This window comes from Kribbella sp. NPDC051137 (assembly GCF_040682535.1).
Lineage (GTDB): Bacteria > Actinomycetota > Actinomycetes > Propionibacteriales > Kribbellaceae > Kribbella > Kribbella karoonensis.
Genome location: NZ_JBFBBI010000010.1, coordinates 55,793 through 111,690 on the forward strand (window position 1 = coordinate 55,793; position 55,898 = coordinate 111,690).

Sequence of the window (55,898 nt, forward strand, 5' to 3'; positions counted from 1 at the left end):
CTCACCTCCGGCACGCTCCGCCTGGGGCCGGCCACCCTCACCGTCCTCGACTGACCCAAACCAGCACGGCATCTTTGAGAAGCCACCGGTCATTCCAAGGCCACCGAAACGGTTGGTGGCTTCTCAAAGATGGCTGGAGGAGTGTCCTCGGGAGCGTGAGGGCGGCCGGGGTCAGGCTCGGCGGGCGCCGGGGGTGCCGTTGTCGGTGATGAAGGTGGCGAGTGTGTAGAGCGGCGCGTCGGGCCGGCGGACCGTGTCGGAGACGCGGAACTCGGCCCGCCAGCGGTCCGGCGTGAGGTCGACGCGGATGTACCCGCGCTGGTTGTTCTGGAGCTTCAGGTGCGGGTTGTCCGCGGTCGGCCCGTAGACGGTGTTCGGGACCGAGTCGCCGCCGCTGGTGATCGACGTACCGAGGTACTCCGTGGCCAGCGTCTCGGAGTCGGGGTCGGCGAAGTCGGCCTTCAGGTCGAACACCCAGTTCCTGTGCGCGTCGCCGGTGATGACGACCGGGTTCGACGGCCGGTGCTCGGCGATGAATCCCATCAGCTGGTTGCGATCGGCAACATAACCCTCGCCCCAGTTGTCCTCGCCCGAGTACTCCAGCCCCGAGCCTGCCTTCCGGTCGTACGGCGCGAACTTCGTCTGGTTGCCGAGGATGTTCCAGCGTGCGGTCGACGACGCGAGGCACTGCTGGAGCCACTGCTCCTGGGCGTCTCCGAGGATCGTCCGGTCCGGGTCGAGTGCGCCGGGCGCGTAGCCGCCGATCGCCGTGGCCGCGGTCCACTGTGCCTGCTTCGAACGGTACTGCCGGGTGTCGAGCAGGTGGAACTGCGCGAGGTCGCCGTACCGGATCCGCCGGAACAGCTGGATGTCCGGTCCGGCCGGCAGCGACGACCGGCGCAACGGCATGTTCTCGTAGTACGCCTGGTACGCCGCCGCGCGCCGGGCCAGGAACACCTCACCGGATTGGCCGCCGCCCGTGGAGTTGGCGTAGTTGTTCTGCACCTCGTGGTCGTCCGGTACCACGAGGAACGGCACGTTGGCGTGCGCCACCTGCAGTAGCGGGTCGGTCTTGTACTGGCTGTGGCGGATCCGGTAGTCCGACAGTGTCTGCAGTGTGATCGCCGGCGCGTGTGCGCGGCCCAGCCCTTGGTCGGCGCCCGATCCCTCGTAGATGTAGTCGCCGAGGTGTACGACCAGGTCCAGGTCGGAGTCGACGATGTCCCGGTACGCCACGAAGTACCCGGCCGGGTAGTTCTGGCAGCTCGTCACGGCCAGCCGCAGCTGTGCCGGCGAGGCGCCGTACGCGGGAGTGGTCCTGGTCCGGCCGACGGGGCTGATCGCCGTCGCGACGCGGAACCGGTAGAAGTACTCGCGGGCCGGGCGCAGGCCGCTCACCTCGACGTGCACCGAGTGCGCCAGCTCGGGCGTCGCCTCGGCGGCACCGCGGCGGACGACCCGGCGGAACTGCTCGTCCTCGGCGATCTCGTACCGCACGCCGAAGGACTGCGGCGGCATACCGCCGCTGCCGTCGGCCGCGAGCGGTTCGGGGGCGAGCCGGGTCCAGATCACGAAGCCGTCGGGCAGCGGATCACCGGACGCGACGCCGAGCTGGAACGGGTGGTCGAACTGCGCTGGGACGGTGGTGGCCGCGGCCGACCGGGCGACGGCGGAACTGCCGGTCAGGGCTGCGGCAGCGCCGAGGCCGCCGATGGCCAGCAGGCCGCGCCGCGTCAGTTCGGTGGACGGTTGCTCTGGGGTGCTGGGCGGGGTCATACTCGCGACGCTTTCAGAGCAGCGCCGCCGGCCAGGGCAACTCCGCGCGACTCGCAGGCGAACTCTGGTCAGCCGACTCGGGAGTTCACCTCGGCGCTCTCGCGAATCAGCGTGGTCGGCTTACCCGCAAGCGCCACAGGCAGCAACGTCCGCAGGCCAGGCATCCGCAGTACCCTCAGCAACACGCGCCGGGCGACCAACTCGAAGCGGGACTGCGGGAGGAACCAACGAGCCGTCGACCGAGCCACCTTCTGCTTCTCCTCCACCACCGGCCGCCACACCCGCTCGTACTCCGCCATCCCCTCCTCGATCGAGGACGCGTCCACCAGTTTCTCCGCCAGCAGATACGCTCCCGCGATCCCGAGTGACGCCCCCTGCCCGGCAAGCAGCGACACCGCCCCGCACGCGTCGCCCACCAGCACGACCCGCCCCGAACTCCAGCGCGGCATCACCACCTGCGACACCTGGTCGTAGTAGATCTGCTCCGGCTCCGGGCACAACGCCAGCGCCTGCGGCACCACCCATCCCAGCCCGTCGTACGCCGACCTGATCGCGGCCCGGGTGTCCTCCGGTACGACGGGATCCGCGGTCCGGTGCACCGCGAACGACGCGACCCGCCCGTCCCGCAACGCGTAGAACCCGAACTGGCTGCCCATCGTGTCGGTCAGGCAGAACCGCTCGCCCACCTCGTCGTGGATCGCCGGCGCGTCGAAGCTGTACGCCGCCGTGTGGAACCCGAGGAACCGGACGTACGACGACCCGAACACCTCCCGCCGTACGGCGGAATGGATGCCGTCGGCACCGACCAGCAGGTCACCGTCCAGCGTCGACCCGTCCGCGAGCCGCACCTGTACCCCGTCCGCGTGCGACGTCACGCCGGTGAGCGTCGCGCCGTACCGCAGGTCGACCGCGCTCGGCAGGTGATCGCGGAGCACCTGCTCGAGGTCGGGACGCATCACGCTGAGCAGGTCGCCGTCCGCGAACTGCCGGATCGTGATCCCCGCCTGTTTGCGGCCCTGTTCGTCGACGAGGGTCGCCTCTTCGACGTAGTACGCGACCTCCTGCAACGCCGGCAGCAGGCCCATTGCGGCCATCGCGTCGTACCCCGGGCCGAAGAAGTCGATCATGTAGCCCTGCGGTCGTGGGCCGGGGCTCCGTTCGAGGACGGTGACGTCCTGGCCGAGCGTCGACAAGCGGTGTGCCAGCGCGAGTCCGGCGATCCCGGCCCCACAGATGATTGCGTGCATTCAACTCACCAGCCTTTGCAGAACGGTTCTGAGGGCCGGGTCCTCCGGTCCGAAGGTGCGGTGCAGGAGCAGGCCGTCGATCGCGGCGGCGAGTACGGCGGCGGTCGCGGCCGGCTCGGCGACCTGGTGGATCGTGAGCCAGTCGGCGACGCGGGCGCGGAAGTCCGTCACCAGTCCGGCGATCTGCGAGCGCAGGCGTTCGTCGCGGGTCGCCGCCAGGTAGGTCTCGGTGAACAGCAACGACGTCGGGTCGCTGCCGTCGTACTGCTCGAGCGAGGCCAGCAGTGCGTCGATCCCGGCGGCCGGGGTGGTCGCGGCGGTGAACACTTCATCGGTGGCCGTGAGCACCTGCCGCATCGCGCCGATCGTGGCCTCGACGAGGACGTCCTGCACCGACGAGAAGTGGTAGTGCACGACGCTCGGTGTGACACCGGCCCGCTCCGCCAGGATCCGGGTGCTGACCGCGGACCACCCGCGTTCCGGGATCAACTCGACAGCGGCCGCCATCAGCCGCAGTCGTACTTCCTGACCTTGTCTCGCGGTCGGCGCCATTCGTCAACCTCCAGGGCGATCGTCCTGTACGATCGTCCTGATCGTAGACCCGAGAACAGCCCGGGCACAAGACCCGGGCTGGAGACGGAACTACTTGCGGCCGAACTTCCACCACTTCGGCTTGTTCATCTTGATCTCGTCCGGCTCCATCGGCGGCGGCACCGGCGGCCGGGACTCCTCGGTGAGGAAGTTGCCGGACTCGGTGTCGTACGGCGTGACGCCGAGCTTGCGGCTGATCTCCATCACGATCGGGATCGACCGCGGCCCGTCGTTCAGGTAGAAGGTGATGTCGCGGACCTCGACACCCTTGCCGATCGTCATCTCGACGTCGAAGTCGGCACTTCGCAGCGCCAGCCAGGACGGCTTGCTGGTGTCGACGTCCGGCACCAGCTCCCGGACCGCGGCCACCACGTCGGTCGAGGACCCGACCGAGGGCGGCTCGTAGTCGACCGGAATGTCGTCGAGGCGCCGTACGCCTCCTGGCCCGCGCATCGCATAGACAGCCCAGCTCATACCCCCAGCATGCCAGGTGATCAGGCCCGCCGTCCGGGGTGGCCGGGTAACCGGTCGGGTGCGGTCCGTAGCGCCGGTCGCGAAACGGTGTCAATAGGTGCAATCGGGTTCTCGGGGTGGCGGTCCAGGCCGTAATATCAGCCGGCGGTCGGCTCGGGGGTCTGTGCCGGCCTTTCTGATGGGGACCGGTGGAAGCCGGTACTGGGGAGAAGCGGACACCTATGGCGGACGAGTCGGCGCCCAAGCCTGGGCATTTCCTGCCCGGCGGCGACGGGAACCGGACCACACCGGACAACCGGAGGCCGGACGGATCGGCACCGTTGGCTGCACCCACACCCCGACTCGGCCGGGACGACCAACCGGTCCACCCGCAGCTCCGCGGCAGCCGGATCGACTCCCGGAGTACGACGCTGTCCGGCACCCGGCTCGGCCCGCCGGCGGCGGACGACCGCGCGGCCGCGGCGTACCGGGAGGTGTTCCACCCGGAGCCGATCCCGTTCGTGCCGAAGAAGCGCTCGAAGGGCCTGGTCGCGCTGATCGTCGTCGCGGCCCTGCTGCTGCTCGGCGGCGGCGCCACGTTCGCCGTCAAGGTGCTCTCGAACTACGACGGCTTCGTCGCGAACCCGCTCGGTACGCCGTCCGCGAAGCCGGGCGACGGTCCGGGCGGAGCGCCGACGACTGCCGCGCCGGTCGGCAAGGGCACCCCGGACGCCGACATCGTCGGCAAGAACCCGATCTACTCCGCCGGGAAGCTGGCGGCGGTGAACTGCCCGGAGCCCGCGTTCCGCCCGACCTCCAAGGAGAACGTGCGGTCGTACTACCAGGCGCTGACAGCCTGTATGGACAAGGCCTGGGAGCCGCTCGTCACCAAGGCCGGCTTCGAGTTCCGCTCGCCGCGGCTGATCGTCTTCGACGACGGCGAGGAGACCGCGTGCGGCGTACAGGACGAGGATCTCGCGTCGTACTGCCTGGACGATCAGGGCGGCAGCGTGACGATGCCGTGGCAGAAGATCGTCGAGGACTACCCGAAACACCGGGCCGCGACCCGGGTGCAGATGGCGCAGTCGTTCGGCTTCGTGTACGGCGCCCACGTGCAGAACCTGACCGGGATGGCCGCGGCCGCGGGCAACCTCGCGGACACCGCGGCGAACAAGACCGCCGAGCTGGAACAGGACCGGCGCGCGGCGCTGCAGGCGTCCTGCTTCGGCGCGGTGTTCTTCGGCGCCGCGCGGGCGAGCTTCCCGCTGCGCGGCGAACTGCTGCAGCAGTGGAACGACCAGATCCGGCGCAGCGGCGACGAGTTCAGCAAGGACAAGGTCCGCGACCACGGCTCCAGCAAGAGCCACACGTTGTGGATGAACCAGGGCTTCGCGACAACCAGTCCCGGCGCCTGCAACACTTTCGGCGCAGCATCCGCCAAGGTCAGCTGAGCAAGATGGGAACGATCGATGCCTGACTCCGTCCCGAAGCCGGGCCACTTCAGTACCGGCGAGCCGCCCGCCGGATCCCAGCCGCTGACCCTGAAGACCGCGCAGCCCGTCGGTCTCGGCAAGGCGCGCCCGGTGGCGTACGACGACTCGTCCGTACGCCGGAAGGCCCGCCCGCTGCCGACCGAGCCCGGCACCGAGAGCGACTACAGCGGCCCGCCGACCGCACCGCTCACCGGCACCCCGTACACCCCGCTCACCGGCACCCGCCGCCCCGGCGGTCCGCGCCCGAGCGGCTGGCACTCGAACCCGTCCCGCTCCGGCGCCCAGTTCACCGCCGAGCCGCCGCCGCTGAAACCACCACGCCAGTACTCACGGCCGATCATCGCCGGCCTCTCGGTCCTGGTCGTCGTCATGCTGACGGGTGCAGCCGTCGGCGGCTTCAAGCTCGTCGACTCGTACGGCCTCCAGCGCCCGCTCTCGCAGCCGTCGGTCAAGAAGTCGGAGGCGCCGATCCCGGTCCCGCCGGACCCCACCGTGACGGTCACGGTGCAGGGCATCCCGGACATGGTGCGACTGCAGAAGAACAAGATCTACACGGCCGGCGGCGTCGTGTCGGTGAGCTGCAAGGAGCCGGCCATCAAGCCGAACTCGCAGTCCACGATCCTGCGCTACTACCAGGCGCTGCTGCCCTGCCTGAACAACGCGTGGGCGCCGATCGTGAAGAAGGCCGGGTACGACTTCCGGTCGCCGAAGGTGAAGCTGCAGACCAGCCAGGTCACCGACGACGAGGACTGCACCGGCGAGTCGGACACGGCGTACTACTGCAGCGCCGACGAGAGCATCAACATCAGCTGGAAGGAAGACCTCAAGTACTACAAGGCCGAGCCGCAGGCCGCGCGGGTGTGGATGCTCGACACGATGGCCCACGAGTACGGCCACCACGTCCAGCAGATGACCGAGATGATCACCGCGTCGTTCTCCCGTGAGGGCTGGACGAAGTCGAAGGCGATGAAGCTCGAATGGGCCCGCCGCCGCGAACTGCAGGCGACCTGCTTCGGCGCGGCCTTCCTCGGCGCCAACAAGAAGTCCCTCGGCCTGTCCGGCGACAAGCTGAAGCTCTGGCAGTGGGAGGCGCAGCACTCCGGCGACGAGTACAACCCGAAGAAGGTCCGCGACCACGGCTCCCGGAAGAGCAACTGGGCCTGGTCCGGTCCCGCCTTCGACTCGGCCAACCCCAAGGACTGCAACACGTTCACGGCTTCGGCCGCCAAGGTCAGTTGATGCGCCGGGTCGGGGCGCTGGTGGCGCTCGTAGTACTGGCGGCGACCGGCTGCGCGCGGACGGAGCCGGCCGCCGTACCGACGCCGGCGGTGACGGCGACGCCCACGCCTACTCCGACGGTGACACCAACGCCGACTCGGACGAAGGCGACGACGCCTTCGTCGCCGTTGAGCATCGACCTGACGAGCCTCGTCGTACACAACAAGCTCTACACGGCCGGCCGGGTGCCGGCGGTGCGATGCGTGTTGCCGCGGCCGCGGCTGACCACGAAGGCCGGTCTGGTGGCCTACGGCAACGTTTTTGTCGCCTGCATGAACAAGGCCTGGGATCCGGTCGTGGCGAAGGCGGACGCGGTCCAGGCATCGGTCGAGCTGATCCCGTACAGCGCACGCCACCCGAAAGCCACGCCCGCCTGCACAGACCCGCCGGGCAACGCCGACGCGTTCTACTACTTCAGCGGCTTCACCGGGAAGATCTGCTTCGACACAGACATCTACCTCGACTCGAAGGACCAGGAGTTCAACCTGGTCAACTTCGAGCAGCTGCTGGCCCACGAGTACGGCCACCACGTCCAGTACTCGGTCGGGATCCTCACGCTGTACGACGAACTCATGCGCGGCAAGTCCGAGGCCCGCCAGCTGGAGGTGATGCGCCGCAAGGAACTCCAGGCCAGCTGCCTCGGCGCCGCCTTCCTCGGCGCGAACAAGCGCACGTTCGGCCTGTCCGGCGTCCGCCTCAGGTACTGGCGCTGGGTCGTCAGCCACGTCGGCGACGAGTACAGCAAGGTCCGCGACCACGGCTCCCGCAAGAACCACTCCTACTGGACCACCCGAGCCTTCACCTCCACCACCCCCGCCACCTGCAACACCTTCACCGCCCCCGCCAAACGGGTCAGCTGACCCATGCGCCGGGCAGTCACGGTGATCGGACTCCTGGCGGCGGCCGGTGCCTGCATCGCCGCGGTCGGCACGCCGGAAGCAGCGCCGCAAACCTCGACTGCCGGCCCGTCCTACACGTTGTTGGAAGACGCCGACCTGGTGCACAACCAGCTGTACGCCGCGGGGCAGGTGCCTGCGGTGCCTTGCCATGTGCCGGACAGGCCGTTGAAGACGCACAGCGACATACAGCTGTCCGCGGACGCGATGCTCGGATGTCTTGAGCGCGCCTGGACGCCAGTTGTCGAGCGGGCGGATGCCAGCTTCTCACCGACCGCGCTGTACGTCGTGACGGTGGGCGCACAGACTGGCTGCGGCGAGTTCGACGGCGGCGACGACGCGTTCTACTGCCCGGACGACTCGGACATCTACCTCGACTGGACCCAGCACGTCGAGGAGAGCCCCGACGATCGGCCGTACGAGTCGGCGTACCTGCTGTTCGTGCTGGCTCACGAGTTCGGACATCATGTCCAGCAGTTGGTCGGCATCATGGCGGACGACGATGACAGCCTGGAACGGGGCCGCCGCCTCGAGCTCCAGGCATCCTGTCTGGCCGCCGCCTTTCTCGGCGCGAACCAGAACACGCTCGACCTGCACGGCGACCGCCTCGACGGCTACGAGGACGCGGCCTACTTCGGCGACCACGACCACGGCTCCGACAAGAACAACAAGCTCTGGTCCAAGGCCGGCTTCGCCGCCAAGTCCCCCTCCGCCTGCAACACGTGGGCCGCCCCCGCGAAACGAGTCAGCTGAGATGCGACATACGGCGATCCTCCTGGTTGCGCTGCTCCTCGCCGGTTGTGCACAGCAACAGGCCGCGCCGACGCCATCGCAGTCGCCGTCTCCGTCACCGGTCGGATCGCCGACGACGGCGTACGTGCCGCTGCCGGATCCGTCCTTGATGGGGAACAGTCTTTACAAGGCCGGACAGGTGGACGCCGTCAGATGCACCACTCCGACCGCGCGACTGGCGACCAAGCAGGCGATCATCCGCTACGCGACTGCCTTCGTGCGCTGTCTCGACCGGGCGTGGGCGCCAGTTCTCCAGCGGGTGCACTTCAGCTTCAGTCCGGTGGTGGCGGTGTACTCGGCCCCGACCGGCAGCAAGTCAGGGTGCGGCGTGATGGAGAGCAAGGTTGCAGCCCTCTACTGCGATGAGACGCGCAGCATCTACTTCAACTGGCCGCGCTATATCGTCAAGGAGGCGCAGGATCAAGAGGGTGGTCGTGCTTCGGTTCAGTACCTGATGGCGCATGAGTACGGCCACCACGTGCAGCAACTGACTGGGCTGACGAGCGGCTACGCACAGAAGTACTGGGCTGCGGAGCCGGACGCGCAACGGGGTGAACAGGACCGCCACGAGATGCAGGCGCACTGCTTCGCCGCCGCGTTCTTCGGGGCGAACCGGGAGACACTTCGGCTGAAGGGTGAGCGACTGGCCCAGTTCGGTCACCCCGGGTATACGCCCAGCGGGAGCGCGGACCACTTCCTCGACTGGCTGAAGCGCGGATTCGCCGTGCGCGGGCCGCGGGACTGCAACACCTGGACGAAGCCGGCGGCTGCCAGCAATCTCAGCTGAGCTTGAGTTTGAAGCCTTCGTGGGTGTTTTCGAAGCCTAGGTTGGTGTAGAAGCGGTGGGCGTCGGTGCGGGACTTGTCCGAGGTGAGTTGGACGAGGGTGCAGCCGCGGGTGCGGGATTCCTCGACGGCCCACTGGATGAGGGTGGTGCCGAGGCCGGCGCCGCGGGCGGTGCGGGCTACCCGGACGGCTTCGATCAGGCCGCGGGTGGAGCCGCGGCGGGAGAGGCCGGGGATGATCGTGAGCTGCAGCGTGCCGATCACCTCGTCGTTGCGTTCGGCAACTACGAGGAGCTGGTTGGGATCGGTGTCGATCTGTTCGAACGCGGCCAGGTACGGCGTCAGGTCGGCGGTCGACTCACGGGTGGCGCCGAGTTGGTCGTCGGCGATCATCGTGACGATCGGGGCAACGTCGGCGGCGGTGGCGCGGCGGATCACGAGGTCGTTCATGGACCCAGGATCGCAAACGGCTGAAGCGGTTCAGCCGCCGGGGTAAGGACCGAAGTACCGCCATGGTGATTGCCTTACGCAAACACTTTTCGTTGCCCGCCTCGCCGAAAGGCGTTGTTTGCCTCGGGCATCAGCGGGTAACAGTCATACTGGACACCACTGCATCCGCCCGTGCCGGGGTTGGGGCAGTTATGCGCCGACAGCGGATGCGGGCCAGTCCTGAAAGGTCATCCGAATGTCAGCGTTAGCGATTGACTTCACCCAGCCGTTCGAGGATGCGTTCAGCAAACTGCTGTCGTTCATCCCGAACCTGCTGGGCGGCCTGGTCATCCTGGTTGTCGGCTACTTCGTCGCCAAGGTGCTCGGCAAACTCGTCGGCAAACTTCTCGGTCGGGTCGGGTTCGACAACTGGATGGAACGGGCCGGCGTCTCCGGTGTGCTGCAACGGTCGGGCACGGGGCTGACCGCTTCGGCGATGCTGGGCAAGGTCGTGTTCTGGTTCGTGTTCCTGATCAGCTTCACGATGTTCGCCTCCGCGCTCGGCGTGCCGGAGATCTCGAACTTCATGAGCGACATGCTCGGCTACATCCCGCGGATCTTCGCCGCGATCGTGATCGTCTGCCTGGCGGCGCTGTTCGCGAACTTCCTGGCCGCGATCATCCGCGGTGCCACCGGCAACGAGACCCTGGCCAAGGTGGCGCGGTACGCCGTCCTGGTGTACGCCGCGTTCGCCGCCCTCACCCAGCTCGGTGTCGCGGTCCAGCTGACCGGCAACACGCTGCTGATCGTGCTCGCGGGTGGCGCACTCGCTCTCGGCCTCGCTTTCGGTCTCGGGGGCCGCGAGATGGCCGGCCGGGCGCTGGGCAACCTGTTCTCGAAGGACAACATCCAGAAGCCGGCCGCGGACCCGACCACCATGGGCTCCAACGGTACGGCGGAGTACCCGGCCCAGGGCACCGGCTACCAGGGCAACTACGAGGGCGGCTACCAGCAGCAGCCTGAGCAGCACCCGGCCGCCCACAGCGCCGGCTGGTCCAACGGCAACCCCCAGAACGGCAACTGGCAACAGGGCCAGTAACTGTTCCCCAGGCGGGCGGCAATCCCATGGGTTGCCGCCCGTCGCCTGTGTTCAGCTCTTGTCGGGGCCGGCGCGGCGGACGTCTTCGACCTTGGTCATGGCGGTGCGGAGGTCGGACAGCCAGCTTTCGCTGTGCTGGGCGACGAGTTTGACGCACCAGCCGAGGGCGTCGCTGCGGGAGCGGGCCACGCCGGCGTCGACGAGGGTGTCGAGGACCTGGCGTTCGGGCTGGCGGAGCCGCGTCATCACGGGGGCGGACAGCGACGTGAAGACGGTCCTGGTGTCGCCGCAGCGGACACCCCAGGCGACCTTGCGGCGGGCGGCGTGTTCGAGCTCGCGGGCGATCTCGATCCGGCGTTCGCGGGTGTCCTCGCGGAACTGCTTGATCCGGCCTTCCTCGGCGGCGGAGCGCTCGGCGGCGCTGACGTCCTTGTTCTGCTCGGGTGCGGGGATCCGGCCGACGATCAGGATCTCGTCCCGATCGATCGACAGCTCGGTCTCACCGTCGAACCAGTCGCCCGGCAACCGCCCGGTCAGCCAGCCCCGCACCTTTTCCTGCTCGGTCTGCGTACTCATGTAATCATGATTACATCAATGCAGACCGAGCTCAAGCGGTCAGTGGTATCGCACCGTGTACGCCGCATGCGCGTCGCCCTGCGACAGGCCGACGTTCGACACCCCGATCACCAGCGTGTGCCGGGTGACGTCGTTCCGGTAGGTCACGTACGTCGTACCGGCCGCACCCTCGGTGCCGATCCGCGTCCAGTGCGAACCACCCCTGGCAGCTACCGTGTGCAGGCTCCGCACGGCGGCCGGTGTCGCGTAGTACGCGGTCCACTTCGCGTCGCCGCGGCCCCACGCGCGGACCAGGTTGTCCGACCACTGCACCGCGTTCCACGCCTTCGGCTCGTTGCTGAACCTGGCGGTGTACGCCGCATGCCAGCCGCCGGCGCCGCGCAGCCCGACGTTCTGTACGCCGATCGTGAGATTCCCGCCGCGTGCGTCGTCGTGGTACGTCACATAGATGGTCCCCGCCGCACCTTCGGTGGAGACGCGGCGCCAGTGGATCCCGCCCGGCGTCGCCTGCCCGAAGAGCGTGCGTGAGGTGGTTGTCGAGGCATAGCAGTTGGCGGCCGCCGTGTTGCCGCTGCCCCAGGCGCGGACGAGCCGGTCGGCGTACGTCGTCGCGGAGACACCGGCCACCGAGCCGGCGCACGTGGCTGTCGTACCGGCGTTGGCCGGCGTCGCGCCTGTGAGGACGAGCGGTGCGGTCACCGCCAGAGCCGTCGTGGCGCCAAGACCCATGATCCTTCGAATCATCATCGACCTCCCGAGTGGATGTGGTCCTACTGAGTAGGACGCCAGATCGCACCCGGGAGTTTGCCGCCGATGTCGCTGCAACATGTCTGCAATGTCAAGCGGCAGGAGACGGCGCGAACCCTGCGCGTAAGCGCTCCTGAGCCGCGGCTCCGGCCGCGGTGTGATCAAGTCCGAGCAACGCCGCACCGACCACGGGCGGAACGTCGACCACCCGCGGTACCGCCTTCGGGGCGACGTCGGCGAGCAACCGGGTGACCCGGTCGAGGAGTACCGGGTGCCGGGCGGTGAGGACGCCGCCGCCGAGTACGACGGTCACCGGCTCAGCGAGCAGGTCGAGCCGCCGCAACGCGCTGGACGCCATCGCGACGATCTCCGCGGCCTGCTGCTGAACGATGCCTAGGGCAACGATATCTCCGGCGGTCGCGACCTGGAAGAGCACCGGCACAGCCTCGAGCTGCCGATCCGAGGGCAGCTCGCCGAAGTGGAAGGCCTCGATCACCGCGTTCAGCGACGGCTTGCCGAAGTGCAGCGACAACGCGGTCACCAGCGCGGTCGCCGGACCGCGCCCGTCCGCGGCACGGGACGCCGACCAGAAGGCCTCCTCGGCCAGTTGGGCGCCGCCGCCCCAGTCGCCGGTCAGCTTCCCCAGCGCCGGGAACCGTGCGGTACGGCCGTCCGGCAACATCCCGGAGCAGTTGATCCCTGCGCCGCACACCACGGCGACACCGCGCGGCTCGTCCACTCCGGATCGCAGCAGCGCGAACGTGTCGTTGGCGACGTACACGGACTCCGCCCAGCCGCGCTCCTCCAACACGGCGGTCAGTTGCTCGACCTCGATGGGAAGGTCCGCGTTGGCGAGGCATGCGGACAGCTGTTGCACCACGGGTACGTCGCCGACGTGCAGTCCAGCCGCCGCGGCCGCAGTACGGACAAGCGGCTCCAGCCCGTCCACTGCGGCAGCAGGGCCGATCTTCTGCGGCTCGAACCCGCCGCCACGCGCCGTGCCGAGCACTGTGCCATCAGCGGCGACCAGTGCGACGTCGGTCTTACTGTTGCCGGCGTCGAAGGCGAGCACGCCGCCCGGGACTAGCGCGCCCACGGCAGGTACGCCTTGTTGTGCGCCAGCAGCTTGTCCGTGAGTTCCTGTGCGATCGAGATCTGTCCGACGAGCGGATGGGCCAGCAACGCGCGGAACACGCGGTCTGCGCCACCGTGCACTGCTGCCTGCAGAGCAAGGTCTTCGTACGCCGTCACATGTGCGACGAGTCCGGCGTACAGCGGCTCCAGCGGGGACACCGCCGCCGGCTGAGCCCCCTGCGCGTTCACTGTGGCCGGTACTTCGATCACGGCGTCGTCAGCGAGGAAGGAGAACGTACCGTTGTTGAGCGTATTGACCACTTGTATGTCGCCGGTGTCGTTGAGCAAGGAGGACGCCAGCGCGACGGCGGCCTCCGAGTAGTACGCCCCGCCCCGCTTCTCGAGCAGTGCGGGCTTCTCGTCGAGCTGCGGGTCGGCGTACATGTCCAGCAGCTCCTTCTCGAGCGCAGCGACCTCGGCTGCGCGTGAGGGCTTGTGGAGCAACTCCTGCACTACCGCGTCGTGCTGGTAGTAGTAGCGCAAGTAGTACGACGGTACGACGCCCAGCTGCTGTACGACGTCAGCCGGGAGGTGAAGGTCGTCCGCGATGTCGGTGAGGTGCTTCCCCAGTAGCTGAGGCAGCATGTCCTCGCCGTTGACGCGTACGGCGCGTTCCCAGGTCAGATGGTTCAACCCGACGTGATCCAGCGACACCTCCTCCGGCGTGACTCCCAAGAGAGCGGCGAACCGGCGCTGGAAGCCGATCGCCACGTTACACAGCCCCACAGCCTTGTGCCCGTGCGACAGCAGCGCCCGTGTCACGATCCCCACCGGGTTGGTGAAGTCGATGATCCACGCATCCGGGTTGGTACGCCGTACGCGTTCCGCGATGTCCAACACGACAGGGACCGTCCGTAGCGCCTTGGCGAGCCCGCCGGCGCCCGTGGTCTCCTGGCCGACGCAGCCGCACTCCAACGGCCACGTCTCGTCCTCGTTGCGCGCGGTCTGTCCGCCGACGCGCAGCTGCAGCAGTACTGCGTCGGCGCCGTCGATACCCGCGTCCAGGTCGGAGGTGGTGATCACACGACCCGCATGTCCCTGTTTGGCGAAGATCCGGCGCGCCAACCCGCCGACGAGGTTCAGCCGGTCGGCCGCGGGATCGACCAGCACCAGCTCCGACACCGGCAACGTGTCCCGCAGCCGAGCGAACCCGTCAACCAGCTCGGGCGTATAGGTGGATCCGCCACCGACGACTGCGAGTTTCACCTTGGTCTCCTACAGGATCGGTGGACCCGCGGTGTCGAAGACCTCGTCGCGGGTGGTGCTCAATGCGGACTGCAGTGCTCCGGAGAGCACGGGGTCGATGCTGATCGCGGTCATCAACAGCTGCGGCCGGGGCACGGCGAGCTCGGCGAGCTCGTCCTGGACCAGCCCGCGTAGGCGTTCGCCGCCCGCGGTGATGACGCCGCCGGCCAGCACGATCAGCTCCGGGTCGACGACCGCGACGATGGCGGCCAGGCCGACCGCGAGCCGGTGCGCGAACTCGTTCAGTACGGCGTCGCCGGCGCCCTCGGTCTGCAGCGCGACCGCGATCGCGGCCTCCGCCGTACGGGCCTTCATGCCGTGTTCACGGGCGAGCTCGAGGACCGGTTCGCCACCGGCCAGCTCCTGGAAGCCGCCGGCGTTGTTGCGGCCGACGTCGCGGACCAGCGGCGTACCCGGAAGCGGCAGGAACGCGACCTCGCCGGCGCCGCCGGTCGCGCCGCGGTGCAGGCGGCCGTTGATGACGATCGCGGCGCCGATGCCCTCCTCGCCCCAGAGCAGCACGAAGTTCTCGTGGTTCTGGGCGTGGCCGACCCGTTGCTCGGCGACGGCGGCCAGGTTGACGTCGTTCTCGACCTCCAGCGGTACGGCGATCGCCGCGGCCAGCTCCTCGAGCAGGTGCGGGGCGTGCCAGCCCGGGAGGTGGGTCGCGTACCGCAGCCGGCCGGTGGTCGGGTCGAAACCGCCCGGTGTGCCGATCGAGACCCGGCGCAGCCGCTCCCGGCTCAGCCCGGCCTCGCCCGCGGCACCCTCGATCGCCTTCACGACCCGGTCGACCGTGCCCTTGGCGCTGCGGCCCGGGGTGGCCAGCTCGTAGCGGCCCACCACGTTCCCGGTCAGATCGGCGACCGCGGCCCGGATCCGCGTCGGCGTGACGTCCAGCCCCGCGACGTACGCGATCTCGCCGTTGATCTCGTACAGCTGCGCGTTCGGCCCTGGCCGGCCGGCGGTGGTACCGCTCGGGCGCACCAGTCCGGCCGCTTCCAGGCGGGCGAGCAGCTGCGACGCGGTCGGTTTGGACAGCCCGGTCAGGTTGCCCAGCGTGGTCCGGGAGAGCGGTCCCTGGCTGAGCAGCAGGTCCAGGGCGGCGCGGTCGTTCATCGCGCGCAGCAGGCGCGGCGTTCCGGGTGTCGTGGCCATGAGCCAACCCTGCCTCCCTTCGCCGCCCGCGGGTACTCGGCGCGCTGAACGTCCAGACTGTTAGGAAAGTTTCCTATTAGCGCGAGACGGTACGGCGGACGAGCGAAGGTGTCAATACGCCTGGTCGGCGAGCAAGGCGAACGAGACCAGCCAGTGCGTCGACATGAAGTCCCCGTCCGTCACGGTCGGCAGTACTGCGTCGACCTGACGATCGGCCCCGGCCCGCAGCACGTCGGCGACCTCCGGCAGTGCGGGAGCAATCGTCCGCAGCTGCCAGGCCCGCGACAACGCCAGCCCACCCAGATGTGCCAACTGCCCATCACCAGAGTCGTCGGTGACCGGCACCTCCAGCAGGTGCTGGTGTGCGTCAACACCCAGCCCAGGCAGAAACGCAGCCAGCCAGCTCCGGAACTCCGCGTCCGACAGCACCCGCCGCATCAGCTCGGCTTCGGACAACGCCGGCGACAAGAAGTCAGTCCCGGACGGTTCGAAGCACGTGTCGTACGCCGTGTCCTCGCCGTACCACTCCAACGCGCGTGTCCGGACCGCCTCCACCACATCCGCCCGCCCCAGCACGCCGTACGCCTCATGCAGCAGGGCGAGTGCAAAAGCCGAGTTGAGATGTACGCCGTGCCGCACCGGGTACGCCTGCTTCGGCAGCCACGCCAGTACTAGGTCCGCGATCACCTCACCCAGCGGAGCAAGCGCCGCAGCCCAAGGGGTGTCACGCGCGGCAGCAACGAGCATGGCGGCCCACGCCCATCCATACGGACGCTCGTACGACGGACGCGCTCGCAGGTAGGCAGCCTCGACAGCAATGGCCTCCGGTGTCAGGCGCTTGTTCAGCAGCTCCGCCGGGCGTGGGCCGACCTCGTCCGGTGCCAGCGTCAGCAACCGGACCAGGGACCACTGCATGTGCACGCTGGAGTGCCAGTCGTACGACCCGTGGAACGCGGGGTGCAGACGATCCGGCGTCACGTCCACGTCGTCCGGACCGGCGGATGCGTGCTGGGTGGCGTACGGGTAGGTGGTGTCGAGTACCTGGCAGGCGATGCCGGCCCACGCGGCGGCGTACTTCATCAGACTCCTCAGAACGCGAAGACGTACATCAGGACGATGTTGCAGGCCAGCAAGGGGATCGCGGTCGGGATCTGGGCCTTGATCGGGCCGTACTGGTCCTTCATCTCCAGCAGCGCCGCCGGGACCAGGTTGAAGTTGGCGGCCATCGGCGTACACAGCGTGCCGCAGAAGCCGGCCAGCATCCCGATCGCGAACACGACCGCAGGGGTGCCGTGGAACTGCTGCACCAACAGCGGCCAGCCGACCGCCGCGGTCATCACCGGGAACGCCGCGAACGCGTTGCCCATGATGATCGTGAAGATCGCCATGCCGATGCAGTACAGCGCGACCGCGGCGATCAGCGAGCCCTTCGGGATCAGGTGATTGGTGACGTGGCCGACCGCCTTGCCGACGCCGGACGCGGTGAACAGCAGACCGAGGGTGGCCAGCATCTGCGGCAGGATCGCGGCCCAGCCGATGTGCTCGAGCAGCCGCCGGCCCTCGTGCAGCGGCACGGCCGGGGATTTCGGCCGGAACAGCACCATGCCGACGATCAGCGCCAGGATCGACGCCACACCGAGGCCGATGATCGTCGCCGAACCGGACTCCAGCAGCAGCTTGCCGTTGCCCAGCTTCACCTTGGCCAGCCACGCGCCGAAGATCGCCGCGACGACCGGGATCACCAGCGCCGGCAGGAAGAGCTTGTTGCCGAACTTGTTCGCGAAGTGCTCCCGCTCGGCGGGCGTCGTCGTCCGTTCCTGACCCCGCGCCGGGAAGCCGAAACCGGCCAGGATCGCGATCGCGATCACCGCGAGGCCGAGCACCCAGGCAGGGGCCTGCTTGTGGACGACGAACGTGCCGTAGCCGAAGGACACTCCGAGCAGCCCCCAGAACGCCGCGCTGCCGAGCCGTTTCGGATTGCCGCGGTCGTTGACGACCTGCAGCGCGATCAGCACGAACAGGATCCCGCACAGCCAGTAGAACCACTCGACCTTGATCATCGCGCGGCCTCCTCGGCCTCGAGGTCCGCCTCGGCCGCGAGCTTGTCCAGCTGGCGGTCGAGCAGCCACAACCGGGTGCCGTGGATGAGCAGCGCGCAGATCGCGGTCGGGATCGCCCAGACCGCGATGTCGATCGCCTCGAGCTTCAGGCCGTACGTCGTGTCGACGAAACCGGTGATCAGCAGGATCGAGCCGACCGCGACGAAGATGTCCTCACCGAAGAAGACCCCGACGGTGTCGGAGCTGGCCGCGAAACCCTTGATCTTCTCCTGCATCTTCTCCGGCAGCTTGCCGTACCTGCGCTCGGCGGCGCCGGCCGCCATCGGGTGGATCAGCGGCCGGACCGCCTGCGCGTACCCGCCGATGCTGGTCAGGCCGACGGCGGCGGTGCCCTGCCGGATCACCATGTAGAGGGCGAGCAGGCGGCCGGTGGTGAGGACCTTGAGCTTGCTGATCAGCTTGCGGGCCTGGTGCTGCAGCCCGTAGCGCTCGATCAGCCCGATGACGGGCAGCGTGACGATGAAGACGGTGACGGAGCGGCTGCCGGCGAAGCCGTTGCCGAACGCGTCCAGGATCTTGACCGGAGACAGGCCGCCGATCAGGCCGGCCACGATCCCGGCCGCGGTGACGACCAGCATCGAGTTGATCCGGAGCGCGAACCCGACGACCACCACCGCGATGGCGAGCAGAACCCACATGGTTCCTCCCGGGGGAACAGGGCGATTCCGCTCACCATAGGAGATTGTTGAACGATCCTGCAATGGATCATTCGAACAAATTCTCCACCGGTTCCACCCGGACGATGCCCTCGGCCTTGGCCGCGAGGTCCGGATCGACGGTGATCAACGCGTCCGCCTGCAGCCGGGCGACCGCGACGTACTCCGCGTCCCGAAGCGTGTCCCAGTCCTGGTCACGGGCGATCTTCCACGCCGTCCACCGGGACATCCGGTCACCGAGGGTGCGGATCTTCAGCTCGGTCATCCGGGTGTGCAGCTGCCGGGCCTCCTTCTCGGTCCGGGTGCCCAGGCGTACGTCGCGGAGCAGCCGCTCGAGCGCCTCCGAGCGGATCGCCGCAGGCGCGACCAGCTGATGGTGTGGGGCGACGGCCAGCTCACCGTCGACCAGGTGCAGCAGAGTCGGTGCATCGATCACATAGCGCGTCATGCACCTCAGACTGCCCTAGGGCAGGCGCCAGTCCACCGGAGCGGCGCCCTGCTCGGCCAGTAGCGCGTTGACGCGGCTGAACGGGCGGGAGCCGAAGAACCCGCGGTCCGCGGACATCGGGCTCGGGTGCGCGCTCTCGACGTACGGCGTGCTGCCCAGCATCGGCTTGAGCGTCTGGGCGTCACGGCCCCAGAGGATCGCGACCAGTGGGCCGCCGCGGTTCACCAGTGCGTGGATGGCCTGCTCGGTGACTGACTCCCAGCCCTTGCCGCGGTGTGCGCCGGACTTCCCGGGCTGCACGGTGAGCACTCTGTTGAGCATGAGCACGCCCTGATCGGCCCACGGCGTCAGGTCGCCGTTGGACGGGGCGGGAACGCCGACGTCCGCCATCAGTTCGCGGTAGATGTTCTGCAGGCTGCGCGGGATCGGCCGTACGTCGGGAGCGACCGAAAAGCTCAGCCCTACCGGGTGGCCGGGCGTCGGGTACGGGTCCTGGCCGACCACGAGCACCTTCACCTCGGCGAGCGGGCGGTGGAAGGCCCGCAGTACGTTCTCGCCGGCCGGCAGGTACGCCCGGCCCGCAGCGATCTCCCCGCGCAGGAACTCGCCCATCCGCGCCACAGTGCCTTCGACCGGAGCCAAAGCCTCGGCCCAGTCGGGCGCCACCAGATCCGCCAACGTCTTAGGACTCACCCGCCACAGTCTCGCAGTACTGCGGTTCCTGGTGCACCCCGGGCTGTCGCCTGTTGTTCGCGTGTCGCTCAAACGCTGGTGTCACTACGGAAGGTACAAAGGTCGCGGCCCCGCAAAGTATGAGTTTGCGGGGCCATTGCTATGTCGCCAGGCGGCGGAGGGCCGCGGCGTAGCGGGTGGCTGCGTAGTGCTGGGCCTTTCGGGTGACAGGACCGGCCAGCCGCGTGTACCAGGTGGCGGGGCGGCTGTAGGCACGGATGGCGACGTACACGCCGCCAGCATCGCGGGTGACGAGGAAGGACTCCTCACCGGACTCCGGGTGGCCTTCCAGAGTGCCGTAGGCGAAGCCGATACGGTCTGGTTCGTCGACGGTCCAGACGACGCGACAGGGGACAGGAAGACCCAAGCGGCTCCGGAGCCGCTTGTTGAGGAGCCCTGGGCCCAGTAGCCCCAGGGAGTTGGTGCCGACCCGGGGCGGTGCGTCGGTCGCGGTCATCGGCAGTCCGGCCGCCCGCTGCATCCGCCATGCCAGCAACGCGTCCGCGGCACGCTGGAACACCTCGTCCCCATCGCCGAGCCGCTCGCGGTACTCGAGCCGGTGGTACCCCTCAGGCGTCTCGTCGTACTGCGTGCACCCCACCTCGTCGTACGTGAACTGCAACCCCGCCAGGTCATCCAGCTTCATCGAACTCCTCCCGTCGCATTGCCAGCACCCCGCACAACCCAAACCCAACCGCATTCGCCACCCCATGCGTGGCGACCATCCACTGCAGCGGCAGGTACGGCGTGTCCGCCACGTGCCCCAGTGCCCAGGTCACCGCCAGCAGCATCGTGACGACCAGAACTGATCCCGAGACGACCAAGAGGATCGCCGTACTGCGTTCTGCGCGGCGCGACCGCTTCCAGAGCTTCCAGCCGACCAGCCACATGCCCGTGGTCAGTACGACGGCTCCTGCCAGCTCAACCGGGTCGCCGAGGAAGAAGCCGAGCAGGACGATCACTGTGCCTAGCGGGACGCTCACGGCGGCCAGCCCGTCAGCCGAGAGGTACGCCATCAGGGCTGCCGTGAATCCGGCGAAGTGGAAGTGGGCAACTGTCAGCGACAACACGGTCAGGTTGAAGCCGAAGAGCTCGTACGACGACCTCTCGGCGACCAAGGCGAGCGCGGCGATCGACGGTGTGGCCAGAGCGGTGTAGAGCGCGACCTGGCGCGCACTGAGCTTCCTGTGCTGCCAGAAGTGCTGTGCGGCGAGCACGATCAGTACAAGCGTGCCGACGCAGTAGATCGACGCCAGCGCGATCGACACCGCTCCACGCGGCAGCCACAGCGACACCGCGCCCGGAACCGCGAACGCGAACCACCAGCGGGTGCTGGTGGTTCGCGTCGGGAGGAGGGGCAGGCCGAGGGGTAGGACGATGAGCATGCCCAGGCTCACCACCGCATGGACGAGGACGGTCAACTGCTCTTCAGGCCGCTGGTCTTGTCCTGCTTGATCGCGTCGAACAGGGCCTTCGCCTTCTCGGTGTCCCACTTCACCGCGACACCGCGGCCGTGGCCGAGCTGGTAGTTGTCGTTGCTGGTCGGCACCGTCAGTGTGATGCCACCACTCCCCGAGATCGCCCGCATGCCGTTCGCGAACCGGACGAAGTCGAGCAGGCTCATGTCCTTGTCCACGGTCAGCGCGTCGACGCCCTTGGTCGCCACGTTGTAGTAGCGGACCGGGTTCAGGAACGTCGCCGGCGAGCTGGCCTTCTTCGCGATCGCGCCGACCATCTGGCGCTGCCGCTCGACCCGGCCGAAGTCGTTCTTGCCGTCCGCGTGCCGGGAACGCACGTACCCGAGCGCGTTCGGGCCGTCGAGCTGCTGACAGCCGGCCGGCAGGTTGATGTGCGCGAGCTTGTCGTCCATTGCCTTCGGCAAGCACATCTTGATACCGCCGATGCTGTCGATGACCGACGCGAAGCCGCCGAACCCGACCTCGACGTAGTGGTCGATGCGCAGGCCGGTGACGTTCTCGATGGTCTGGATCAGCAGCGCCGGGCTCTTGCCGAACGCGGCGTTGATCTTCTGCCGGCCGCTCACGCCGGGGATGTTGACCGCACTGTCCCGCGGGATGCTGATCAGCACCGTCGGGCCGGACTTCGGGACGTGCATCAGCATGATCGAGTCGGTCCGCGGCGGGCCGGCGTTACCGCCGGTGTGCAGCTTGGCGCGCTCGGCGCGGGTGAGGTCCTCGCGGGCGTCCGACCCGACCATCAGGTACGTCGTCCCCGGGGTCGCGGCCGGCCGGTCGCCGGTCGGCATCGCGTCGATCTTGTCGATCCGGCTCCACGCGTAGAGCGGGACCGCGATCAGCATGAGCACGAACAGCAGGACGATCAGTCCGACGGTCCGGAGGAACCAGTTGCGCCCCGAATGCCGAGAACTCAGCTTGGGGCGGCGCGGCGGCGGGTTCGCGGTTCGCGGGTCGAGGCGCTGCGTTTCACTCATAGCCACGACCGTATCGGTGCCTGGGCCCGAAACACGTCACCCCAGTGAATGGTTTTACACGTCGGAAAGTCGACGGCGCCTCCTTCAAAGGGAGGAAATCCGGCCCGAGACCGAACCGGAGCGCCGGAAGCTGACCGGCGACATCCCCACTCTGGCAGTGAAGAGCCGGCTGAAGTACGCCGGATCGTCGTACCCGACCCGCCGCGCGACCACGCTCACCGCCAGGTCCTCCTCGGCCAGCAGAACCTTTGCATTGCTGAGTCTGGTGGCCAGGATCAGTTCATGCGGAGTTGAGCCTGTCGTGCGCCGTACTGCGTCGCGTAGCTCCTTCATTGTGATTCCCAGCGCGCTGGCGTAGGCCTGGATGCTCATCGGTGTACATGCGAGCTCGGCGAGCCGTGCGGCGACGTCGTCCTGCGGCGGCGCCTGCTGGCTCAGCAGGTCGTACAGCGCGCCTGTGATCTGTACCGCGTTGTGCTGTCTGCTGACGCGCAGCAGCCGGGTGAAGGCGCGGTCGACGGCTCGCGGGTCGGCGTGCCGGCGTACTGGTTGGTTGAGGTCGAGGTGTCCCAGCGACGTGAGTGCTTCGGTGGCTGGGCCGCTGAACAGCGTCCAGGCGTGCCGCCAAGGGGTGGCGGGACGGTAGCCGTGCAGGACGCCTGGGAAGAGTGTGAGCAGTGCGGGCGCACGTACCTCGTGCAGTTGACGATCTGGGCCGTGGAGCAGGTGGCCGTGTCCTTCCTTGAGCCACACGAGGGCGTGGCAGCCGAGGGCGCGTTCCGGTGCTGCACGGGAGTCGTGGGTCTGCTCGCCGGTGCCCAGGCAGAAAAGTCCAAGCTGGCGCTCGACGGCGCCCGGGGTCAGGTAGATCGACCAATCGTGCATGTCACAAGAGTCCAAGAGGCGGGTTCAGCTGTCCATTCCGTTCGGGGAGCGGGACGGCTGGAATGGAGGTGTGCTGACGTCTAACGGGTATGTGCTGGATGAGGAGCGGCTGGGTGAACTGGTCGCGGTGCCGGAGGGGGAACGTGGGGATCGGGAGCTACTGCGGGCGCGGCTGCGGCGGGACGGGTATCTGTACCTGACCGGGCTGCTCGATCCCGCCGTGGTGTGGGCGTTCCGGGAGTACTACTTCGGGCTGACGGGTGCTGCCGCGGACAGGGCGGCGTACCGGAAGGTGCTGTTCGGGGAGATCGTGCCTGGGCCGGAGTACGCGGCGTTCTGCAGGCAGCCGGCGTTGAAGGACTGGTTCGCCTGGTTCCTCGACGGGGAGCCGTTCCTGCACCGCCGGAAGATCATCCGGCAGACGGCGCCGGGGGAGAACGGCATCGGTACGGCGACCCAGGCGCACTACGACCTCTTGTACCTGCGGGAGGGGAGCGACCAGGTGCTGTCGGCGTGGATCCCGCTGGGCGACTGCCCGGTCAGCCGCGGTGGACTGACGTACCTGGCGGGCAGCCACCACCGCGTAATCGCCGAAGAGGCGGCCGGTCGCTTGAAGCGCCCGGCGGCGTCGATGACCGCGGACCTTCCTGCGCTGGCGACGGAGTACGACGCCGACTGGCTGGTCGCGAACTATCGCGCCGGGGACGTCGTCGTACACACCGCGCACACGATCCATGCGGCGCTCGACAACGTGTCCGACGGGATGCGCTTGTCCACCGACATCCGGTACCAGCGTGCGGACGACGCGGTCGACGCCCGCTGGCAGCAGCACTGGCACGACCGCGACGGTCTCTGACGGCACGCTTCTCGCTAACGACAATCATTTCAGTTAAGGTGGGCGCGGACGTGCGAACCGAGTCTGAGGAGAGTCGTGAACCGGAACGAACTGATCACCGGCGTGGCGGAGAAGGCGGGCATCCCGCGGAACCAGGCGGAGAAGGTCCTGGACGCGCTGGGCGACGTGGTCACCGAGGCCGTGCAGCGCGGTGACAAGGTGTCGCTGACCGGCCTGCTGAGCATCGAGCGGGTCCTGCGCGCGCCGCGTACCGGCCGGAACCCGCAGACCGGCGAGCCGCTGGACATCCCGGCCGGGTACTCGGTGCGGCTGTCCTGCGGGAGCCGGCTGAAGGCGGCCGCGCGCGCCGGGCGCTGAGCCGCCGGCTTGTCCACAACGAGCCGATATCCCGTCCCTGGCCGACCGCGAAACAGGTATGTTCGCTGGCAGCAACTCCACTCGCGACAAGGGGCCAGGGATGACAGCAGGAATCGACGGGTCGGCCGCGGTGCGCCCGCAGGACGATCTGTACCGGTTCGTGAACGGGGCGTGGCTGGCGGAGCACGAGATCCCGGCGGACAAGGCGATCCACGGCGCGTTCCACGCGCTCTGGGACACCGCCGAGCAGGACGTCCGCGCGATCGTCGAGAAGACCGTCGCGGCCGGGCACCCGGAGGGCAGTGAGCCGCGGAAGATCGCCGACCTCTACAGCAGCTTCATGGACACCGAGACGATCGAGCGGCTGGGCGCCGACCCGATCGCCGACCAGCTCGCGCTGGTCCGGGGCGTCACCGACGTGGCCGGACTCGTGTCGGTGCTCGGGCAGCTCGAGCTGCAGGGCGTGCCGGGTGTCTTCCACTACTGGGTCGACGCCGACGCCAAGCAGTCCGACCGGAACATCGTGCACCTGACCCAGGGCGGCCTCAGCCTGCCTGACGAGTCGTACTACCGCGAGGACGCCTTCGCCGAGATCCGGACGGCGTACGTCGCGCACGTGGCGAAGCTGGTCGAGCTGGCCGGGCTGCCGGATCCGGGCGGTGCCGCGGAGCGGATCCTCGAGCTGGAGACCCGGATCGCCGGTGCGCACTGGGACCGGGTGAAGGAGCGGGACGTCCAGCTCACCTACAACAAGCTCGACCGGGCCGGTCTGGACGCGCTCACGCCGGGCTTCGACTGGGCGACCTGGCTGGCCGGTGCCGGCGTGCCGGAGGACGCGTTCGCCGAGGTCGTGGTCCGCGAGCCGGACTTCCTGACCGCGGCGGCCGGCGCGCTGCAGGAGGTCGACGTCGACCGGTGGAAGGAGTGGCTGAGCTGGCGGATCGTGCACAGCGCGGCGCCGCTGCTGAGCCAGGCGTTCGTCGACGAGAACTTCGCCTTCTACGGCAAGACGCTGACCGGTGCGCCGGAGCTGCGGGAGCGCTGGAAGCGCGCGGTCGGCGCGGTCGAGTCGGCGCTCGGTGAGGCGCTCGGCAAGCTGTACGTCGCGGAGCACTTCCCGCCGGACGCCAAGGCCCGGATGGTCGAGCTCGTGCAGAACCTGGTCGCCGCCTACCGGCAGCGGATCGAGGCGCTGGACTGGATGGGCCCGGACACCCGGCAGCGGGCGCTCGAGAAGCTCGGCACTTTCGTGCCGAAGATCGGGTACCCGGACGAGTGGAAGGACTACTCGGCGCTCGAGATCGACCCCGCCGACCTGTTCGGGAACGTCCGCCGCTCGGTCGCGGTGGAGACCGCGCGGGACCTCGACAAGCTCGGCAAGCCGGTCGACCGGAACGAGTGGCGGATGACGCCGCAGACCGTGAACGCGTACTACAACCCGCGGATGAACGAGATCGTCTTCCCGGCCGGCATCCTGCAGCCGCCGTTCTTCGGGCTGGACGCCGACGACGCCACCAACTACGGAGCGATCGGCGCGGTGATCGGCCACGAGATCGGCCACGGCTTCGACGACCAGGGCTCGCGGTACGACGCGGACGGCAACCTGAACGACTGGTGGACCGACGAGGACCGCTCCGCGTTCGAGCAGCGCACCGACAAGCTCGTCGCGCAGTACGACGCCCTCGAGCCGGCCGAGACCCCCGGCCAGAAGGTCAACGGCAAACTCACCCTCGGTGAGAACATCGGCGACCTGGGCGGCCTGTCGATCGCGTACGTCGCCTATCAGCTCTCGCTGAACGGTGACGAGCCGGACGAGGAGATCCAGTCCGGCGCCGAGCGCTTCTTCGCCGCCTGGGCACACGCCTGGGCGACCAAGACCCGCCCCGAGGAGGCCGCACGGCGCCTGACCATCGACCCGCACTCACCGCCGGAGTTCCGCTGCAACGCGGTGGTCAAGAACATCGACGCGTTCCACGCGACGTACAAGACCACCGACACCGATGCCATGTGGCTGTCACCCGAGGACCGTGTCCGCATCTGGTGATCAGCACTTCAGCGGTGTCTGGTTGAAGGTGTTGGCCGGGTCGTAGGCCGACTTGAGGTCACGTAGCCGGGTGAGCTTCTCGGCGCTGTACGCGCGATGGACGGCGGCCGGGTCGTCGTCGGCGAGCGTGTTCACGTAACTGCCGCTGGTGTAGGGCTCCAGGGTGCCGGCGTAGGCGCGGGCCGCCGAGATGCGGTCCGCGTCCTCCGCGGGATCCGTCCAGTCGTCGCCGGTCGTGAACTCCACCAGCGCGTCGCGGTGGCTGTACGCCGTCGCGTCGTCCGGTACGTCGCCGATCGCGCCGCCGTTCAGCGTCATCCGTGCCCCGGGCAGGTCCCGGGACAGGAACGCGTCGATGGCGGCGTCCGGTAAGGAGCGCAGGTAGTGCCCCTTGCAGTACCTGCGCAGGGCGTGCCGTTCGTCGTCGTCGGACTGGGTCTGCAGGTCGAGGTAGCTGAGCTCACGCACGGCCTGCCTGATCGGCCGGCCGATCGCCTGGTACGACGGGAGGAGCCGGAGCCCTTCCTCGACGTCGCCCACCCACACGTACCCGATGCTCGCAATCGGCCGTCCGTCGCGGCGGCCCACCCTGGCCACGGGCGTCGCCGCCCGCGGAGCCTCCGCGAACAGGTCCCGCCAGCCGCGCAACGCCGTACCGCCGTCGTCCAGGTCGTAGAACAGGTCCACGGTCAACGCCTGCGTCCCCGCCGGATGCAGGCGGAACTCGAACTCCGTCACCACCCCGAAGCTTCCGCCGCCACCGCGCAGTCCCCAGAACAGTTCCGGGTGCGAGGTCTCGCTGACTCGCAGTACGGCGCCGTCCGCGGTGACCAGCTGGTACGACACCACGTTGTCGCAGGTCAGCCCGTACGCCCGGGCCAGCCACCCGACGCCGCCGCCCAACGTGAGCCCGCCGACGCCGGTGTGGGAGACGTTCCCGGCCGTCGTCGCGAGGCCGTACCGCTGACTGGCCACGTCGAGAGCGCCCAGCAACGCCCCGCCGCCGACCCGCGCCCGACGGCTGACCGGGTCGACCTGCACCGAGTTCAGGCCGGACAGGTCCAGTAGTAGACCGCCTTCCACCACGGGGAGCCCGAGGAAGCTGTGCCCGCCGCAGCGCACCCCGATCTCCAGACCCGCGTCCCGGCCGTACCGAAGCGCGGCCACCACGTCCGCCGTACTCGCACAGCGCGCGATCAGGGCCGGGCGGCGGTCCACCATCGCGTTCCACACCGCCCGACCGGAGTCGTAGCCCGCGTCACCCGGTCGGGTCAGAAGCCCGTCGAAGGCCGCGATCGTCATCGCCGGACCACCGCTCGTACGAGTCCCTGAACCGACGCCCGCCGGAACCAGGCGAGCACGGCCGCGACCAGCAGGTACCCGAGCGGAATCGCCGGGGAAGCGTCCAGCGCGAGGATGTTCGTCAGCGTCGCGCCGACGAGCAGGAACGACAGGCCGAGCGCGGCGAGACCGCACAACCGCGGTACGAGCAGCCCGAGCGCGCCGGCCAGTTCCAGGAGACCGACCACGTAGCGCAACCACTGACCGGCGCCCACCGCGTCGAAGAGGTCCACCATCACCTGGTCACCCGACAGCTTCGGCAGGGCGGCCATCACGAACATCGCCGCCAGCACCACCTGCACCACCCACAGCACCGCGGTCCCCGTCCGGGCCCTGCGCGCCGTCGTCATCGTCGAACTCATTGCTACCTCCAAGGGTTGATCCGGTACGACGACTCTCGTGCCGGCGACCCACGGACCACATCCGTGCCGACCACGGATCCACTACGGAAACCCCACCGATCGGTCATGATGGGGCGCGTGAACCAGGTGTCCGCACGTGAGGCCGAGGTACTGGCGGCGCTGGCCGGCCACCGGTCGAACGCGCAGATCGCCCACGCTCTGCACATCTCGGTGCGGACGGTCGAGAGCCATGTGTCGTCCCTGCTCCGCAAGTACGGCGCCACCGATCGCCGCGAGCTGGCCGACCTGGTCGCAGCCCAGCGAGAGCAGGACACACAGGAACCACAGGGCACGCAGGAACCACAGGGCACGCAGGGTGTTTCCGGGCTGCCGGCGGGGCGGACCTCGTTCGTCGGGCGGGCTGGTGAGACGGCGGCGGTGCGTGAGGCGCTCGGGCGGGCTCGGCTGGTCACCTTGCTCGGGCCGGGCGGCATGGGCAAGACGCGGCTGGCCGCGGTCGTGGCGGCTGAGCTCGGCGGCGCCGGGGCGTTCGTGGATCTGGTGCCGGTGCGGGACGCTCAGGCGACCGGAGCGGTGGCTGCAGCGTTGGGGTTGACGGAGCGTCCGCCGCAGAGCCTGGAGCAGGTTCTTGTCGAGCACCTGCAGCAAGGGCCCTCGTTGCTGGTGCTGGACAACTGTGAACACCTGGTGGACGAGGTCGCGGAGCTGGCGGAACAGCTGCTGCGGACGTGCCCCGAGCTGCGGATTCTCGCCACGAGCAGGGAGCGGCTCGGCGTACCGGCGGAGACGGCCGTACTGCTGCCGCCCTTGGACGCGGCGACCGAGCTGTTCGCGGATCGGGCGCGTGCGGTCGACCCGCAGTTCGCCGCGGAGGACGAGGACCTCGCGGAAGTCTGCGCCCGGTTGGACGGCATGCCACTCGCGATCGAGTTGGCCGCTGCCCGGATCGGCTCACTCGGTGCGGAGGGTCTGCGTGCGGCCCTCGACGACCGGCTGCGGCTGCTGGCGGGTGGGCGCGGGATGGACGCCCGCCACCGGTCGCTCGCGGCGGTCATCGGCTGGAGCTACGAGCTGCTGGATGAGCAGGAGCGGCTGCTGTTCCGGCGGTTGTCGATCTACGTCGGCGGGTTCGACCTGGACGCGGCCGGCGCGACCAGCCCGGAGCTGGCCCGCGGCGAGGTTGCCGATCTGCTGGGCCGCCTGACCGACAAGAGCCTCGCTGTACGCCGGGGATCGCGCTGGCGGCTGCTGGAGACGATCCGCGAGTTCGCCCGCGAACAGCTGACCGCGGACGAGCTGGCGACCGCCCAGCACCGCTGCCTCCACTGGGCGGCCGACACCGCCGCCGCTCTGGAGAGCCGACTCGATTCCCCCGACTGGCAACGCCCGTACGACGAGGCCTCCGCCGACCTCCGCGCCGCGCTGGCGGCAACTTCGGCGGAGCCGGATCAGACGGCGCATCGGCTGGCGAGGGCGCTGGGGCATCTCGGGTTCGGGCGCAGGCAGTTCCGGGAGTCGATCGGGGACTACCGGGCGGCCGCCGAGCGAGCGTCGGACGGTGTCGCGGCGGCGCTGGACCTGCGGTCGGCAGCCGATGCCACCTTGGCGATCTCGGATGCGGAGACCGGCGTACGGCTGCTGCTGGACGCCGCCGAGCGTGCGGTTGCTGACGGCAACGTTCGGGCGACGATGCTCGCGCTCGCCGTGATCGCGGTGAACCGCTACCCGACCGGCTCGCTGTACGACGTACCCGCCGAGCGCAGCGAACACCTGCTGCGGCAGGCGATCGAGTGCGGGCGGCCGGGTGACGCGCAGGTGACCGCGCTGCTCGCGACGGCCAAGGCGTGGGAGCACGGCGGCCGTCGGATCGGCGCCGACGCGGAGCTGGCCCAGGAGGCGGTGGACGCGGCCCGCCGTACCGGCGATCCGGTACTGATCGCGGGCGCGCTGGACGCGCTGACCGTGGCCGCCGGGAACGCCGGCCGCCTGCGCGACGCCCGCTCGTTCGCCGTGGAACGCATGGGGCTGGTCGGCCCGCTGCCGCGGCACGAGCCGTACGCCGCGGCCGAGATCATCGACGCCTTCCACGTCGCCCCGACCACAGCGACGGCTGTCGGCGATCTGCGGGCCGCCGTCGCGGCGGTCGGCGCACCGGACGACCCGGTCGGCGACCACCCGTACATCTCGCTGCCCCGGCTGATCCGGGTGACCGCGCTGACCGGCCGGTTCGACGCCTGCGTGGCACACGCGGACGCGCTCTGGGAACGTTGGCAACGCGCGGGCGCCCCGCCGATCGAGTGGATGGCGTCCGCGTTGTCAGCAGCCGCGATGGTGCACGGGCTGCGCGACGACGGGCTGTTCGAGGTCTGGCAGGCGCGTGCACTCGAGGTGGCCCGGTGTTCGGACCTCGAGGACGCCCCGTGGCTGGCGGCGCCGTACACGTTCGTCCAGGCGCGCGTCGCCGTACAGCTAGGTGCCGCCGAGCAGGCGCCGGCCATCGTACGGCGGGCGTTCGCGCACTTCGCCGAACGCTGGTGGGCGCCGTACGCACGCTCCGCCGCCGCCGAACTCGCCGTGATCGCCGGCCTGCCCGAGGCCCCGGATCTGCTGGTAGCCACCGCCCCGGACGCCACCGAGAACAGTTGGGCCGCCGCCTGCCGAACCCGGGCAATCGCCCGCTCCAGCGGGGACCTCGACGCCCTACGCCAGGCGGCCGCCACCTTCGACCGGATCGGCGCGCACTTCGAACACCTCAGCACCCTCGTCCTGCATCCCGACCACGCCACGGAAGCTCGGCGTGAACTCGCGGCTCTCCAGGTCCACTAGGTGGTGGCTTTCGGCAACGAGTGTGAGCCGGTCCGTGGCTAGTTTGGTCTCGACCAGATTCTTGACGGAGGGCTGATGACGGTGGGTGCGCGGAAGCTGATCGGGACGGTGGCCGTTGTCGCGACGGGCGCGCTGGCGGGCTGCTCGAACGGCGGGTCCGATGTCGCGACCTCGCCCGCGCCGGCGTCGTCCACCACGACGTCCGCGAGCGCGACCCCGACCTCGCCCGGCTGGGCACCCACGGAGCCTGCCATCCCCAGCGATTCGGCGTCACCCACGACGTCCGCGACGCCGAAGAAGTCCGCGACCCCGGCGAGCTCGAGCGTCGCCGGCGTACCGGACGCGGCAGGCATCAAGACCGCGATGGCACAGACCGTCGAGACCAAGCAGCCGAGTGTGCATTTCGTGCCCAGCACCGTGAAGGCCACCGTTCCGGACGGCGAGGGCGGGAAGCTCACCGCGGTGGTCGGCACCCGCTCGAACGCCGCGGACAGCGGCGGCCAGGTGGTGTTCTTCTTCCACGGCACCAAGTTCGTCGGGTGGGACGGCGACACCGAGACCTCCGGCGTGACCAGCCTGGCGGGCGCGGGCCAGGGCGTGTTCACGATCAAGTACACGCACTTCGCCAAGGACGACCCGGCGTGCTGCCCGTCGCTGAAGCCGGTGACGATCCACTGGAGCTGGCAGGACAACGACGGCTTCGCCCCGAGCGGAGGCACCCGCCCGTACGTCGGCACCCCGGTCGCCATCCGCCTGAAGGCCTAGCCGCGGCAGCCGGTCGCGGCATATCGTCCGGAGATGCGCAGATCGTCGGACTTCACGTCGCGTCTCGTGCGCACCACTGCCGCCGCGGGCGAGATGCCACCGGTCGAGAGCGATCTGCGGCACGCGATCCTGACCGGTGACCAGCCGCCGGGTACGGCGGTCCCGATCGACGAGGTCGCGGCCTTCTTCGGGGTCAGCGCGATCCCGGTTCGCGAGGCGCTGAAGACGCTGTTCGGGGAGGGCCTCGTCGAGCATCGCCCGCACATCGGGTACCGGGTCGCCAAGCTGACCTTCCTGGAGTTCCGCGAGCTGTACGACGTACGCCAGGCGCTGGAGGCGGCCGCGTTGCGGGCCGCCGCCGTGAACGCGACCGCCGCCGACCACGACCGGATCCGGGCCACCCACGACTCGCTGGCGGCGGCGAGCGCCGCGGGCGACCGGGAGTACGCGGCGGCGACCCGGCGCTTCCACTTCGCGCTGATCGAGCCGTCCGGGATGCGCCGGCTGATCCGGATGTACGAGACCGCCTGGAACATCACCGAGCCGGCCCGGCCGATGTCCCGGGTCCCGGCGCACGAACGGGCCGAGTTCCGCACCGACCACGAGCGGCTGATCGGCGCGTACGTCGCCCGCGACGTCGAGTCGCTGATCGCCGAGTCCGAGCGGCACTACGCGCATCTGAAGGCGGCGATCGCGGAGTTCGCCGACGACCCGGAATGCTTCGCCGACCCGGCCTGACACCGGCTCCTATATTTGGCGGCCATTTCCTATATTTGACCGTTTTACATGGCGGTTCACGCCCGGCGTGGCTAGCTTTCGGTGCACTCGGCCGCGCGATCCCGCGCCGCGGCCAGGCCCCGAGGAGGCCAGCATGGTGACCGAACCCCGTGTACCCGCGGACATCATCGACGCGGCAGGCTACCCGTCCGAACCCGGCACCTCGCGCGCTGCTGCCGAGCGTGACTACCACCCGCGACTGACGAACGCGGACCTTGCGCCGCTGAAGACGCAGACCTGGCGCAGCTACAACATCTTCGCGTTCTGGATGTCCGACGTGCACAGCGTCGGCGGCTACCTGACGGCGGGCAGTCTGTTCGCACTGGGGCTGACCAGTTGGCAGGTGTTCGTCTGCCTGATCGCCGGCATCTGCATCGTGCAGTTCTTCTGCAACCTGGTCGCCAAGCCGAGCCAGCAGGCGGGCGTTCCGTACCCGGTGATCAGCCGGGTCTCGTTCGGCGTGCTCGGCGCGAACATCCCGGCCATCATCCGCGGCCTGATCGCCGTCGCCTGGTACGGCGTACAGACGTTCCTGGCCGCGGAGTCGCTGAATATCGTGTTCCTGAAGCTCTGGCCCGGCTTGGGTCCGTGGGCGGACGCGACGGTGCACGGATTCGCCGGGCTGTCCGTGCTCGGGTACGTCAGCTTCGCGATCCTCTGGGTCGCCCAGGCGGCGCTGTTCTGGCGCGGGATGGAGACGATCCGGAAGTTCATCGACTTCGCCGGCCCGGCCGTGTACGTGACGATGCTGCTGCTCTGCGGGTACCTGCTGGTCAAGTCCGGATTCCACATCGACCTGAACCTGTCCAACCACAGCCTGACCGGATGGGCCACGATCGGCACGATGCTCAGCGCGATCGCGCTGGTGGTCTCGTACTTCTCCGGCCCGATGCTGAACTTCGGCGACTTCGCCCGCTACGGGAACAGCTTCAAGAGCGTCCGCCGCGGCAACTTCTGGGGCCTGCCGGTCAACTTCGTCTTCTTCTCGCTGCTGACCGTGCTGACCGCGGGTGCGACGGTCCCGGTGTACGGCGAGCTGCTGACCGACCCGATCAAGACCGTGGAGCGGATCGACAACACGTTCGCGATCCTGCTCGGCGCGCTCACGTTCGTCACCGCGACCGTCGGCATCAACATCGTCGCGAACTTCATCTCGCCGGCGTTCGACTTCTCGCACGTCAGCCCGCAGAAGATCAGCTGGCGGATGGGCGGCATGATCGCGGCGGTCGGCTCGGTGCTGCTGACGCCGTGGAACTGGTACAACAACGACACCGCGATCCACTACACGCTCGGCATCCTCGGCGCGCTGATCGGTCCGCTGTTCGGCATCCTGATCGCGGACTTCTACCTGATCCGCAAGCAGAAGCTGGTCGTCGACGACATGTTCACGCTCGACAAGGACGGCGCGTACCACTACCGCAAGGGCTACAACCCGGTCGCGATCCAGGCCGTCGTCGCCGCCGGTGTCGTGTCGGTCGCGTCGGTCCTGGTACCGCGCTGGATCGGCGAGGCGCTGTGGATCAGCGACTACAGCTGGTTCATCGGCTGCGGCGCCGGTTTCGCGCTCTACTCGGTGCTGGCGCGCCGCGCCGGTGTCGCGGCCGAGGAGGCCTGATGCGGATCAAGGTCGTCAACCCGAACAGCACCGCGTCGATGACCGCGCTGATCGGCGAGTGCGCCCGAGCCGTCGCCGGTCCGGGAGTCACCGTCGACGCGGTGAACCCGCCGCACGGCCCGGCCGCCATCGAGAGCCACGCCGACGACGCCTACGCCGTACCGGGGCTGCTGCGGGAGATCGTGGACGGCGAGGCCGCCGGGTACGACGGGTACGTGATCGCGTGTTTCGGCGACCCGGGGCTGAAGGCCGCGCGCGAACTCGCCCGCGGCCCGGTCGTCGGGATCGCGGAGGCCGGCATGCGGACAGCGGCGTACCTGGGCCGCGGCTTCAGCGTCGTCACCACGCTGGCGCGGACGGTCGGCCACGCGCACGACCTGGCCGAGGAGTACGGCGTCGCCCGGCAGTGCCTCGGGATCCACGCGTGTGAGATCCCGGTCCTCGCGCTGGAGACGGACCCGCACGCGCGCGCCACGATCCTGCGCGCGTGCGAGGAGGCGCTGGCACTGGACGGCTCGGACGCGATCGTGCTCGGCTGCGCGGGGATGGCGGACCTGTGCCACGACCTGTCGGCCGAGCTCGGCGTGAGCGTGATCGACGGCGTCGCGGCGGCGACCGCGACGGTCGAGATGCTGGTGCGGATGCGGCTGCGAACCGGCAAGCTCAGCGAGTTCGCGCCGCACCCGCGCTACCAAACGGTCTAGGACGCCATCCAGTTCTGGATGCCCTCGACGGTGCGCGGCATCGCCTCGGAGAGGTTCTCCGGGGTGCCGTCGGTGATCAGGACGTCGTCCTCGATCCGGATGCCGATGCCGCGCAGATCCTCCGGCACGGTCAGGTCGTCGGCCTGGAAGTACAGGCCGGGCTCGACGGTCAGCACGTACCCGGGCTGCACGGTCCCCTGCCGGTACTTCTCGTTCCGGGCCGACGCGCAGTCGTGGACGTCGAGGCCGAGCATGTGGCTGACGCCGTGCAGCGTGTACCGCTGGTACAGGCGGCTCTCCGGATCGAGCGCCTCCTCGAGGGACACCGGCAGCAGCTCCATCGCGTCGAGGCCGCGGACGACGACCTCCATCGCGGCCTCGTGCCCGGCGCGGAACGCGGCACCCGGCGTGAGCGCGGCGATGCCGGCGTTCTGCGCGTCCAGGACCAGCTGGTACAGGTCCCGCTGGCGCGGGGTGAACTCGCCGTTCACCGGGAGCGTGCGGGTGATGTCGGCGGTGTACAGCTGCCGGTTCTCCACACCCATGTCGAGCAGCATCAGCGTGCCGTCGTTCACCGGGCCGTCGTTCTCGATCCAGTGCAGCGTGGTCGCGTGCGGGCCGGCCGCGGCGATCGACGTGTAGCCGACGTCGTTCCCCTCGGCGCGGGCGCGGCGCCAGAACGTGCCCTCGATCCAGCGCTCGCCGTACTGCCGGACCTTGTCCATCTCGGCGAGGACGTCGGAGAAGCCGCGGTGCGTGATCGCGACCGCGTCCCGGAGCTGGTCGAGCTCGTACGCGTCCTTGACCAGCCGCAGCTCGGACAGCGTCGCCGCGAACTCCCCGTCCTTCAGCTGATCCGTCCGCGCGCCGCTGAGCAGCGCGGCGATCGACTCGTCCTCGGCGCGCCGGACCCGGGTCGGTACGTCGCCCTTCAACGCGTCGGCCAGCTGGTCGACGTGCCGGGTCTCGATCCCGAACTCCTTCGCGGTCTCGGTCAGCGACGGGCGCCGGCCGGCCCAGAGCTCGCCGTACATCCGGTCCCGCCAGAACTCCTCGCCCTGGGCGCGGTCGGCGCGCGGGCGGAAGTACAGCACGGAGTCGTGGCCGGTGGTGCCGTTCGGCTCGAGCACCAGGACCGCGTCGGAGGTCTGGTTGCCGGTCAGCCACACATAGTCGGTGTGCGGCCGGAAGACGTAGTCGGTGTCGTTCGAGCGGACCTTGTAGGTGCCGGCCGGGATCACCAGCCGCTCGCCGGGGAACGCCTGCGACAGGGCGTCCCGGCGCTTCGCCGCCCACACGCCGACGTCGCTCAGTGACAGATCGTGCCGCTCGGAGTCGGCCCACCCCGAGTTCATGAACGCGCGCAGCTTCGGGCTCGGCTCGTTGTCGTGCGACGCGGTCTTCGGGGTGGCGTTCTCGGCGGCGTTCTCGGTCATCCTCGACCAGTCCTCATCTCGCTACGGGTGCGGTTGGTCCCCGCGCAGAGTTCCGCTGTCCGGAAGCGCCTCCGCGGGGTCGGAGCCGATGCGGGTGATCGCATTGTGCTCGTCCACGAAGACTACGCTCGGTTCGAAGACCTTGGCCTCGGCAGTGTCGAACATCCCGTACGCGATCAGGATCACCAGGTCGCCCGGGTGGATCAGGTGCGCCGCGGCGCCGTTGATGCCGACGATCCCGGACCCGCGCGGCCCTTCGATCAGGTACGTCGACAGCCGGTGCCCGTTGGTGATGTCGACGATGTCGACCTTCTCGCCGGGCAGCAGGTCCGCCGCGTCCATCAGCTCCGCGTCCAGCGTGCACGACCCGACGTAGTCCAGGTCCGCCTGCGTCACGGTCGCCCGATGAACCTTCGACTTCATCATTTCGCGCCACATGAGCGGCAATGATCCGACGTACCCACGCTGTTGTCAGTGGTCGCAGTCACGTCGGCAACTTTCTGTGCGGTTGCGGTGTCTCAACCGGTGCGCTGCCGACGGGGGAGCGCTTGACGGAGGGGATCGAGATGAAGCGGTACGGCGTGATGGCAGGGGTCGCTACGGGGGTCGCGGCGCTGGCGGCGGCGGGGGCTGTGTTGCTGGGGACGACCCAGCCGAGCAGCGCGGCGGAGACCCGGCAGCCGGTCAAGTTGGCGGCTGCCCAGAGCAGTACGTCGGTGACGTTCGTGAAGCGGTACTTCGAGCGGAAGTACCCGCACGGGTACCTGTCGAACGCCGTACTGCCGAAGACGTGGCGGGAGGTGCACGTGGCCGCCCACCAGACCCGCTTCGACGACACCGCGAACAGCCGGATGATCCGGTTCAACACCTGGTGGGGCCCGCAGACACCGCAGAACGCGCTGAAGCAGAAGATCGCCGCGCTCAAGGGCACCCGCGGGCTGCACATCGTCGGTACGTCCACCGTCGGCATGCCGTCCACCGCCGGGCAGGGCCGGCTGACCGTCAGCACGATCGTCTACACGTACAAGAGCGGCAGCACGACCCGCTGGGTGGCCACCCGGTACGTCGCCCAGAACGGCCGGAGCCTGACCGACGCCGAGATCACCGTCGCGGGCCGTCCCGCCGACAGCAAGACGCTCGGTCTGGTGCTGAACAAGGCGACTCAGACGCTGGTCATCACTCCCTGACGCCGGAGGTACACGGCCGTCACGCGACCGTGCAGTCGTCGAGCAGGAGCCAGCCGTCGGGGCTCCTCTCGCCTTGCGCGGCCAACTGGATGCCTGGCCGGTTGCCGACGGTCGTGTCGACGATCGCGACCGCCCAGCGATAACGGCCCGAGCGGACGGTGGGAACCGTCGGGCTGAAGGTGTATCCGGTCGGGGTCCCCTTCAGCCAGTTCGCCGGCTCGGCGGCACGGTCGACGAAGAGCTGAGCCACCGACAGGTCCGCCGGGTTCAGCAACGCGAAGGCCGGCTTGTACTTGTGGTTCCACGCCGGGATGTTGTTCGGCAGGTAACCCCAGCCGTCGTTGGTCCACCGGTGGCTGATCGTCGCGGCGTGGTTCGTCTGCACGGCCCGCGGCAGCGACAGCGTGTCCGGGTACAGCCGGTAGGAGCCCTCGGCAACGAACGCGTCGATCAGGTCGTGCGCGTCGGTGAACCAGGTCCTGGTCTCGTTGCCGACCCGGAAGTCCATCATGTTGACGTGCGCCTCGGCGGAGTCGTCGAACTCGCCCTGCCGGACGTCGTGCACGGTCTGGTACCCGCGCGGATCGACCTTGTAGTTCATCGATCCGACGATCCAGCCGCCTTCCATGATCACTGGCCGCCGGTACCGCCACTGCGCCGCGAGGTCCTTCTCCCACTGCTGGTAGTACCCGGTCATGCCGAAGGCGTCGTGCCGCAGTACGCAGCCCTTCTCGAACGCCGAGTTGAGCAGGTCGGCGCTGCCCGGTGCCGGGGCTCCCCAGGCCGTGGAGACCGACGGCGGATCGCCGGGCTTGTGCCAGCCGATGAACCGGTGGTAGTTGATCGCGACCGGCACCTTCGAGAACGCCCGCAGCCACAGATCGATGCTCCAGTGGAAGACCGGTTCGCGGTTGGCGTCGTCGAGATAGATCAGCGAATGCCCCTCGCCCCACTTGCCCAGCCCGTACCCGTCCATGAAGTCGACCACGTCGGGGTCGTTGAACTTCGCCCCGAACGCCACCAGGAACTTCTCGTACTTCGCCTGGAACACCGGGTCATCCGGGTACGCCGTCCAGACCGTGTAGCTGCCGGTCTTCGTCTCGTACCCCTGCGCGCCGGCGGCCCGGACGTACGCCGGCGTGAAGTCGGTGGTCTTGTCCCGGCTGTCGGTGACCACCCGGAACGCGAGCTTCATGCCCCGGGCGCGGGCGGTGGCGATCAGGGCCTTCAGCTTCTCGTCGGTGTCCCAGCCGTAGACGCCCTCGGCGGGGTTGAGCACCGACCAGGCGATCCGCATGTACAGGGTGTGCGCGTACTCCTGGATCTGCACCGGTGCGGCCAGCGCGTCCAGGGACGTCCAGTAGTCGTCGGCGACGCCGGTCGAGCCGTACAGAACCCAACCGGACAGGGGGTTCTTGAGCACGGTGGTGGTGTCGGCGGTGACGGTGGCGAGGCGGTTTCCCGGGATCGTCCGGTCCGGTGCCGCCGCGGCCGTCGCGGTGGACAGCGTCGGCAACGCGAGGCCGGCGGCTGCGGCCGCACCGAGTCCGAGAGCGGTACGGCGGCTGACGTTCGATGATTCGTTCTGCATGGGCGGTCCTCTCCGAGGTCAGAGCACGGTTCGGTATTCCTGGCGGATCTTGTCGCCGCCGTTCTTGCGCCATTTCTCCACGGCCGGCTTCCAGTCCGTCATCGGCCGGCGGCCGGCGACGATGTCGTTGCGGACGTCGGCGATGTCCTGGCCGAGCTGCTTGCCGACCTTGTCGGCGGTCGGCGAGATCAGGTTCTTGCAGGGGTTCTCGAGCGCGGTCCGGTTGACGGTCCCGTTGGCCTCGATGTAGCGCCGGACGTACTCCGGGTCCGCGTTGGAGACCGTCAACCCCGGGCCGGCCAGGTAGTTCCACGGCACGGTGAGGTCCCGGGTGCCCTGGTCGGTGAGCACCGGGAAGCCGTTCTTGTCCAGCGTGTGTTCGGTGCCTTCCACGCCGTAGTGCAGCAGGGTGTACTCCTCGCTGCCGAACGGCGCGGCGAAGAAGTTCAACGCACCGAGGAGTTCGTGCACCCTGGACTCGTCGTTGCCCTTCTTGCCGATCAGCGTCGATCCGAAGGTGACGTTGTCGTAGTAGGTGACGGCCTTCTGGCCCGGCCGGCCGGCCGGGATGTACGGCAGCGGCTTGCCCTCGGGCATCCCGGTCCAGTACCCGAGGTACCCCGGCAGGCCGTCCTGGACGAAGGCCGCCTTGCCGGCCTTGAATCCGTTCGTCCGGGCGGTCCCGTCGATGCCGTCCGATCCCGGGACCTGCAATTTGTTCTTGACCATCCTGGCCTGGAACTCGATCGCGGCGGCGTACTCGTCCGTCTCCACGTCCGCGGTCAGTTGGCCGTTCTCGTGCCGCCAGCCGTACGGCACGCCGAACATCATCGCGATGATCTGGAAGTACGTGTTGCCGGTCGTGTTGATGTAGCCCCAGTGCCCGTCCTGGGGCCGGGTCAGCTCGACCAGCGCGTCGTAGTACTCCTCGGTGGTCGTGGGCATCGACTTGATCCCGGCCTTGTCGAACAGGGCCTGGTTGTAGAACCCGGCGCCGGCGCAGCCGCCGCGCGGGATCGGCAGCATGAACAGCTTGTTGTCGACGACGCAGTCCTTCCACGCCAGCGTCGGAACCGCTGCCAGGTTGGGGTAGTCCTTGACCGCGTCGCCGGACAGGTACGGCGTCAGGTCGACCGCCATCGCGTTGAAGAACTCGGCCGGGTGGTCGACCCCGGCGTACAGCGAGACGTCGGGCAGCTTCTTGCCGGCCACCGCGGTCTGGAACTTCGTCAGGTAGTCGCTGTTCGGCACGATCGTCAGATCGAGCTGCGCACCCAGACGGCTCTCGACCTCTTGCCAGGCAGCGTTCTTGGCGCGCGGGGTCGGCAGCGGGCTGAAGATCCCGACCATGCCGGACATCGGCTTGCTGAGCGGTGCCTTGGTGACGGTCTTGACGGCCTCCGCCGGGTACTTCGAGAAGCCTGCGGGTGCGCCCGGCACTGTCGACGGGTACTGCGGTGCCGGGCCCTTGAACGGCACGTACGTCGGCAGCTTGACCGTGTTGACGGCTGGTTTGGTGTTGGAGACCTTCGGACCTGTGGAGCAAGCGGACAGCAGTGGTGAACCTACGGCGGCCGCTGCGAGTCCGCGGAGGACAGTACGGCGGCTGAAAGGTGTTGGCATCTGGGACGGTCCTTTCTGCGTCGGCTGAACGCGGTCAGCCCTTGATGGCCCCGGTCAGGACGCCCTTGGTGAAGTAGCGCTGCAGGAACGGGTAGACGAGCAGGATCGGTACGAGGGCGACGACGACCACCGCCATCTGGATCGCCTGGATCGACGGAACGGCTTCGCTCACCGTGTTTCCGGTGTTGCCGACGGGTTGGCCCTGCAGGACGTAAAGGCGCAGTACGAGCGGCAGCGGCCACTTGTTCTGGTCCTGCAGGTAGAGCAGTGCGTTGAAGTACGCGTTCCAGTGGCCGACGGCGTAGAACAGCGCGACCACCGCGGTGACCGGCTTGGACAGCGGCATCACGATCCGTACGAAGATCGAGATGTCACCGGCGCCGTCGACGCGTGCGGAGTCGAGCAGTTCGCCCGGGACGGACTGGAAGAAGTTCCGCATCACGAGGAAGTTGAAAGCGCTGATCAGACCCGGAAGGACCAGTGCGGCCAGGCTGTCGTACAGCCCGAGTGCGTTCACCAGCAGGAAATTCGGGATGATGCCGGCACCGAACAGCATGGTCAGCAGGACGGTGGTGAGGATGAACCGCCCGCCGACGATCGGCCGGCTGAGCGCGTACGCCAGGCTGGCCGTGAAGATCACGTTCAGCACGGTGCCGACCAGGGTGACGCCGATGCTGATCAGCATCGCCCGGGTGACCGTCCCGCCGGCGAAGATCGTCTTGTACGCCGCCACCGTCGGCGCCTGCGGGAAGATCGGGATCAGGCCGCCGTGCAGCGTGATCTCGTGCTCGGAGGCGAGGCTGGTCGCGATGATGTTCCAGAACGGGTAGATGACCGCGAGACAGACCAGGACCAGCGCGAGCCCCTTCAGGACGGACAGCCAGAGCGGAGGCTTCTCCATCCACGGCGGGCGCCGGCTGTCCCGGAAGTACGCTTCCTCGGCTGCGGTCGTCATCGCGAGTACACCCCGTCCTGTCCGAAGACGTGCGCGAGCTTGTTGGCGCCGAGGATCAGGACGAGTCCGACGACGCCCTTGACCAGGCCGACCGCCGTACTGGTGCCGAAGTCGCCGTCCACCACACCGTGGAAGTAGACGTAGGTGTCGAGTACCTCCGCGGCGTCGGCGCCGACCGCGTCGCGCTGCAGCAGGATCTGCTCGAAGCCGACCGACAGGATGCTGCCGAGCTGCAGGATCAACAGCAGCACTGTGACCGGTGTGATCGCGGGCAGCGTGATGTGCCAGAGCCGTTGCCGGCCGCCGGCACCGTCGATGGCCGCAGCCTCGTACTGCTCGGTGTCGATGTTCAGCAGCGCGGCCAGGTAGATGATCGTGCCCCACCCGGTGTCCTTCCAGATCGTCTGGAGCGTGATCAAGAACGGGAAGAACGATCCGTTGGTCATCAGGTCGACGCGCGGCAGCCCGACCGAGCCGAGGAGGTGCGGCAGCATTCCGGTGCCGCCGATCAGCTGCTGGCAGATCGACACCAGGATCACCCAGCCGATGAAGTGCGGCAGGTAGACCACGCTCTGCACGAACCGGCGGATCTTCGAGCTGACGATGCTGTTCAGCAGCAGGGCGAGCGCGATCGGCGCCGGGAAGAACAGCACGAGCTGCAGGAACGAGAACTTCAGCGTGTTCAGCAACGCGTGCAGGAAGTCCCGATCGCCCAGTACGGCGAAGTTCTGCAGCCCGGTCCACGGTGAGCCGAGGAAGCCGAGGTACGGCTGGTAGTCCTTGAACGCGATCAGGTTGCCGAGCAGCGGCACGTAGTGGAACAGCACGAAGAAGCAGAAACCCGGCAGCGCCAGCAGCAGCATCGCCCGGTCCCGGCGGATCCGGCTGCGCAGCCCGCGCCTCGCCCGTACGGCGGTGTCCGTCGTCATCGGCCTACTTTCATCGGATTTGAAAGCGCTTACCAACTGACCAAGGAGCATGCTGCGCGGCAGAACCGTTGTCAATAGGCTGTGCTGGGTCGCTTAAGTCCCGCGCTGCAGGAGCAGATGTAACCAAAAATGTAAGGGGTTACTATCGGCGGAAACCGGTGTGGTTCGATTGCCTGCAGGACCGAAGGGATGATGCGAGCGATGGCAGAGCGAGGGACCGGCCGGAGCCGGGCGCGCCGGGACGAGCCGGGCGCGACGATCTACGACGTGGCGCACGAGGCCCGGGTGTCCACCGCCACCGTGTCGCGGGTCGTCAACGGCAACTACTCGGTCAGTGCCGCCACCCGGGCCCGGGTCGAGGAAGCGATGCAGAAGCTCGGCTATGTCACCAACGCGCACGCCCGTGCGCTCGCCGGCTCCGGACGGCAGCTGATCGGCATCCTGATCGAGGAGCTGGGCGATCCGTACTTCGCCGCCATCGCCCGCGGCGCCCAGCTCGAGGCGACCGCGCACGGCCGGCTCAGCCTGGTCTGCAACACGCAGGGCAACCCGGAGCTGGAGGACAGCTTCCTCGACCTGCTGCTCGAGCATCGTGCCGACCTGGTGGTGGTCGTCGGCGGCCCGACGACCGACGAGCGGTACCAGCAGACCAACCGGGTCCGGGCCCGCCGGCTGGCCAGCACCGGGTGCCGGCTGGCGCACTGCGGGCGGCCGCCGCTGGACGAGCCGAACACGATCGGGATCGAGTTCGACAACGAGCAGGGGGCCTTCACGATCACCGACCACCTGCTGACCCTCGGCCACGACCGGATCCTGTTCCTGGGCGGGCCGCCCGCGCTGTCCACGACCCAGAACCGGATCGCCGGTTTCGAGCGCGCGTACCGGACCCGCGGCCGGTCGGCGGCCCCGGACCTGATCGTCACCGGCGCCTTCACCCAGCAGTTCGGCTACCGGCAGATGAAGGCGATCCTCGACGAGGGGAAGCCCGGCTTCACGGCGGTCTTCGGCGGCAACGACCTGGTCGCGGCCGGCGTCTGCCTCGCCGCCAAGGAGCACGGCCTGCGGATCCCGGAGGACCTGTCGATCGTCGGGTACGACGACGTACCGCTGGCACGGGCGCTCGACCCGCAGCTGACCACGGTCCGGGTCCCGACCGAGGCGATCGGCCGGGAGGCGGTCAAGGCCGGGCTGGCGCACGTCACCGGCGGGTCGGACCCGTACACGGACCCCGACGAGCGGGTCAGCCTCGGTACGTCACTGATGATCCGCGGCTCGACCGCAGCCCCACGGTCGTGATCTCGTGCGGGGCCGTCAGAGTTCGGAGGCCTTGACCGCCAGTTCGCGCAGGGACGCGTAGCGGACGCGCAATGCGTCGACCCGGGCCACTTCTTCGTCGACCGGTGTCAGGTGCTCGCCGCCCGGCTCCGGCGACAGCCCGAGGGCGACGGCCGTCGCGCCGCGGGCGCCCACCTCGGGCTCGGCGCAGACCGTGGTCGGACGCGCGAAGGTTGCCGTGAGGCACCGGCGCCACCACTCGGACGCGTCGATCCCGCCGCCGCCGAGCACCACGTCCAGCGGTCGGTCGAAGAGCGCGTCGAGCTGCCGGAGACCGCGGTCGATCTCCAGCGACGCACCCTGCAACGCGGCCGCGAGCAGGTCGGCCGAGCTGTCGTCGAACGAGAGGCCGAAGTACACCCCGGAGCCGCCCGGCACGTTCGCGGGCGGCCTGGTGCCGGCCATGAACGGGATCGCGATCGCGTGCGTCCCGCCGATCTCCACGCCGAGTGGTTCGTCGGACTCCAGCCGCAGTACGCCGGTCAGCCAGGCGTGCAGGTTTCCGGCCGCGGAGAACGCCATTCCGGTCACCGCACGCTTGTCGTCGACCCGGTACCGCCACAGCTCCCACGGCAGCTCGGGCGCGTTCTCGATCGGGTGCACGACCCGTACGGCGGCCGACGTACCGACCGTCACGGCGGCCGTCCCGGCGTCGTACCCGCCGGTGCCGACGTTGGACGCGGCGCCGTCGCCGGTCGGCGGATGCACGGGTACGCCGACCAGCCCGGGCCAGCGGCGCTCGTACTCCTTGGACAGCCGCCCCGTCCACCCGGTCGGCACGATGGTCGGCAGCCGGTCCGCGGTGACGCCCGCGACCTCCAGCGCCTCCTCGTCGTACGCGCCGGTCGCCAGGTCCAGCGTCCCGGTGCCGGACGCGACCGACACCGACGTGACCCGTTCGCCGGTGAGCCGCTCGAGTACGAGATCGGGCAGGCCGGCGAAGGCGGCGGGGGAGTCGGAGGCGAGCAGCCACGGGATCCGGCGGGTCCAGTACAGCCGGTGCAGCCAGGTCCCGGTCCGGGCGTGGAACGCCTGCTCGTCGAACGACGTCCCGAGATCGAGGTCCACCGACCGGGTGTCGGCCCAGGTGATCACCGGGGTGCGCGCCGCACCTTTGTTGTCGAGAGCAACGATCGAGTGCCACTGCGTCGACAGCACCAGCGAGCCGATGCCGTCCAGGTGCCCGTTCTGCTGGAGTTCGTCCAGGCAGCCGAGCAGTCCCTCGACGTACTCGTGCAGGTCGATTGTCGCGGAGCCGTCGTGCCCGTATGTCGGGGAGATCTTGTGGCGGGCCAGTGCGCCCGGGATCGGCGCGGCGTCGTCCTCGGAGAGGACCAGTGCCCGCGCGGACGACGTGCCGAGGTCCAGGGCGAGCACACGCCCGTCAGTCTTCGTCATGCAACGCCTTCAGGAAGGTTTGGGCCCAGACGTTCACGTCATGCGCGGCGAGGTGCTTGCGCATGGCCTTCATCCGGCGGCCGAGCTGTCGTTCGTCGGTGTTCATCGCGTCGACGATGGTGTCCTTCATCCCGTTGATGTCGTGCGGGTTCACCAGGAAAGCCTGCCGGAACTCGTCCGCCGCACCGGCGAACTCGCTCAGAACCAGCGCGCCCGTGTCGTCGTACCGGGTGGATACGTATTCCTTCGCGACCAGGTTCATACCGTCCCGCAGCGGGGTCACCACGGCGACGTCGGCGGCCCGGAACAGCGCCGCCATCTCGGTCCGCGAGTACGACGTGTGCAGGTAGTTGATCGCCGGCGTACCGATCCGGCCGTGCTCACCGTTGATCCGGCCGACCAGCAGCTCGATCTCGTCACGCAGCACCCGGTACTGCTCGACGCGTTCCCGGGACGGCGTGGCGACCTGGATGAACACCGCGTCGTCGACGGAGACACGCTTCTCGTCGAGCAGCTCGCCGAACGCCCGCAGCCGTTGCCGGATGCCCTTGGTGTAGTCGAGCCGGTCGACACCGAGCAGGATGTGCTCCGGGTTGCCGACCTCCTGGCGCATCTCGGCCGCGCGGGCGGTGGTCTCCGGCTGCCGCGCGAGGCTCTCGAGCTCGTTGACGTCGATCGAGATCGGGAACGCCTTGGCGCGTACGATCCGGTCGTCCGGCAGGTGGATCCGGTCGCCGCGGGTCCGCAGGCCCATCCGGTTGCGGGCCAGCCGGGCGAAGTTCGAGGCCGCGCCGGGGCGCTGGAAACCGACCAGGTCGGCGCCCATCAGCCCGTCCAGGATCTGCCGCCGCCACGGCATCTGCGCGAACAACTCGGTCGGCGGGAACGGGATGTGCAGGAAGAAGCCGATCCGGACGTCGGGCCGCAGCCGCCGGAGCATCGCCGGCACCAGTTGCAGCTGGTAGTCGTGCACCCAGACGTCGGCGTTGTCGTCGGCGGCCTCCGCGGCGGCCTCCGCGAACCGGCGGTTCACCGCGACGTACGACTCCCACCACTCGCGGTGGAACTCCGGCGCCACGATCACGTCGTGGTACAGCGGCCAGAGCGTGGCGTTGGAGAAGCCCTCGTAGTACAGCTGGACGTCCTCGGCGCTCAGCATCACGGGGACCAGGTGCATGCCGTTGTCGTCGAACGGGTCCAGCTTCTCGTCCGGGCTGCCGGTCCAGCCGATCCAGGCGCCGTGGTGACCCTGCATCACCGGCGCCAACGCGGTCACCAGGCCGCCCGGGCTGCGGCGCCAGGCCGTGCTGCCGTCGGGCATCTCGATCCGGTCGACCGGCAGCCGGTTGGCCACCACTACGAAGGAACTCCTACCGTTCGGCATCTTCAGCGTCATCCACTCAGGTCGTCGTCGTCACCGGGGTAGCGGACCCCGATCTGGCTCCGTGTCTCGTCGAGCAGGTCGAGAATCTCGAGGGTGGCGGCGTGGGGCAGGACCGGTACCTCGACCAGTCCGGCACGCAGCGCTGCGATCACTGCGCTCGCTTCATAGTGGTACCCACGACCATGCCTGGGTACGTCGATCCGCTCCGCTCCGGAAGCGGTCGTGCGCACGTAGTACTCGGGGTGGTGGAACCGGTGCGGCAGCTGCAGGTTCCCTTCCGGGCCGCTGATCGCCGCGACCCACGGGTTCTGCGAACGCAGCCCGCAGGTGAGCGCCGCGACCGCGCCGGAGTCGTACCGCCAGGCCATCGCGACGTTCAGGTCGACGCCGTCGTCGTTGAGCGAGCCGACTGCCTTCACCTCCGCCGGACGGCCCAACGCCAGGTAGGCGAAGGTCATCGGGTAGATGCCGCCGTCCATCAGCGAGCCTCCCCCGAGCGCCGGGTCGAGCAGCCGAACCGGCAATGAAGCTTTGTAGAACGCGAAGTCCGCCGTCAGTTGCTGCGGCTCGCCGATCACGCCGCTCTCGAGGTCCTTGAACAGCGCTCGAATCACCGGGTCCGTGCGCATCCACATCGCCTCGGCGAACAGCGTGTTGTGCTCGTGGGCGACCGCGACCAGGTCCCGCGCCTGGGCGGCGGTGAGCGTGACCGGCTTCTCGCACAGTACGGCGATGCCGGCCTGCAGCGCGGTCCGGGCGATCGCGTAGTGCTGCGGGTGCGGCGTACCGATGTAGATCACGTCGACCTCGCCGGAGTCGATCAGCCGGCGGTAGTCGTCGTACGCGTGCGGGATCCCGAACTCGGCGGCGAACTTGTCCGCGCTCTGCTGCGCCCGCGACGCGACCGCGGTGACGACGGCGTCGTCGGGCAACAACGCCAGATCCTGCGTGAACTGGGTCGAAATGTTGCCAGTCGCAACAATTCCCCACCTGACGCGATCTATACCCACTGTCTGAACTCCGGGGTCGGGAACGGTCCGTCTGCTGCGATTCTGGCGGTTTCGAAGGCGTGCGCCAAGCGAATGAGCGTGACCTCACTCCGCGCCGTACCGCTGATCGTCAGCCCGACCGGGAGGCCGGAGACCAGCCCGGACGGCACCGAGAGCAGCGGGTAGCCGGCCAGCGCGGCGTGCGACGAGGAGCTGCCCGTCACGTGGTCGCCGTTCACCAGGTCGATCGTCCAGGCCGGCTGGTACGACGGGCTCACCAGTGCGTCGAGCTGGTTGTCGCGGAGCAGGTTGTCGATCCCGTCCCGGCCGGCGCGCAGCGCGGTCAGCCGGGCCGCGACGTACACGGGGGACTCGAGCCCGTCCGTCGCGGCCGCACGTTCGAACAACTCCTGCCCGAACCACTGCAGCTCCTGGTCCGCATGCTTCTTGTTGAACGCGATCAGGTCGTCCAGGTCGCGCGGGCCGCCGGGCGCACGGGTAGCGAGGTACGCCGCCAGGTCGCCCTTCATTTCGTGCGCGAGCACGTGGAGCTGGTCCTCGTCACCACCGGGCGTCGGCAGCGACAGGTGGTCGACCAGCGTCGCTCCGCACTGGCTGAGCAGCTCCAGCGCCCTCTCGGTGACCTGGTCGAGCCCGTTCGAGTAGCCCCAGAGAGGACCACGCGGTACGCCGATCCGCACGTCGCTCAGGTCCGTGCCGCGACAGGCCTCGGTGTAGTCGAGCTGACCGCCCGCCATCACGGTCAGCAGCGCGGCCGTCTGCTCGACCGTGCGGGTCATCGGCCCGGCGGTGTCCTGCGAGTGCGAGATCGGGACGATGCCCTGCTGCGGGATCAGGCCGACGGTGGGCTTCAGTCCGACCACGCCGTTCAGGGCGGCCGGGCAGACGATCGAGCCGCTGGTCTCGGTCCCGATCGCGTACTCCGCGAGTCCCGCCGCGAGCGCTGCGCCCGAACCGGACGAGGAGCCGCCGGGCGAGCGGTTCAGGGCGTACGGGTTCCGGGTGAGGCCGCCGTACGCGCTCCAGCCGGACGACGACGCCGAGCCGCGGAAGTTCGCCCACTCGCTCAGGTTGGTCTTCGCCAGGATCACGCAGCCGGCTTCCCGCAACCGGCGTACCACCGGGGCGTCCTGCGGCGGGGGCGGCTGGTCGGCCAGCGCCAGCGAACCGGCCGTGGTCGGCAGGTCCGCGGTGTCGATGTTGTCCTTGACCAGCACCGGTACGCCGTGCAGCGGGCCGCGGACCCGCCCGTCGTCACGTTCGGTGTCGAGTCGGGCGGCCTCGGTGAGCGCGGCGGGGTTCGGCGTGCAGACGGCGTTGACCAACGGGTCGACATCCCCGATCCGCCCCTGCAACTCCTCCACCCGCGCCACGCTGGAGTGGGTTGAGCTCACCCTCAAGATCCTGCCAGAGTTGAGCGTGTCCGGCTGCCGAGTCAGCGACACGCTTCGTGTCGGTCGTCGGTGAATGACATTGCTGTTGTTCAACACGTACAGTGGCAGGCGGACGGACGATCACCGACCGCACAGGAGTCAGCAGCAGATGGACAGCGCCAACGCCAGCTCTCCCGGCCCCGCCGAGGCTGCGTCGCCGGCCAGTGCCGGACTCTCGGAGCGCGACGGGCAGATCCTGGCCTTCGAGCGGCACTGGTGGAAGTACGCCGGCGCCAAGGAACAGGCGATCCGCGACCAGTTCCAGATGTCCGCGACCCGGTACTACCAGGTCCTGAACGCGCTCATCGACCGGCCTGAGGCCCTCGCGCACGACCCGTTGCTGGTCAAGCGCCTGCGCCGCCTCCGCGCCGCCCGCCAGCGCGCCCGCTCCGCTCGCCGCCTGGGCATCGAGGTCTGACCATGTTCCGCCGCCTGAGGGCGTGCCTTACTGCCCCACGCCGTCGGACCGAGCACGGGCAGGTGCTCTCGTCGCTTGTCGCGGTCGCCGCCGTGGTCGCGATCGTCGCCGGGCTGCTGGTGCTGTTCGGCACCCGCGGGAACGACAGCAAGGCCGACGAGAAGCCGGCCGCCGCGAGTACGCCGGAGAAGAAGCCGACGGCGGGGCCGTCGACGGTCGGGGCCAGCGTGCAGCGACCCTCCGAGAAGCCCTCGTCGGCGAAGCCCACCCAGGCTCCGTCGACCACCGGGCCGACGGCGACTCCGACCGAGCCGCAGTCGACCGAGCCGCCGCAGACCACGCAGCCGCCGCAAGCGACACAGCCGACCCAGCCCGGCCGGCCGGTGACGATCCCGGCCGAGGAGCGGCCCGCGATCGAGGTGTACAACAACACCCCGCGCAAGGGCCTCGCCGACTCGGTCGCGAACCGCGCCCGGGCGGCCGGCTGGACGGTCGCCGGCTCGCCGGACAACTGGCACGGCAAGGTCGCCGAGAGCACCGTGTACTACCCGCCGGGCATGCTCGCCGCCGCCAACCAGCTCGCCCACGACCTCGGCATCGGCCGGTCCAAGGGTGCGCTGGACAACATGAAGAAGGACCGCCTCACCGTGATCCTGACCTCGGACTACACGGGTTGATCGCGGGATGAACGCTCCGGTCATCAGGACCGACGCCGGCCACCAGGGCTGGGAGGCGATCGCCTCCGACCCGGCGTCGGCGGTGATCGCGACCGACTTCGACGGCGTGCTGTCGCCGCTGGTCGAGGACCCGGCCCGGTCCCGTCCGGTCGAGGGTGCGCTGGACGCGCTGGCCCGGCTGGCGCGCTCCGTGAACCAGGTCGCGATCGTCACCGGCCGGCCCGCGCTGGTTGCCACCGAGCTGTCCGGCGTGAGCGGCTACCCCGGCCTCGGGCGGCTCGTCGTACTCGGGCACTACGGTCTCGAGCGGTGGGACGCCACGACCGGCAAGGTGACCAGCGCACCGGTGCCCGCGGGCGTGGCGACGGCCCGCGACCGGTTGCCCGGTCTGCTCCGGGACGCCGGCGTACCGGACGCGTTCGTGGAGGACAAGGACAGCTCGCTCGCCGTGCACACCCGCCGGCTGGAGGACCCTGCCGGGGCGTTCGAGGTACTGCGTGGGCCGCTGACCGCGCTCGCCGAGGAGACCGAGCTGCGGCTGGAGCCCGGCAACCTGGTCCTCGAACTGCGGCCGCCCGGGATCGACAAGGGTGTCGCGATCAGCAGCCTGCTCGAGTCCACCGGCGCCCGGTCGATCCTGTACGCCGGGGACGACCTGGGCGACCTGGCCGCGTTCCGGGCGGTCGAGGCGCGGCGTGCCGACGGGCTGCCCGCCGTACTGCTGGCCACCCGGTCCTCGAACGCGACCGAGCTGATCGACGCGGCGGACGTCGTCGTCGACGACCCGAGCGGCGCGGTGACCGTTCTCACGGCCCTTTCGGACGCGATCGCAGCCCGCTGAACGCCTGCGTCACGGTCCGCCCGAGCGGCTGGACCGGACGCTCGACGTACCCGCCGTCCTTCAGGCCGGCGAGCCGCTCGAACGGGTTCCGGGACGCCGGGTCGCCGGTGAGCAGGAACGAGACGACGACGCCGACGACGTACAGCGGGAGCATCGGCAGGCCGAGCAGCCAGAAGTACTGCCAGGAGTGCCGCTCCTCGTGCCGGACGAGCTTCTCGTCGTCGAAGTACGACCGCTCGTGCTTGCTCAGGATCACGTTCCCGATCGTGAACGCCCCGGCCACCGGGAACCCGAGCCGGTACCCGTTCGCGAAGAACAGCCCCCGCGGCCCGCGACTGAACCCCGCCCGCCCGAGAACGCCGACCAGCACGCCCGCGAGGGTGGACAGGTTGAGCAAGTTCCCCACGAACTTCACCCACTGCCAGGCGGTCATGGGGATCAGTATCGAGCCAATGTCCCGATGTCGCAATTATTAGGACATGCCGGATACAATGTCCTGAGAATCAAGACATTGAGACATGGAGCCTGATGACCATCTTCGGCACGCCGGAGCCAGACCTCGAGGACCAGCAGGTCCTCGAGCAGATCCACGCCTACCGCGCCGAGCTCGCCGACGTCCTCCGGGTGCCGCGGCGCTGGGTCGGTGGACTCCGGCGGAGCATGCTGGCCCGGGCGATCCAGGGCTCGAACAGCATCGAGGGGTACGACGTCAAGCTCGACGACGCCGCTGCTGCTCTCGACGACGAGGAAGCGTTGAGCGCGGACGACCGCACGTTCGCAGAGATCCGCGGCTACCGGCAGGCGCTCGGCTACGTCCTGGCGATGGCGAAGGATCCTGATTTCCGGCTGGACGTGTCCGCCGTTCGCGGCATGCACTTCATGATGCTCAGTCACGATCTGTCGAAAAGCCCGGGCAGCTATCGGCAGGGCGTGGTCTACGTCCACGACGAGGCCAGCGGGCAGAACGTTTACGAGGGGCCACCTGCGGAGGACGTACCGGCTCTTGTGTCCGAGCTGACCGACAGCCTGATCGTCACCGATCCCGCGGACCCGTTGGTGCAGGCCGCGATGGCGCACCTGAACCTGGTGATGATCCATCCCTTCCGCGACGGGAACGGCCGGATGGCGCGGGCATTGCAGACGTTGGTCCTGTCTCGTGGCGGGATCGGTGAGCCGGCGTTCTCCAGCATCGAGGAGTGGCTGGGTAGCAACACCGAGGAGTACTACGCCGTGCTGGCGGCGACCGGTGCCGGCGCCTGGCGTCCGGAGCGGTCGGCCGATCTGTGGGTGAAGTTCAACCTGCGGGCACATCACATCCAGGCGCAGACGGTTCGGCGGCGTTACCGCGAGGCCGGGAAGCTGTGGCAGGCGTTCGACGAGCTGATCGAGCAGCATGGGCTGGCCGAGCGGGTCGCGGACGAGCTCTTCGACGCATCGCTGGGCTTCCGGATGCGTCGCGCAACCTACGTGCGTCGTGCGGGCATCGAGGAACGAACCGCGACGCGGGATCTCGCTCGGCTCACCGAGCTCGGGTTGCTTCGCGCGGTCGGTGAGACGAAGGGCCGGCACTACGTGATGGGCCAGACGCTGGCAGACGTCGTACAGGGCGTGCTCTCGAACCGGGACACGATCGTCGATCCTTACCCCTGGATGCGCGAGCGCTTGGCGGCGGTGCCCAGACCGGCGCGATAGTTGTCGGTGGGGTGGGTAAGACTTGGTGGGTGAGTTCGGTGGTGCGGGTCTGGCGTCCGGGGCGGGTGGTGGATCCGCATTCGGTGATCGGCGGGTTGCGGAAGGGGCCTGGTGATCCGGCGTATGTGTTCGACGCGGGGCGGCGGACGGTCTGGCGGGCCACGCGGACTCCGGACGGGCCGGTGCTGCTGCGGTTGACGCCGTACGGCGGGACCGTCGAGGCGGAGGCGTGGGGGCCGGGAGCCGGGTGGGCGCTGGACGGCGTACCGGAGCTGCTGGGGGAGCGGGACAGCTGGGACGGGTTCGAGCCGTTGCCGGAGCATCGGGCGCTGGTCGACGCGGCGCGGCGGTTCCCGCATGTCCGGGTGCCGCGGTCGCGGGCCGTCTTCGAGGCGATGGCGGCGGCGGCGATCGAGCAGGTGGTGACGGGCAAGGAGGCGTTCCGCGCGTGGCGGTTGCTGCTGCGTGAGTACGGCGAGCCCGCGCCGGGGCCGCGGGAGCAGGGCAACCGGGTGATGATGGTGCCGCCGGCGCCGGAAGAGTGGCGGCTGATCCCGTCCTGGCAGTTCCTGCGGGCGGGCGTGGAGAACCGGCGGTCGCGGGTGGTGCTGACGGCGGCGTCCCGGGCGCGGGCTCTGGAGCGGACGCTCGAGCTGACCGACGGCGCGGAGATCGAGCGGCGGCTGCGGTCGTTGCCGGGGGTCGGGGTGTGGACGGCGGCCGAGGTACGTCAGCGGGCCCACGGTGACGCGGACGCGTTCTCGTTCGCGGACTACCACGTGTCCCGGAACGTCTCGTACGCGCTGATCGGCGAGGAACTGGACGACGACGGCTGCGCCGAGCTGATCGAGCCCTACCGCGGCCACCGCTTCCGCGTCCAGCGCCTGCTCGAGCTCGCCGGCATCGGCCACCCACGCTTCGGCCCGCGCAAGTCCCTCCCCACGCACACTCCGGGAGCCACGCATCGCTTGAGGTAGCCGTGGGCACCGGTTCCACACAATGATCATCGACGGGGACGGTCTGTACCTGGTGGCAGGCCTGGCGCTGCTGCTCGGCGCGGTCCTGCCGCGGCTGCTCGCCCGGTACGCCGTTTCCGCGCCGATCGCCTTCCTCGGTGCCGGCCTGCTCCTCGGGTTCGCCGTCGACCGCACCCACCTCAGCCCGATCGCCCAGCCGACGCTGACGAAGCACCTGGCGGCGCTGACCGTGATCGTCGCGCTGATGGGCGTCGGGCTCGCGATCGACCGGCCGATCAGCCTGCTCACCTGGGCGGTCACCTGGCGTTTGCTGTTCATCGCGATGCCGGCCGGGATCGCCGCGCTGGCCGGGGTCGGCTGGCTGCTCGGACTCGCCCCGGCCACGGCGCTCCTCATCGCGGCGGTGCTGGCGCCGACGGACCCCGTACTCGCGTCCGACGTCCAGGTGGAAGGACCGACGACCGGCGAGGACGCCGAGCTCGACGAGGACGACGAGGTGCGGTTCGCGCTCACGTCCGAGGCCGGGCTGAACGACGGGATGGCGGCGCCGTTCGTCTACCTGGCGGTGTTCATCGCGACCAAGAACCTGTCAGGGTGGCAGTGGGTCGCCTGGGACGTGATCGGGAAGTCGCTGATCGGCACAGCGATCGGGTTCGGCGCCGGCTGGCTGCTCGGGCGGATGACGTTCTCGGCGCCCGCTCGGAGCCTGCGGCTGTCGGAGTCGCGGGAGCCGATCCTCGCGTTGGCCCTGACGGTGGGTGTCTACGGACTCACGCAGGTGCTGCACGGGTACGGGTTCATCGCCGTGTTCGTTGCGGCGCTCACACTGCGGTCGGTGGAGAGCAAGCACGAGTTCCACGGCGAGCTGCACGACTTCATCGGTGAGCTCGAACACATCCTCACCTGGGGCATCCTGCTGCTGCTCGGCGCGGCGGTCACCGCCGGGCTGCTGAAGCCGCTCACGCTCAGCGGCGCCGCCGTCGGCGTACTGCTGGTGTTCGTGGTTCGTCCGCTGTTCGGGTGGCTGTCGCTCCTGCGGTCCGGATTGCGGCGGTCGGAGCGGTGGGCCACCGCGACGTTCGGTGTACGAGGTGTGTCGTCGGTGTACTACCTCGCCGCGGTCGGGGCGAGCTTCCGCGCCGACCTGCCGTGGCTGTGGGCGACACTGGGGTTCACCGTCATCCTGAGCGTGCTCGTGCACGGGATCGCGTCGACGCCGGTGATGCGGTTCCTGGAGCGCCGGCGCTGAGATTCGTCGTCTCGGATGGTGGGATCACAGGACACAATATGGACCCAGTTGGGTAATCTCGGGGGAGCTCATCCAGAGGGACTGAGGGAAACGGCCCGCTGACGTCCCGGCAACCCTCCCCGCCGTACGCCCGTCCGGGCCGACAGCGAGGGACCGGTGCCAAATCCGTCCCGCGCCGAGATCCGGCGACCGGGGAAGATGAGAGGGGAACCTCACTCATGAGCCTGACCGCCGCCGGCACCCACACCCTCCGTGAAGGTGCCTTTGGCAACGGTACGCACCTCAGCTGTCGCGCCTGCGGCGCGAAGTCCCCGCTGGGTCCGTTCTACGCCTGTATGGAGTGCTTCGGTCCGCTGGAGGTCGGGTACGAGTACCCGACCATCACCCGCGAACAGATCGAGGCCGGCCCGAAGAACATCTGGCGCTACCAGCCGCTGCTCCCCGTCCCCGTCGACGTGGCGAGCTTCCCGAACACCGAGCCCGGCTACACCCGGCTCGTCGACGCGCAGAACCTGGCCCGCGAGCTCGGCCTGCGCAAGCTGTGGGTGAAGGACGACTCCGGCAACCCGACGCACTCCTTCAAGGACCGGGTGGTCGCCTCGGCCTTGAGCGCGACCCGCGAGCTCGGCATGAAGGTCTTCGCCTGCCCGTCCACCGGCAACCTGGCGAACGCGGTCGCCGCGGCCGCCGCCCGGGCCGGCATCCGCTCCGTAGTCTTCATCCCGAAGGACCTCGAGCGGCCCAAGATCATCACCACCGCCGTGTACGGCGGGACGCTGGTCGCCGTCGACGGCAACTACGACGACGTGAACAAGCTCGCCTCCGAGATCGCCGGCGAGGAGGAGGGCTGGGCGTTCGTCAACGTCAACGTCCGCCCGTACTACTCCGAAGGCTCCAAGACGCTCGCCTTCGAGATCGCCGAGCAGCTCGGCTGGCGGCTGCCGCAGCAGATCGTGATCCCGGTCGCGTCCGGCTCCCAGCTGACCAAGATCGACAAGGGCTTCACCGAGCTCGGCAAGCTCGGGCTGGTCGACGCGACCGACTACAAGGTGTACGGCGCGCAGGCGACCGGGTGCTCCCCGGTGGCGCAGGCGTTCCGCGACGGGCACGACGTGGTCAAGCCG

56 protein-coding genes and 1 riboswitch (2 of these 57 running past the window's edge) are annotated in these 55,898 nt (G+C 69.3%); of the genes, 24 read left to right on the plus strand and 32 right to left on the minus strand.

Annotated elements, in window-relative coordinates:
* On the plus strand, positions 1-54 hold the end of the coding sequence (locus AB0M51_RS41560; RefSeq protein WP_344199749.1) for an MOSC domain-containing protein. It extends 471 nt beyond the left edge of the window; 54 of the gene's 525 nt are visible here — the last part of the coding sequence; the start codon falls outside the window, past its left edge; its stop codon occupies positions 52-54.
* Positions 55-171: 117 nt separating this feature from the next.
* On the opposite strand, the gene AB0M51_RS41565 is transcribed toward AB0M51_RS41560, so the two are convergent.
* The 4 genes from AB0M51_RS41565 to AB0M51_RS41580 all read right to left on the minus strand — a co-directional run bounded on the left by AB0M51_RS41565 (position 172) and on the right by AB0M51_RS41580 (position 4,088).
* A complete protein-coding gene (locus tag AB0M51_RS41565) occupies positions 172-1,776 on the minus strand; it encodes an alkaline phosphatase D family protein (RefSeq protein WP_363754371.1) in 1,605 nt (534 codons plus the stop codon).
* 68 nt (positions 1,777-1,844) lie between these two features.
* Positions 1,845-3,023: an FAD-dependent monooxygenase gene (locus AB0M51_RS41570; protein WP_344199744.1), complete on the minus strand. Its 1,179-nt coding sequence runs from the start codon at positions 3,021-3,023 to the stop codon at positions 1,845-1,847.
* A complete protein-coding gene (locus AB0M51_RS41575; RefSeq protein WP_325035401.1) occupies positions 3,024-3,575 on the minus strand; it encodes a TetR family transcriptional regulator in 552 nt (183 codons plus the stop codon).
* Positions 3,576-3,665: 90 nt separating this feature from the next.
* The gene (locus AB0M51_RS41580; RefSeq protein WP_363754376.1) at positions 3,666-4,088 is read right to left on the minus strand and encodes a hypothetical protein; all 423 of its coding nucleotides are present in this window, start codon (positions 4,086-4,088) and stop codon (positions 3,666-3,668) included.
* Positions 4,089-4,309: 221 nt separating this feature from the next.
* Here AB0M51_RS41580 and AB0M51_RS41585 point away from each other — a divergent pair, with 221 nt between their 5' ends.
* From AB0M51_RS41585 to AB0M51_RS41605, 5 genes are all read left to right on the plus strand, one after another.
* Positions 4,310-5,518, plus strand: coding sequence for a neutral zinc metallopeptidase (locus AB0M51_RS41585; protein ID WP_344199735.1), 1,209 nt, complete (start codon positions 4,310-4,312; stop codon positions 5,516-5,518).
* 18 nt (positions 5,519-5,536) lie between these two features.
* On the plus strand, positions 5,537-6,799 hold the full coding sequence (locus AB0M51_RS41590; RefSeq protein ID WP_344199732.1) for a neutral zinc metallopeptidase: 1,263 nt from the start codon (positions 5,537-5,539) through the stop codon (positions 6,797-6,799).
* On the plus strand, positions 6,799-7,698 hold the full coding sequence (locus AB0M51_RS41595) for a neutral zinc metallopeptidase (protein WP_344199729.1): 900 nt from the start codon (positions 6,799-6,801) through the stop codon (positions 7,696-7,698). The genes AB0M51_RS41590 and AB0M51_RS41595 overlap by 1 nt, the downstream gene beginning before the upstream one ends.
* Before the next feature lie 21 nt (positions 7,699-7,719).
* Positions 7,720-8,487 (plus strand): neutral zinc metallopeptidase, encoded by a 768-nt coding sequence (locus AB0M51_RS41600; protein WP_344199727.1) that lies wholly within the window; start codon positions 7,720-7,722, stop codon positions 8,485-8,487.
* A gap of 124 nt (positions 8,488-8,611) precedes the next feature.
* Positions 8,612-9,313: a neutral zinc metallopeptidase gene (locus tag AB0M51_RS41605; RefSeq protein ID WP_344199725.1), complete on the plus strand. Its 702-nt coding sequence runs from the start codon at positions 8,612-8,614 to the stop codon at positions 9,311-9,313.
* Here the strand turns inward: AB0M51_RS41605 and AB0M51_RS41610 are convergent.
* Positions 9,306-9,761, minus strand: coding sequence for a GNAT family N-acetyltransferase (locus AB0M51_RS41610; protein WP_344199722.1), 456 nt, complete (start codon positions 9,759-9,761; stop codon positions 9,306-9,308). The genes AB0M51_RS41605 and AB0M51_RS41610 overlap by 8 nt on opposite strands.
* 235 nt (positions 9,762-9,996) lie before the next feature.
* Between AB0M51_RS41610 and AB0M51_RS41615 the strand changes: the two genes are divergently transcribed.
* Positions 9,997-10,839: a hypothetical protein gene (locus AB0M51_RS41615; RefSeq protein WP_344199720.1), complete on the plus strand. Its 843-nt coding sequence runs from the start codon at positions 9,997-9,999 to the stop codon at positions 10,837-10,839.
* A 51-nt stretch (positions 10,840-10,890) separates the two neighbouring features.
* On the opposite strand, the gene AB0M51_RS41620 is transcribed toward AB0M51_RS41615, so the two are convergent.
* From AB0M51_RS41620 to AB0M51_RS41685, 14 genes are all read right to left on the minus strand, one after another.
* Positions 10,891-11,415: a hypothetical protein gene (locus AB0M51_RS41620; protein ID WP_344199718.1), complete on the minus strand. Its 525-nt coding sequence runs from the start codon at positions 11,413-11,415 to the stop codon at positions 10,891-10,893.
* Between the two features lie 39 nt (positions 11,416-11,454).
* On the minus strand, positions 11,455-12,162 hold the full coding sequence (locus tag AB0M51_RS41625) for a hypothetical protein (RefSeq protein ID WP_363754385.1): 708 nt from the start codon (positions 12,160-12,162) through the stop codon (positions 11,455-11,457).
* A 91-nt stretch (positions 12,163-12,253) separates the two neighbouring features.
* On the minus strand, positions 12,254-13,258 hold the full coding sequence (locus AB0M51_RS41630) for a BadF/BadG/BcrA/BcrD ATPase family protein (RefSeq protein ID WP_363754388.1): 1,005 nt from the start codon (positions 13,256-13,258) through the stop codon (positions 12,254-12,256).
* Positions 13,246-14,502 carry a 6-phospho-beta-glucosidase gene (locus AB0M51_RS41635; RefSeq protein WP_363754391.1) on the minus strand — a complete coding sequence of 419 codons (1,257 nt, stop codon included), beginning with the start codon at positions 14,500-14,502 and terminating at the stop codon, positions 13,246-13,248. Before AB0M51_RS41635 ends, AB0M51_RS41630 begins: the two co-directional genes overlap by 13 nt.
* A gap of 9 nt (positions 14,503-14,511) precedes the next feature.
* On the minus strand, positions 14,512-15,699 hold the full coding sequence (locus AB0M51_RS41640; RefSeq protein ID WP_363754394.1) for an ROK family transcriptional regulator: 1,188 nt from the start codon (positions 15,697-15,699) through the stop codon (positions 14,512-14,514).
* A gap of 111 nt (positions 15,700-15,810) precedes the next feature.
* The gene (locus tag AB0M51_RS41645; RefSeq protein WP_363754397.1) at positions 15,811-16,779 is read right to left on the minus strand and encodes a DUF2891 family protein; all 969 of its coding nucleotides are present in this window, start codon (positions 16,777-16,779) and stop codon (positions 15,811-15,813) included.
* A gap of 8 nt (positions 16,780-16,787) precedes the next feature.
* On the minus strand, positions 16,788-17,759 hold the full coding sequence (locus AB0M51_RS41650; protein ID WP_344199702.1) for a DUF979 domain-containing protein: 972 nt from the start codon (positions 17,757-17,759) through the stop codon (positions 16,788-16,790).
* Complete coding sequence (locus AB0M51_RS41655; RefSeq protein WP_344199700.1) at positions 17,756-18,457, minus strand: DUF969 domain-containing protein; 702 nt, start codon at positions 18,455-18,457, stop codon at positions 17,756-17,758. Before AB0M51_RS41655 ends, AB0M51_RS41650 begins: the two co-directional genes overlap by 4 nt.
* Before the next feature lie 67 nt (positions 18,458-18,524).
* The gene (locus AB0M51_RS41660; protein ID WP_344199698.1) at positions 18,525-18,923 is read right to left on the minus strand and encodes a hypothetical protein; all 399 of its coding nucleotides are present in this window, start codon (positions 18,921-18,923) and stop codon (positions 18,525-18,527) included.
* A gap of 15 nt (positions 18,924-18,938) precedes the next feature.
* Positions 18,939-19,616: a uracil-DNA glycosylase gene (locus AB0M51_RS41665; protein ID WP_344199695.1), complete on the minus strand. Its 678-nt coding sequence runs from the start codon at positions 19,614-19,616 to the stop codon at positions 18,939-18,941.
* 139 nt (positions 19,617-19,755) lie between these two features.
* Complete coding sequence (locus tag AB0M51_RS41670; protein ID WP_344199692.1) at positions 19,756-20,301, minus strand: DUF1990 domain-containing protein; 546 nt, start codon at positions 20,299-20,301, stop codon at positions 19,756-19,758.
* Entirely contained in the window at positions 20,288-21,076 is a 789-nt protein-coding gene (locus AB0M51_RS41675; RefSeq protein ID WP_344199690.1) for a YndJ family protein, read from the minus strand. Before AB0M51_RS41675 ends, AB0M51_RS41670 begins: the two co-directional genes overlap by 14 nt.
* Positions 21,073-22,107 (minus strand): LCP family protein, encoded by a 1,035-nt coding sequence (locus tag AB0M51_RS41680; RefSeq protein WP_344199687.1) that lies wholly within the window; start codon positions 22,105-22,107, stop codon positions 21,073-21,075. The genes AB0M51_RS41675 and AB0M51_RS41680 overlap by 4 nt, the downstream gene beginning before the upstream one ends.
* An 84-nt stretch (positions 22,108-22,191) precedes the next feature.
* On the minus strand, positions 22,192-22,992 hold the full coding sequence (locus AB0M51_RS41685) for an AraC family transcriptional regulator (protein WP_344199685.1): 801 nt from the start codon (positions 22,990-22,992) through the stop codon (positions 22,192-22,194).
* Positions 22,993-23,062: 70 nt separating this feature from the next.
* Here AB0M51_RS41685 and AB0M51_RS41690 point away from each other — a divergent pair, with 70 nt between their 5' ends.
* The 3 genes from AB0M51_RS41690 (at position 23,063) to AB0M51_RS41700 (ending at position 26,249) form a co-directional block, all read left to right on the plus strand.
* Positions 23,063-23,848: a phytanoyl-CoA dioxygenase family protein gene (locus AB0M51_RS41690; RefSeq protein WP_344199683.1), complete on the plus strand. Its 786-nt coding sequence runs from the start codon at positions 23,063-23,065 to the stop codon at positions 23,846-23,848.
* A gap of 75 nt (positions 23,849-23,923) precedes the next feature.
* On the plus strand, positions 23,924-24,205 hold the full coding sequence (locus tag AB0M51_RS41695) for an HU family DNA-binding protein (protein ID WP_344199682.1): 282 nt from the start codon (positions 23,924-23,926) through the stop codon (positions 24,203-24,205).
* Between the two features lie 100 nt (positions 24,206-24,305).
* Positions 24,306-26,249 carry a M13-type metalloendopeptidase gene (locus AB0M51_RS41700; RefSeq protein WP_344199679.1) on the plus strand — a complete coding sequence of 648 codons (1,944 nt, stop codon included), beginning with the start codon at positions 24,306-24,308 and terminating at the stop codon, positions 26,247-26,249.
* Here AB0M51_RS41700 and AB0M51_RS41705 read toward each other — a convergent pair whose 3' ends face one another.
* Both AB0M51_RS41705 and AB0M51_RS41710 read right to left on the minus strand, forming a co-directional pair.
* Positions 26,250-27,551, minus strand: coding sequence for an FAD-binding oxidoreductase (locus tag AB0M51_RS41705; RefSeq protein ID WP_344199676.1), 1,302 nt, complete (start codon positions 27,549-27,551; stop codon positions 26,250-26,252).
* Positions 27,548-27,952 (minus strand): DoxX family protein, encoded by a 405-nt coding sequence (locus AB0M51_RS41710; protein WP_344199673.1) that lies wholly within the window; start codon positions 27,950-27,952, stop codon positions 27,548-27,550. The genes AB0M51_RS41705 and AB0M51_RS41710 overlap by 4 nt, the downstream gene beginning before the upstream one ends.
* A gap of 117 nt (positions 27,953-28,069) precedes the next feature.
* Here AB0M51_RS41710 and AB0M51_RS41715 point away from each other — a divergent pair, with 117 nt between their 5' ends.
* From AB0M51_RS41715 to AB0M51_RS41735, 5 genes are all read left to right on the plus strand, one after another.
* Entirely contained in the window at positions 28,070-30,778 is a 2,709-nt protein-coding gene (locus tag AB0M51_RS41715; RefSeq protein ID WP_344199671.1) for a LuxR C-terminal-related transcriptional regulator, read from the plus strand.
* Positions 30,779-30,853: 75 nt separating this feature from the next.
* Entirely contained in the window at positions 30,854-31,543 is a 690-nt protein-coding gene (locus AB0M51_RS41720) for an LppP/LprE family lipoprotein (RefSeq protein WP_344199668.1), read from the plus strand.
* Positions 31,544-31,576: 33 nt separating this feature from the next.
* Positions 31,577-32,281 carry a GntR family transcriptional regulator gene (locus AB0M51_RS41725; protein ID WP_344199665.1) on the plus strand — a complete coding sequence of 235 codons (705 nt, stop codon included), beginning with the start codon at positions 31,577-31,579 and terminating at the stop codon, positions 32,279-32,281.
* A 133-nt stretch (positions 32,282-32,414) separates the two neighbouring features.
* Positions 32,415-33,935 carry an NCS1 family nucleobase:cation symporter-1 gene (locus tag AB0M51_RS41730; RefSeq protein ID WP_344199662.1) on the plus strand — a complete coding sequence of 507 codons (1,521 nt, stop codon included), beginning with the start codon at positions 32,415-32,417 and terminating at the stop codon, positions 33,933-33,935.
* Positions 33,935-34,639: an aspartate/glutamate racemase family protein gene (locus AB0M51_RS41735; RefSeq protein ID WP_363754415.1), complete on the plus strand. Its 705-nt coding sequence runs from the start codon at positions 33,935-33,937 to the stop codon at positions 34,637-34,639. Before AB0M51_RS41730 ends, AB0M51_RS41735 begins: the two co-directional genes overlap by 1 nt.
* Here AB0M51_RS41735 and AB0M51_RS41740 read toward each other — a convergent pair.
* Both AB0M51_RS41740 and panD read right to left on the minus strand, forming a co-directional pair.
* A complete protein-coding gene (locus tag AB0M51_RS41740; protein ID WP_344199657.1) occupies positions 34,636-36,075 on the minus strand; it encodes an aminopeptidase P family protein in 1,440 nt (479 codons plus the stop codon). The genes AB0M51_RS41735 and AB0M51_RS41740 overlap by 4 nt on opposite strands.
* A gap of 21 nt (positions 36,076-36,096) precedes the next feature.
* On the minus strand, positions 36,097-36,513 hold the full coding sequence (gene panD / locus AB0M51_RS41745; RefSeq protein ID WP_344199655.1) for an aspartate 1-decarboxylase: 417 nt from the start codon (positions 36,511-36,513) through the stop codon (positions 36,097-36,099).
* Positions 36,514-36,623: 110 nt separating this feature from the next.
* On the opposite strand from panD, the gene AB0M51_RS41750 reads away from it, so the two are divergent.
* Entirely contained in the window at positions 36,624-37,262 is a 639-nt protein-coding gene (locus tag AB0M51_RS41750; protein ID WP_363754419.1) for a hypothetical protein, read from the plus strand.
* Positions 37,263-37,281: 19 nt separating this feature from the next.
* On the opposite strand, the gene AB0M51_RS41755 is transcribed toward AB0M51_RS41750, so the two are convergent.
* The 4 genes from AB0M51_RS41755 to AB0M51_RS41770 are packed head-to-tail and all read right to left on the minus strand — an operon-like array spanning position 37,282 to position 42,360.
* A complete protein-coding gene (locus AB0M51_RS41755) occupies positions 37,282-38,853 on the minus strand; it encodes a DUF4832 domain-containing protein (RefSeq protein ID WP_344199651.1) in 1,572 nt (523 codons plus the stop codon).
* An 18-nt stretch (positions 38,854-38,871) separates the two neighbouring features.
* Entirely contained in the window at positions 38,872-40,476 is a 1,605-nt protein-coding gene (locus tag AB0M51_RS41760; RefSeq protein WP_344199649.1) for an extracellular solute-binding protein, read from the minus strand.
* A 34-nt stretch (positions 40,477-40,510) separates the two neighbouring features.
* Positions 40,511-41,431, minus strand: a complete 921-nt coding sequence (locus AB0M51_RS41765; protein ID WP_344199647.1) for a carbohydrate ABC transporter permease — start codon at positions 41,429-41,431, stop codon at positions 40,511-40,513.
* Positions 41,428-42,360: an ABC transporter permease subunit gene (locus AB0M51_RS41770; RefSeq protein ID WP_344199644.1), complete on the minus strand. Its 933-nt coding sequence runs from the start codon at positions 42,358-42,360 to the stop codon at positions 41,428-41,430. Before AB0M51_RS41770 ends, AB0M51_RS41765 begins: the two co-directional genes overlap by 4 nt.
* Positions 42,361-42,561: 201 nt before the next feature.
* Between AB0M51_RS41770 and AB0M51_RS41775 the strand changes: the two genes are divergently transcribed.
* Positions 42,562-43,656 carry a LacI family DNA-binding transcriptional regulator gene (locus AB0M51_RS41775; RefSeq protein WP_363754426.1) on the plus strand — a complete coding sequence of 365 codons (1,095 nt, stop codon included), beginning with the start codon at positions 42,562-42,564 and terminating at the stop codon, positions 43,654-43,656.
* Positions 43,657-43,671: 15 nt separating this feature from the next.
* On the opposite strand, the gene AB0M51_RS41780 is transcribed toward AB0M51_RS41775, so the two are convergent.
* The 4 genes from AB0M51_RS41780 to AB0M51_RS41795 are packed head-to-tail and all read right to left on the minus strand — an operon-like array spanning position 43,672 to position 48,977.
* A complete protein-coding gene (locus AB0M51_RS41780; protein WP_344199638.1) occupies positions 43,672-45,093 on the minus strand; it encodes an FGGY family carbohydrate kinase in 1,422 nt (473 codons plus the stop codon).
* Positions 45,080-46,477, minus strand: a complete 1,398-nt coding sequence (locus AB0M51_RS41785; protein WP_344200706.1) for a trehalose-6-phosphate synthase — start codon at positions 46,475-46,477, stop codon at positions 45,080-45,082. The genes AB0M51_RS41780 and AB0M51_RS41785 overlap by 14 nt, the downstream gene beginning before the upstream one ends.
* A gap of 8 nt (positions 46,478-46,485) precedes the next feature.
* Entirely contained in the window at positions 46,486-47,487 is a 1,002-nt protein-coding gene (locus tag AB0M51_RS41790) for a Gfo/Idh/MocA family oxidoreductase (RefSeq protein WP_344199636.1), read from the minus strand.
* On the minus strand, positions 47,478-48,977 hold the full coding sequence (locus tag AB0M51_RS41795; RefSeq protein ID WP_363754431.1) for an amidase: 1,500 nt from the start codon (positions 48,975-48,977) through the stop codon (positions 47,478-47,480). Before AB0M51_RS41795 ends, AB0M51_RS41790 begins: the two co-directional genes overlap by 10 nt.
* A 52-nt stretch (positions 48,978-49,029) precedes the next feature.
* Here AB0M51_RS41795 and AB0M51_RS41800 point away from each other — a divergent pair, with 52 nt between their 5' ends.
* The 3 genes from AB0M51_RS41800 to otsB all read left to right on the plus strand — a co-directional run bounded on the left by AB0M51_RS41800 (position 49,030) and on the right by otsB (position 50,856).
* Entirely contained in the window at positions 49,030-49,338 is a 309-nt protein-coding gene (locus AB0M51_RS41800; protein WP_344199633.1) for a DUF3263 domain-containing protein, read from the plus strand.
* A gap of 62 nt (positions 49,339-49,400) precedes the next feature.
* On the plus strand, positions 49,401-50,015 hold the full coding sequence (locus tag AB0M51_RS41805; RefSeq protein ID WP_344199630.1) for a LytR C-terminal domain-containing protein: 615 nt from the start codon (positions 49,401-49,403) through the stop codon (positions 50,013-50,015).
* Positions 50,016-50,022: 7 nt separating this feature from the next.
* Complete coding sequence (gene otsB / locus AB0M51_RS41810) at positions 50,023-50,856, plus strand: trehalose-phosphatase (RefSeq protein ID WP_344199627.1); 834 nt, start codon at positions 50,023-50,025, stop codon at positions 50,854-50,856.
* Here otsB and AB0M51_RS41815 read toward each other — a convergent pair.
* Positions 50,822-51,289 carry a hypothetical protein gene (locus tag AB0M51_RS41815; protein ID WP_344199624.1) on the minus strand — a complete coding sequence of 156 codons (468 nt, stop codon included), beginning with the start codon at positions 51,287-51,289 and terminating at the stop codon, positions 50,822-50,824. The genes otsB and AB0M51_RS41815 overlap by 35 nt on opposite strands.
* A gap of 95 nt (positions 51,290-51,384) precedes the next feature.
* On the opposite strand from AB0M51_RS41815, the gene AB0M51_RS41820 reads away from it, so the two are divergent.
* The 4 genes from AB0M51_RS41820 to thrC form a co-directional block, all read left to right on the plus strand.
* Positions 51,385-52,548: a Fic family protein gene (locus tag AB0M51_RS41820; RefSeq protein ID WP_344199621.1), complete on the plus strand. Its 1,164-nt coding sequence runs from the start codon at positions 51,385-51,387 to the stop codon at positions 52,546-52,548.
* Between the two features lie 29 nt (positions 52,549-52,577).
* Positions 52,578-53,525, plus strand: a complete 948-nt coding sequence (locus AB0M51_RS41825) for a DNA-3-methyladenine glycosylase 2 family protein (protein ID WP_344199618.1) — start codon at positions 52,578-52,580, stop codon at positions 53,523-53,525.
* Between the two features lie 22 nt (positions 53,526-53,547).
* Positions 53,548-54,774: a cation:proton antiporter gene (locus AB0M51_RS41830; RefSeq protein ID WP_344199616.1), complete on the plus strand. Its 1,227-nt coding sequence runs from the start codon at positions 53,548-53,550 to the stop codon at positions 54,772-54,774.
* Positions 54,775-54,839: 65 nt separating this feature from the next.
* Positions 54,840-54,979: riboswitch (SAM riboswitch) on the plus strand.
* Between the two features lie 13 nt (positions 54,980-54,992).
* Positions 54,993-55,898 carry the 5' portion of a threonine synthase gene (gene thrC, locus AB0M51_RS41835; protein WP_167217548.1) on the plus strand. Its footprint extends 360 nt past the window's final position, so only the first 906 of its 1,266 coding nucleotides appear in the window; its start codon is at positions 54,993-54,995; its stop codon lies off the right edge, out of view.

Excerpts from the sequence above, each read along its gene's own strand:
- AB0M51_RS41830 (WP_344199616.1), top strand. The coding sequence starts at position 53,548 with ATGATCATCGACGGGGACGGTCTGTACCTGGTGGCAGGCCTGGCGCTG.
- AB0M51_RS41740 (WP_344199657.1), bottom strand. The coding sequence starts at position 36,075 with ATGACCGAGAACGCCGCCGAGAACGCCACCCCGAAGACCGCGTCGCAC.
- panD (WP_344199655.1), bottom strand. The coding sequence starts at position 36,513 with ATGTGGCGCGAAATGATGAAGTCGAAGGTTCATCGGGCGACCGTGACG.
- AB0M51_RS41710 (WP_344199673.1), bottom strand. The coding sequence starts at position 27,952 with ATGAGTTCGACGATGACGACGGCGCGCAGGGCCCGGACGGGGACCGCG.
- AB0M51_RS41760 (WP_344199649.1), bottom strand. The coding sequence starts at position 40,476 with ATGCCAACACCTTTCAGCCGCCGTACTGTCCTCCGCGGACTCGCAGCG.
- otsB (WP_344199627.1), top strand. The coding sequence starts at position 50,023 with ATGAACGCTCCGGTCATCAGGACCGACGCCGGCCACCAGGGCTGGGAG.
- AB0M51_RS41785 (WP_344200706.1), bottom strand. The coding sequence starts at position 46,477 with ATGCCGAACGGTAGGAGTTCCTTCGTAGTGGTGGCCAACCGGCTGCCG.
- AB0M51_RS41610 (WP_344199722.1), bottom strand. The coding sequence starts at position 9,761 with ATGAACGACCTCGTGATCCGCCGCGCCACCGCCGCCGACGTTGCCCCG.
- AB0M51_RS41615 (WP_344199720.1), top strand. The coding sequence starts at position 9,997 with ATGTCAGCGTTAGCGATTGACTTCACCCAGCCGTTCGAGGATGCGTTC.
- AB0M51_RS41800 (WP_344199633.1), top strand. The coding sequence starts at position 49,030 with ATGGACAGCGCCAACGCCAGCTCTCCCGGCCCCGCCGAGGCTGCGTCG.
- AB0M51_RS41655 (WP_344199700.1), bottom strand. The coding sequence starts at position 18,457 with ATGTGGGTTCTGCTCGCCATCGCGGTGGTGGTCGTCGGGTTCGCGCTC.
- AB0M51_RS41770 (WP_344199644.1), bottom strand. The coding sequence starts at position 42,360 with ATGACGACGGACACCGCCGTACGGGCGAGGCGCGGGCTGCGCAGCCGG.
- AB0M51_RS41700 (WP_344199679.1), top strand. The coding sequence starts at position 24,306 with ATGACAGCAGGAATCGACGGGTCGGCCGCGGTGCGCCCGCAGGACGAT.
- AB0M51_RS41780 (WP_344199638.1), bottom strand. The coding sequence starts at position 45,093 with ATGACGAAGACTGACGGGCGTGTGCTCGCCCTGGACCTCGGCACGTCG.
- AB0M51_RS41660 (WP_344199698.1), bottom strand. The coding sequence starts at position 18,923 with ATGACGCGCTATGTGATCGATGCACCGACTCTGCTGCACCTGGTCGAC.
- AB0M51_RS41725 (WP_344199665.1), top strand. The coding sequence starts at position 31,577 with ATGCGCAGATCGTCGGACTTCACGTCGCGTCTCGTGCGCACCACTGCC.
- AB0M51_RS41730 (WP_344199662.1), top strand. The coding sequence starts at position 32,415 with ATGGTGACCGAACCCCGTGTACCCGCGGACATCATCGACGCGGCAGGC.
- AB0M51_RS41585 (WP_344199735.1), top strand. The coding sequence starts at position 4,310 with ATGGCGGACGAGTCGGCGCCCAAGCCTGGGCATTTCCTGCCCGGCGGC.
- AB0M51_RS41575 (WP_325035401.1), bottom strand. The coding sequence starts at position 3,575 with ATGGCGCCGACCGCGAGACAAGGTCAGGAAGTACGACTGCGGCTGATG.
- AB0M51_RS41820 (WP_344199621.1), top strand. The coding sequence starts at position 51,385 with ATGACCATCTTCGGCACGCCGGAGCCAGACCTCGAGGACCAGCAGGTC.
- AB0M51_RS41680 (WP_344199687.1), bottom strand. The coding sequence starts at position 22,107 with ATGAGTGAAACGCAGCGCCTCGACCCGCGAACCGCGAACCCGCCGCCG.
- AB0M51_RS41595 (WP_344199729.1), top strand. The coding sequence starts at position 6,799 with ATGCGCCGGGTCGGGGCGCTGGTGGCGCTCGTAGTACTGGCGGCGACC.
- AB0M51_RS41640 (WP_363754394.1), bottom strand. The coding sequence starts at position 15,699 with ATGGCCACGACACCCGGAACGCCGCGCCTGCTGCGCGCGATGAACGAC.
- AB0M51_RS41705 (WP_344199676.1), bottom strand. The coding sequence starts at position 27,551 with ATGACGATCGCGGCCTTCGACGGGCTTCTGACCCGACCGGGTGACGCG.
- AB0M51_RS41735 (WP_363754415.1), top strand. The coding sequence starts at position 33,935 with ATGCGGATCAAGGTCGTCAACCCGAACAGCACCGCGTCGATGACCGCG.
- AB0M51_RS41565 (WP_363754371.1), bottom strand. The coding sequence starts at position 1,776 with ATGACCCCGCCCAGCACCCCAGAGCAACCGTCCACCGAACTGACGCGG.
- AB0M51_RS41645 (WP_363754397.1), bottom strand. The coding sequence starts at position 16,779 with ATGAAGTACGCCGCCGCGTGGGCCGGCATCGCCTGCCAGGTACTCGAC.
- AB0M51_RS41775 (WP_363754426.1), top strand. The coding sequence starts at position 42,562 with ATGGCAGAGCGAGGGACCGGCCGGAGCCGGGCGCGCCGGGACGAGCCG.
- AB0M51_RS41765 (WP_344199647.1), bottom strand. The coding sequence starts at position 41,431 with ATGACGACCGCAGCCGAGGAAGCGTACTTCCGGGACAGCCGGCGCCCG.
- AB0M51_RS41625 (WP_363754385.1), bottom strand. The coding sequence starts at position 12,162 with ATGATGATTCGAAGGATCATGGGTCTTGGCGCCACGACGGCTCTGGCG.
- AB0M51_RS41670 (WP_344199692.1), bottom strand. The coding sequence starts at position 20,301 with ATGAAGCTGGATGACCTGGCGGGGTTGCAGTTCACGTACGACGAGGTG.
- AB0M51_RS41755 (WP_344199651.1), bottom strand. The coding sequence starts at position 38,853 with ATGCAGAACGAATCATCGAACGTCAGCCGCCGTACCGCTCTCGGACTC.
- AB0M51_RS41720 (WP_344199668.1), top strand. The coding sequence starts at position 30,854 with ATGACGGTGGGTGCGCGGAAGCTGATCGGGACGGTGGCCGTTGTCGCG.
- AB0M51_RS41815 (WP_344199624.1), bottom strand. The coding sequence starts at position 51,289 with ATGACCGCCTGGCAGTGGGTGAAGTTCGTGGGGAACTTGCTCAACCTG.
- AB0M51_RS41570 (WP_344199744.1), bottom strand. The coding sequence starts at position 3,023 with ATGCACGCAATCATCTGTGGGGCCGGGATCGCCGGACTCGCGCTGGCA.
- AB0M51_RS41620 (WP_344199718.1), bottom strand. The coding sequence starts at position 11,415 with ATGAGTACGCAGACCGAGCAGGAAAAGGTGCGGGGCTGGCTGACCGGG.
- AB0M51_RS41650 (WP_344199702.1), bottom strand. The coding sequence starts at position 17,759 with ATGATCAAGGTCGAGTGGTTCTACTGGCTGTGCGGGATCCTGTTCGTG.
- AB0M51_RS41590 (WP_344199732.1), top strand. The coding sequence starts at position 5,537 with ATGCCTGACTCCGTCCCGAAGCCGGGCCACTTCAGTACCGGCGAGCCG.
- AB0M51_RS41685 (WP_344199685.1), bottom strand. The coding sequence starts at position 22,992 with ATGCACGATTGGTCGATCTACCTGACCCCGGGCGCCGTCGAGCGCCAG.
- AB0M51_RS41580 (WP_363754376.1), bottom strand. The coding sequence starts at position 4,088 with ATGAGCTGGGCTGTCTATGCGATGCGCGGGCCAGGAGGCGTACGGCGC.